Annotated in this window: 46 protein-coding genes (2 of these 46 only partly in view); 28 read left to right on the top strand and 18 right to left on the bottom strand. The window is 71.4% G+C overall.

The window, feature by feature from the left end; translation table 11 throughout:
• From ACR3IO_RS02605 to ACR3IO_RS02590, 4 genes are all read right to left on the bottom strand, one after another.
• A protein-coding gene (locus ACR3IO_RS02605; protein ID WP_434069597.1) for an epoxide hydrolase family protein crosses the window boundary here: on the bottom strand, positions 1 to 985 show its 5' portion. Its footprint begins 137 nt before the window's first position; the window shows 985 of its 1,122 coding nt (coding positions 1-985); its start codon is at positions 983 to 985; its stop codon lies off the left edge, out of view.
• A 517-nt stretch (positions 986 to 1,502) separates the two neighbouring features.
• Positions 1,503 to 2,000: a pyridoxamine 5'-phosphate oxidase family protein gene (locus tag ACR3IO_RS02600; RefSeq protein ID WP_434069596.1), complete on the bottom strand. Its 498-nt coding sequence runs from the start codon at positions 1,998 to 2,000 to the stop codon at positions 1,503 to 1,505.
• 347 nt (positions 2,001 to 2,347) lie between these two features.
• On the bottom strand, positions 2,348 to 4,531 hold the full coding sequence (locus ACR3IO_RS02595) for a glycosyl hydrolase 53 family protein (RefSeq protein ID WP_434069595.1): 2,184 nt from the start codon (positions 4,529 to 4,531) through the stop codon (positions 2,348 to 2,350).
• Positions 4,532 to 4,682: 151 nt separating this feature from the next.
• Positions 4,683 to 7,097: a beta-galactosidase gene (locus tag ACR3IO_RS02590; RefSeq protein WP_434069594.1), complete on the bottom strand. Its 2,415-nt coding sequence runs from the start codon at positions 7,095 to 7,097 to the stop codon at positions 4,683 to 4,685.
• Between the two features lie 194 nt (positions 7,098 to 7,291).
• Here ACR3IO_RS02590 and ACR3IO_RS02585 point away from each other — a divergent pair, with 194 nt between their 5' ends.
• From ACR3IO_RS02585 to ACR3IO_RS02565, 5 genes are all read left to right on the top strand, one after another.
• Positions 7,292 to 8,599, top strand: a complete 1,308-nt coding sequence (locus ACR3IO_RS02585) for an ABC transporter substrate-binding protein (protein ID WP_434069593.1) — start codon at positions 7,292 to 7,294, stop codon at positions 8,597 to 8,599.
• An 80-nt stretch (positions 8,600 to 8,679) separates the two neighbouring features.
• Positions 8,680 to 9,663: a carbohydrate ABC transporter permease gene (locus ACR3IO_RS02580; RefSeq protein WP_434069592.1), complete on the top strand. Its 984-nt coding sequence runs from the start codon at positions 8,680 to 8,682 to the stop codon at positions 9,661 to 9,663.
• 3 nt (positions 9,664 to 9,666) lie between these two features.
• Complete coding sequence (locus ACR3IO_RS02575; protein ID WP_434069591.1) at positions 9,667 to 10,587, top strand: carbohydrate ABC transporter permease; 921 nt, start codon at positions 9,667 to 9,669, stop codon at positions 10,585 to 10,587.
• An 89-nt stretch (positions 10,588 to 10,676) separates the two neighbouring features.
• On the top strand, positions 10,677 to 11,693 hold the full coding sequence (locus ACR3IO_RS02570; protein ID WP_434069590.1) for a LacI family DNA-binding transcriptional regulator: 1,017 nt from the start codon (positions 10,677 to 10,679) through the stop codon (positions 11,691 to 11,693).
• A gap of 155 nt (positions 11,694 to 11,848) precedes the next feature.
• Positions 11,849 to 13,981 carry a COG1470 family protein gene (locus ACR3IO_RS02565; RefSeq protein ID WP_434069589.1) on the top strand — a complete coding sequence of 711 codons (2,133 nt, stop codon included), beginning with the start codon at positions 11,849 to 11,851 and terminating at the stop codon, positions 13,979 to 13,981.
• 51 nt (positions 13,982 to 14,032) lie between these two features.
• On the opposite strand, the gene ACR3IO_RS02560 is transcribed toward ACR3IO_RS02565, so the two are convergent.
• On the bottom strand, positions 14,033 to 14,449 hold the full coding sequence (locus ACR3IO_RS02560) for a CBS domain-containing protein (protein WP_434069833.1): 417 nt from the start codon (positions 14,447 to 14,449) through the stop codon (positions 14,033 to 14,035).
• A 300-nt stretch (positions 14,450 to 14,749) separates the two neighbouring features.
• Here ACR3IO_RS02560 and ACR3IO_RS02555 point away from each other — a divergent pair, with 300 nt between their 5' ends.
• The 3 genes from ACR3IO_RS02555 (at position 14,750) to ACR3IO_RS02545 (ending at position 16,554) form a co-directional block, all read left to right on the top strand.
• Entirely contained in the window at positions 14,750 to 15,217 is a 468-nt protein-coding gene (locus ACR3IO_RS02555; protein ID WP_434069588.1) for a hypothetical protein, read from the top strand.
• 48 nt (positions 15,218 to 15,265) lie between these two features.
• Entirely contained in the window at positions 15,266 to 16,108 is an 843-nt protein-coding gene (locus ACR3IO_RS02550) for an SDR family NAD(P)-dependent oxidoreductase (protein ID WP_434069587.1), read from the top strand.
• A gap of 74 nt (positions 16,109 to 16,182) precedes the next feature.
• Positions 16,183 to 16,554: a hypothetical protein gene (locus ACR3IO_RS02545; RefSeq protein WP_434069586.1), complete on the top strand. Its 372-nt coding sequence runs from the start codon at positions 16,183 to 16,185 to the stop codon at positions 16,552 to 16,554.
• Between the two features lie 61 nt (positions 16,555 to 16,615).
• On the opposite strand, the gene ACR3IO_RS02540 is transcribed toward ACR3IO_RS02545, so the two are convergent.
• Positions 16,616 to 17,581 carry a helix-turn-helix domain-containing protein gene (locus tag ACR3IO_RS02540; protein WP_434069585.1) on the bottom strand — a complete coding sequence of 322 codons (966 nt, stop codon included), beginning with the start codon at positions 17,579 to 17,581 and terminating at the stop codon, positions 16,616 to 16,618.
• A 122-nt stretch (positions 17,582 to 17,703) separates the two neighbouring features.
• On the opposite strand from ACR3IO_RS02540, the gene ACR3IO_RS02535 reads away from it, so the two are divergent.
• Positions 17,704 to 21,621: a S8 family peptidase gene (locus ACR3IO_RS02535; RefSeq protein ID WP_434069584.1), complete on the top strand. Its 3,918-nt coding sequence runs from the start codon at positions 17,704 to 17,706 to the stop codon at positions 21,619 to 21,621.
• Positions 21,622 to 21,722: 101 nt separating this feature from the next.
• Here the strand turns inward: ACR3IO_RS02535 and ACR3IO_RS02530 are convergent, their stop codons facing one another.
• Positions 21,723 to 22,097, bottom strand: coding sequence for a DUF4406 domain-containing protein (locus ACR3IO_RS02530; protein ID WP_434069583.1), 375 nt, complete (start codon positions 22,095 to 22,097; stop codon positions 21,723 to 21,725).
• A 57-nt stretch (positions 22,098 to 22,154) separates the two neighbouring features.
• Between ACR3IO_RS02530 and ACR3IO_RS02525 the strand changes: the two genes are divergently transcribed.
• Both ACR3IO_RS02525 and ACR3IO_RS02520 read left to right on the top strand, forming a co-directional pair.
• Complete coding sequence (locus ACR3IO_RS02525; protein WP_434069582.1) at positions 22,155 to 22,922, top strand: DeoR/GlpR family DNA-binding transcription regulator; 768 nt, start codon at positions 22,155 to 22,157, stop codon at positions 22,920 to 22,922.
• A 55-nt stretch (positions 22,923 to 22,977) separates the two neighbouring features.
• On the top strand, positions 22,978 to 26,067 hold the full coding sequence (locus ACR3IO_RS02520; protein ID WP_434069581.1) for a DEAD/DEAH box helicase: 3,090 nt from the start codon (positions 22,978 to 22,980) through the stop codon (positions 26,065 to 26,067).
• A gap of 157 nt (positions 26,068 to 26,224) precedes the next feature.
• Here the strand turns inward: ACR3IO_RS02520 and ACR3IO_RS02515 are convergent, their stop codons facing one another.
• Positions 26,225 to 28,972 (bottom strand): cation-translocating P-type ATPase, encoded by a 2,748-nt coding sequence (locus tag ACR3IO_RS02515; RefSeq protein ID WP_434069580.1) that lies wholly within the window; start codon positions 28,970 to 28,972, stop codon positions 26,225 to 26,227.
• 165 nt (positions 28,973 to 29,137) lie between these two features.
• On the opposite strand from ACR3IO_RS02515, the gene ACR3IO_RS02510 reads away from it, so the two are divergent.
• Complete coding sequence (locus tag ACR3IO_RS02510; protein ID WP_434069579.1) at positions 29,138 to 29,683, top strand: MarR family winged helix-turn-helix transcriptional regulator; 546 nt, start codon at positions 29,138 to 29,140, stop codon at positions 29,681 to 29,683.
• Positions 29,680 to 30,537, top strand: a complete 858-nt coding sequence (locus ACR3IO_RS02505; protein WP_434069578.1) for a 3-hydroxyacyl-CoA dehydrogenase — start codon at positions 29,680 to 29,682, stop codon at positions 30,535 to 30,537. Before ACR3IO_RS02510 ends, ACR3IO_RS02505 begins: the two co-directional genes overlap by 4 nt.
• A gap of 87 nt (positions 30,538 to 30,624) precedes the next feature.
• Here the strand turns inward: ACR3IO_RS02505 and ACR3IO_RS02500 are convergent, their stop codons facing one another.
• A complete protein-coding gene (locus tag ACR3IO_RS02500; protein WP_434069577.1) occupies positions 30,625 to 31,641 on the bottom strand; it encodes a transcriptional regulator TrmB in 1,017 nt (338 codons plus the stop codon).
• A gap of 79 nt (positions 31,642 to 31,720) precedes the next feature.
• Between ACR3IO_RS02500 and ACR3IO_RS02495 the strand changes: the two genes are divergently transcribed.
• Positions 31,721 to 35,554 (top strand): S8 family peptidase, encoded by a 3,834-nt coding sequence (locus ACR3IO_RS02495; protein ID WP_434069576.1) that lies wholly within the window; start codon positions 31,721 to 31,723, stop codon positions 35,552 to 35,554.
• A 72-nt stretch (positions 35,555 to 35,626) separates the two neighbouring features.
• Here ACR3IO_RS02495 and ACR3IO_RS02490 read toward each other — a convergent pair whose 3' ends face one another.
• Positions 35,627 to 37,015, bottom strand: a complete 1,389-nt coding sequence (locus ACR3IO_RS02490) for an MFS transporter (RefSeq protein ID WP_434069832.1) — start codon at positions 37,013 to 37,015, stop codon at positions 35,627 to 35,629.
• A gap of 156 nt (positions 37,016 to 37,171) precedes the next feature.
• Here ACR3IO_RS02490 and ACR3IO_RS02485 point away from each other — a divergent pair, with 156 nt between their 5' ends.
• From ACR3IO_RS02485 to ACR3IO_RS02470, 4 genes are all read left to right on the top strand, one after another.
• The gene (locus tag ACR3IO_RS02485; RefSeq protein ID WP_434069575.1) at positions 37,172 to 37,930 is read left to right on the top strand and encodes an SDR family oxidoreductase; all 759 of its coding nucleotides are present in this window, start codon (positions 37,172 to 37,174) and stop codon (positions 37,928 to 37,930) included.
• A 98-nt stretch (positions 37,931 to 38,028) separates the two neighbouring features.
• Positions 38,029 to 38,628 (top strand): TetR/AcrR family transcriptional regulator, encoded by a 600-nt coding sequence (locus tag ACR3IO_RS02480; protein WP_434069574.1) that lies wholly within the window; start codon positions 38,029 to 38,031, stop codon positions 38,626 to 38,628.
• Complete coding sequence (locus tag ACR3IO_RS02475; protein ID WP_434069573.1) at positions 38,625 to 39,779, top strand: NADPH:quinone oxidoreductase family protein; 1,155 nt, start codon at positions 38,625 to 38,627, stop codon at positions 39,777 to 39,779. The genes ACR3IO_RS02480 and ACR3IO_RS02475 overlap by 4 nt, the downstream gene beginning before the upstream one ends.
• Positions 39,776 to 40,525, top strand: coding sequence for a glucose 1-dehydrogenase (locus ACR3IO_RS02470; protein ID WP_434069572.1), 750 nt, complete (start codon positions 39,776 to 39,778; stop codon positions 40,523 to 40,525). Before ACR3IO_RS02475 ends, ACR3IO_RS02470 begins: the two co-directional genes overlap by 4 nt.
• 195 nt (positions 40,526 to 40,720) lie before the next feature.
• Here ACR3IO_RS02470 and ACR3IO_RS02465 read toward each other — a convergent pair whose 3' ends face one another.
• Complete coding sequence (locus ACR3IO_RS02465; RefSeq protein ID WP_434069571.1) at positions 40,721 to 41,662, bottom strand: DUF1214 domain-containing protein; 942 nt, start codon at positions 41,660 to 41,662, stop codon at positions 40,721 to 40,723.
• Between the two features lie 140 nt (positions 41,663 to 41,802).
• Between ACR3IO_RS02465 and ACR3IO_RS02460 the strand changes: the two genes are divergently transcribed.
• The 5 genes from ACR3IO_RS02460 to ACR3IO_RS02440 are packed head-to-tail and all read left to right on the top strand — an operon-like array spanning position 41,803 to position 46,826.
• A complete protein-coding gene (locus tag ACR3IO_RS02460) occupies positions 41,803 to 42,609 on the top strand; it encodes an ABC transporter ATP-binding protein (protein ID WP_434069570.1) in 807 nt (268 codons plus the stop codon).
• A complete protein-coding gene (locus ACR3IO_RS02455; protein WP_434069569.1) occupies positions 42,606 to 43,394 on the top strand; it encodes an ABC transporter ATP-binding protein in 789 nt (262 codons plus the stop codon). The genes ACR3IO_RS02460 and ACR3IO_RS02455 overlap by 4 nt, the downstream gene beginning before the upstream one ends.
• Positions 43,394 to 44,272 (top strand): branched-chain amino acid ABC transporter permease, encoded by an 879-nt coding sequence (locus tag ACR3IO_RS02450; RefSeq protein WP_434069568.1) that lies wholly within the window; start codon positions 43,394 to 43,396, stop codon positions 44,270 to 44,272. The genes ACR3IO_RS02455 and ACR3IO_RS02450 overlap by 1 nt, the downstream gene beginning before the upstream one ends.
• A complete protein-coding gene (locus ACR3IO_RS02445) occupies positions 44,269 to 45,525 on the top strand; it encodes a branched-chain amino acid ABC transporter permease (RefSeq protein ID WP_434069567.1) in 1,257 nt (418 codons plus the stop codon). Before ACR3IO_RS02450 ends, ACR3IO_RS02445 begins: the two co-directional genes overlap by 4 nt.
• A 5-nt stretch (positions 45,526 to 45,530) precedes the next feature.
• Positions 45,531 to 46,826, top strand: a complete 1,296-nt coding sequence (locus ACR3IO_RS02440) for an ABC transporter substrate-binding protein (protein WP_434069566.1) — start codon at positions 45,531 to 45,533, stop codon at positions 46,824 to 46,826.
• 57 nt (positions 46,827 to 46,883) lie between these two features.
• Here ACR3IO_RS02440 and ACR3IO_RS02435 read toward each other — a convergent pair whose 3' ends face one another.
• Positions 46,884 to 47,333: a DUF1772 domain-containing protein gene (locus tag ACR3IO_RS02435; RefSeq protein WP_434069565.1), complete on the bottom strand. Its 450-nt coding sequence runs from the start codon at positions 47,331 to 47,333 to the stop codon at positions 46,884 to 46,886.
• A gap of 39 nt (positions 47,334 to 47,372) precedes the next feature.
• Positions 47,373 to 48,230 (bottom strand): NAD(P)H-binding protein, encoded by an 858-nt coding sequence (locus ACR3IO_RS02430; protein ID WP_434069564.1) that lies wholly within the window; start codon positions 48,228 to 48,230, stop codon positions 47,373 to 47,375.
• A gap of 142 nt (positions 48,231 to 48,372) precedes the next feature.
• On the opposite strand from ACR3IO_RS02430, the gene ACR3IO_RS02425 reads away from it, so the two are divergent.
• Positions 48,373 to 49,341, top strand: coding sequence for an AraC family transcriptional regulator (locus ACR3IO_RS02425; protein WP_434069563.1), 969 nt, complete (start codon positions 48,373 to 48,375; stop codon positions 49,339 to 49,341).
• A gap of 8 nt (positions 49,342 to 49,349) precedes the next feature.
• Here ACR3IO_RS02425 and ACR3IO_RS02420 read toward each other — a convergent pair whose 3' ends face one another.
• Positions 49,350 to 50,051 carry an alpha/beta hydrolase gene (locus ACR3IO_RS02420; RefSeq protein WP_434069562.1) on the bottom strand — a complete coding sequence of 234 codons (702 nt, stop codon included), beginning with the start codon at positions 50,049 to 50,051 and terminating at the stop codon, positions 49,350 to 49,352.
• Positions 50,052 to 50,102: 51 nt separating this feature from the next.
• Between ACR3IO_RS02420 and ACR3IO_RS02415 the strand changes: the two genes are divergently transcribed.
• Positions 50,103 to 50,555: an HTH domain-containing protein gene (locus ACR3IO_RS02415; protein ID WP_434069561.1), complete on the top strand. Its 453-nt coding sequence runs from the start codon at positions 50,103 to 50,105 to the stop codon at positions 50,553 to 50,555.
• On the opposite strand, the gene ACR3IO_RS02410 is transcribed toward ACR3IO_RS02415, so the two are convergent.
• Both ACR3IO_RS02410 and ACR3IO_RS02405 read right to left on the bottom strand, forming a co-directional pair.
• On the bottom strand, positions 50,552 to 51,784 hold the full coding sequence (locus ACR3IO_RS02410; protein ID WP_434069560.1) for a serine hydrolase domain-containing protein: 1,233 nt from the start codon (positions 51,782 to 51,784) through the stop codon (positions 50,552 to 50,554). The genes ACR3IO_RS02415 and ACR3IO_RS02410 overlap by 4 nt on opposite strands.
• Positions 51,781 to 53,217, bottom strand: a complete 1,437-nt coding sequence (locus tag ACR3IO_RS02405; protein ID WP_434069559.1) for a purine-cytosine permease family protein — start codon at positions 53,215 to 53,217, stop codon at positions 51,781 to 51,783. The genes ACR3IO_RS02410 and ACR3IO_RS02405 overlap by 4 nt, the downstream gene beginning before the upstream one ends.
• A 112-nt stretch (positions 53,218 to 53,329) precedes the next feature.
• Here ACR3IO_RS02405 and ACR3IO_RS02400 point away from each other — a divergent pair, with 112 nt between their 5' ends.
• The 3 genes from ACR3IO_RS02400 (at position 53,330) to ACR3IO_RS02390 (ending at position 55,720) form a co-directional block, all read left to right on the top strand.
• Entirely contained in the window at positions 53,330 to 53,968 is a 639-nt protein-coding gene (locus ACR3IO_RS02400) for a TetR/AcrR family transcriptional regulator (protein WP_434069558.1), read from the top strand.
• A 102-nt stretch (positions 53,969 to 54,070) separates the two neighbouring features.
• Positions 54,071 to 55,168 (top strand): DNA glycosylase AlkZ-like family protein, encoded by a 1,098-nt coding sequence (locus ACR3IO_RS02395; protein ID WP_434069557.1) that lies wholly within the window; start codon positions 54,071 to 54,073, stop codon positions 55,166 to 55,168.
• Positions 55,169 to 55,255: 87 nt separating this feature from the next.
• Positions 55,256 to 55,720 carry a YdeI/OmpD-associated family protein gene (locus tag ACR3IO_RS02390; protein WP_434069556.1) on the top strand — a complete coding sequence of 155 codons (465 nt, stop codon included), beginning with the start codon at positions 55,256 to 55,258 and terminating at the stop codon, positions 55,718 to 55,720.
• Between the two features lie 252 nt (positions 55,721 to 55,972).
• Here ACR3IO_RS02390 and ACR3IO_RS02385 read toward each other — a convergent pair whose 3' ends face one another.
• Both ACR3IO_RS02385 and ACR3IO_RS02380 read right to left on the bottom strand, forming a co-directional pair.
• Positions 55,973 to 56,953 (bottom strand): aldo/keto reductase, encoded by a 981-nt coding sequence (locus ACR3IO_RS02385; protein ID WP_434069555.1) that lies wholly within the window; start codon positions 56,951 to 56,953, stop codon positions 55,973 to 55,975.
• 28 nt (positions 56,954 to 56,981) lie between these two features.
• Positions 56,982 to 57,273, bottom strand: partial view of an SDR family NAD(P)-dependent oxidoreductase gene (locus tag ACR3IO_RS02380; RefSeq protein WP_434069554.1) — the 3' portion only. Its footprint extends 188 nt past the window's final position; only the last 292 of its 480 coding nucleotides appear in the window; the start codon falls outside the window, past its right edge; it ends in the stop codon at positions 56,982 to 56,984.

Raw genomic sequence — 57,273 nt, 5'->3', positions numbered from 1 at the left:
GCGATTCGGGATAGGTCGCCTCGTGCCGCTGGATGTGCACGACCGCGGGCACCGAGGTCGGCGGGATGGGATCGGGCTGGTCGGCGCCCTCGTGGTAGGGCCGGAAGGATGTGCCGATCGACTGCGTGACCCAGTAGATCATCGCCTCGGTGAGGATGCGCTCGCGCGCGATGCGTCGCTCGACGGCCTGCGGATGCCCCGTCGGGGTGTCGCTCCACTCGACGAGCTTCTCGGCGAGCCAGGCCAGCAGGCCCGCGGGGGAGTCGTTGAGCGCGACCGCGAGCGTGTCGGGCCGGGTCGACTGCACGTGGCCGTAGGCGCCGTTCGCCTCGTGGAACGCCGCGATGCCGGCGAAGAACGCGCGCTCGCCGGGATCGGTGAGGGCGGCGCGCTCGTCGCCGTTCGGGAAGTGCGCGTGCGTCGCCATGATGCCGACGACCTGCTCGGCATACGTGGCCGCGATGAGGTCGCTGACGTTCGCCGTGACGTCTTCGCCGTACGTGAAGTAGCGCTCGTATCCGAGCACCTCGGTCATGAGCGCGTGCATGGTCGCGGCGATGCGCGTCTCGCTCATCGGACCGTCGGCGTAGGGCGACGAGAACGCGAAGCCGGGCAGACTCGCGACCACGACGTGGAAGTCGGGCAGCCGGTCGGCGAAGTCGAGCTGCAGCGCGAACGTGTGCGGCCAGCCGTGCATGACGAGCAGCGCCGGGGCATCCGCTCGCTCCGACAGAAGGTGCGCGAAGTGCACCGAGGCATCGCCGACCTGCGCGACGAACTGCGGATGCCCGTTGAGCCACGCCTCGCGGGCCCGCCAGTCGAAGGTGATCCAGGACTCGACGAGCTCGCGCAGGTACCCGGTGTCGAGGCCCGAGGCCGGCTTGCGCGGGGAATCGCCGAGCAGGCGCGTGCGGGCGAGGCGATCGCGCAGGTCGGCGAGGACCTCGTCGGGAACGTGCAACTCGAACGGAAGCGGTTCGGTCATGCGCCGAATCTAGCCCCGGCCACCGACAGCGGAATGCACCCGTTCTGGGGGGATGAAACCGCATTCCACCGCGATCGCGACGCACTACGGTCGGATGCGTACCGACACTCGCTCGCGGCAATGGCGCCGCTCGCGAGGCCCGATGCCGGTATGAGACCCGGGATGCCCCGAGCTGCGATCCGTCGCGCCCGCTCGAGCCTCGACGGTGCTCGCCAAACCCCCGCGGAACCGCACCACCCATGCGGATGGCGAGAACCGGAATACCGACGCGCCCTGCGAAGGCAGGTCACGCGGCACAGAGCCTGACAATCCGAATCAGGCGGGCGGCGGCTGCCGATGGCGGCCGCCGCCTTGCGTCCGCCGGGCGCGGCGCACGGCGAGCGGCGCACGGCGAGTGGCGCACGGCGAGTGGCGGACGGCGTCGGCGCAGCGCGCGCCACACGAACCGCGCACGTCGCGCATCGCGAACGCCGCACGGCGCGCCCGAACCGGGACCCGCGGCATCCGCTCGCTCAGGTCACCAAGCGATGAGCTTCTCGGGGGTCACGCGGATGATGGTGCTGTACTTCGCCGCCATCGACTCGACCGTGAGCTTCAGCGGCGGCAGGTCGTGCTCGTACTTGGCCAGGTAGGCCTCGCCGATCGCGGGCAGCCATGAGGTCGCCGCGTCGGAGAGCACCTCGGCCGTGCCCTGCAGCACCGTGAGCTGCTCCTCGTCGTGCCCAGACTCGAGGTGCACGAGGACCCGCCCGTCGCGGGTCGCGTTGCGCACCTTGACCGCGCCCGGCTCGCTCAGGATGACGACGGCGCCCTCGTGCCAGAGGAACCACACCGGCACCGCGTGCGGGTGCCCGCTGCGGCTGATCGTGCCGAGCCAGGCGATGCGCTCGCTCGCGAGGCGGGACAGGGCACGGGCGTGCACCTCGTTGTCGGCGTCGAAGGCGAAGGGCTCGGCGGGCGTCGTGGACGCGGGCGCGGCGGTTGCGGTCGCGGCGGATGCTGCGGTGTCGGTCATCGGTGTCCTTCCGTCGATTCCGAGCCTACGTGCGGGGTCCGACACGCATGCAGGGTGCGACACGCGGGCGGCGTGCGTCGAGCGGTCACGTTTGGTCGGCTCGGCGGCGTGCGAAACCGCAGAACGTGACCGCTCGACAGGATGGGGTCGGCGTGGCGCGGCATCCGGCGATGTGACAGGCGGATGCCGCGCCGCAGGCGGATGCCGCGCCGCAGGAGCCCCCGTGGGTAGCGCGGACGCTTGTGGCGGCTTGGCGCACCTGCAGCCAGCCACAAGCGTCCGCGCAACCTCGCGAGGGGTCCGCGCAACCTCGCGAGGCGTCTCGCGAGCCCGCGCGGCGCCCGCTCCTACTTCACCCGCTTGAGCTGCGCCACCGCCTTCGCGACGAGCACGGTCGCCTGCTGCACGTCGCGCTGCGTCGCGCGCGACCCGGCGAGCACGACCTCGCCCACGGCGACCGCGTCGTCGAGCCTGGCGACGGATGCCGCGGTGAACCGGTCGCGATCGATGCGCGCCGCGCCGGCCAGGGCGACGTCGAGCACCTTCGTGCGCACGGTGCTCGCGGGCTCGACGGCCACGAGCCGCACGTCGTCGAGCACGCCCCACGCGCCGCCGCTCAGCGAGAACGCGGCGGAGACCGTGACGACCCCGTCGGCGCCGACGACGACCGACGGCACGGTCGCGGTGTGGAACTCGTTCCACGCGGTGAACTCCATCGGGGCGCTCCACGATCCGGCCGAGGTGGTCGCCGACAGCACGCGCGAGTCGGTGCCGGGGCTGTTCGTGCCCTGCGTGGTCGCCTGCAGCGAGTAGGTGCCGGCGGGCACGCCCGTGATCGTCTGCGTCGCCGAGGCCTGGAACGCGGATCCGTTCCAGAACGTCACGGCGGTGCCGCCGTCGGAGGCATCCGACGTGGGGTTGGGCCAGGCGTAGCCGGCGAACGCCCAGGCGCTGTGCGAGGCATCCTCGAAGCTGTGGTCGACGACGTGGTTCTTCGCGAGCACCGTGACCGTCGCCGTGACCGACAGGCCCGCCGCGGTCGTGCCCGGGATCGAGTACTCGCCGGGTCCGCGGATCCACGACACGGCGGTGCTCCAGGTGACGGCGGGGTGCTCGACGGTGCCGTCGTTGTACGAGACGTCGAGGGTCGACGGCAGCACGACGGGCGAGCCGTCGGTCACCGTGACCTCGACCGCGCCGACCTGCGTGATCACGCGCGGCGCGACGGCGCCGGTGCGGGCGTACTCGAACGTGCGCAGCGACTCGAGGGCGGCGCCGTCGAAGCCGAAGAGGCCCTGGTTGTCCCAGGCGGAGCCGCCGTAGAACTCGCCGACGTGCACGGGGTCGTACTCGGAGGCGGCCGAGGTCGCCCAGCCCGATCCGTACTGCTCCCACAGCGCGCGGTTCGCCTCGAGCGCCGAGGGGGGACCGACGGGCACCCACGCGGGCTCCCAGTAGAAGACGCCGATGCCCGCGGAGCCCACGGCCGAGACCGCCGCGATGACGTCGCGGAGCTCGGTCGCCTGGCCTTGCACGCTGGCCGGGTACTGGTCGGTGATGGTGCCCGAGCCGATGACGTTGGCGTACCCGTCGCCGTCGTCGAGGGTGTGCGCCCACGACGTCTCGGCGACCATGACCTGCTTGCCGTAGGTGTTCGCGACCTGCGTCAGGGCCGCGGTGAGGTTCGCGGTCGTGCCGTGCCAGTACGGGTAGTACGAGCTCGCGAACACGTCGTAGTCGACGCCGTACGTGTCGAGCCCGGCGGCGTAGGTCGCGTAGCGGTTCGGCGTCTCGGGGTTCGTGAAGTGCACGGCGACGAGCGCGTCGGGCAGCACCTCGCGCACGGCGCTGCTGCCGGCCTGGATGAGGTCGGCGAACGTCTCGTCGATCGCGGTTCCGGCCCGCGTGTAGCCCGCGATGGCGTTGTTCGTCTCGTTGCCGACCTGCACCATGGTCACGTCGACGCCCGCGTCCTCGAACGATTGCAGCGTCGCGGCGGTGTAGTCGTGCAGGGCCGTCTCGAGCGCTGGCGCATCGAGCCCCGCCCACGCCTTGGGCGCGAGCTGGCGGCCGGGGTCGGCCCAGAAGTCCGAGTAGTGGAAGTCGACGAGCACCCCGAGACCCGCGGATGTCGCGCGCTCGCCGATCTCGACGGCGCGCGCGGCGTCGACGTTGCCGCCGCCGTAGCCGCGGCCCGCGGCGTCGGACGGGTCGTTCCACACGCGGATGCGCACGGTGTTGACGCCGCTGTCGGCGAGCACGTCGAAGAGGTCGGCCGGCTGCCCCGCGGCATCCCGGAACACGACCCCGCTCTCCTCGAGCGAGAGCACCGACGACACGTCGACGCCGTTCACGAAGTCGGGCGAGAGCCCGTCGACCTTCTGCACGAAGATGCCGGCGTCGACCGGGCCGTCATCGGCCGCGGTGTCGGCGGCCCAGGCCGCGGGCGTCAGTGCCGCCCCGGTCAGGGCGAGGCTCAGCGCCGCGGTGGCCGCGACGCCTCCCGGTCCTCTCGTCGTTCGGTTCCACATGGTGCCACTCCTCTCGGACGGCGGCCCCGCGGGTCGGCCCGCCATCGAGGAGAGCGGATGCCGCGGCGCTGCGGTGTTCGTTCCGCCCGGGCGGGCGGAACGCGGTGGTGCTGGTGGTGCGGTGGTGCGTGGTGCCGGTGGTGCGGTCAGCTCATCGCTGCTCCGTCCACAGCGGGGCCTCGACGAGTCGTACGGCGTCGAGGGCGATGAGGGGGGTTTCGGATGCCACGTGCCCGGCCTCGGCCCGACGGGCGGCGGCCGCCTCGGGCAGGTGCACGGCCGCGTCGGGGTGCAGCGGCAGCACCCGCAGCGTCAGCTCCGCGGCATCCGCGAGGTCGAGCGCGTCGAGGCCGATGGTCCACGTCGTGCCGTCCCAGAAGCGGTCGGCGACGACGACGCCGTCGACCTCGAGCCGGGCGACGTCGCCGGCCCAGTCGACCTCGAGGTACCGTCGGGCGCCGCTGCCGGCGGGCAGCGTGAACGTCCAGGCGGTGGCGTGGCGGGCGACGTCCTCGCGCGACGGCGCCGAGGCGCGGCCGTGGCGCTCGCCGTAGCTCGGGCGCGGCGCCTCGCCGGGGGCGGGCTCGCCGACGGCGACGACCGCGGTGCCGCCGATCTCGCCGGGCGCCGGGGCGACGACGACGGCCGCGAATCTCCCCGTCGCGGCGGAGTACTCGTGCACGTCGGGGTCGGCGGCGGCGCGCACGGCCAGGCGCCCGTCGGCGTCCTCGAAGACGGCGTCGCCGCTCAGCACGAGGCGTCGGCGCCCGCTCTCGTCGAGCACCCAGACGCGATCGGCGGATGCCGCGGGCAGCACGAGCACGTGCAGCCGTCCGCCGTCGTGCTCGAGCGTCAGGCGGCGCGGCGCCGCGGCGTCGACGAGCACCACGCGCGGGGCGGGGAAGGTGAGCACCGCGGCGTCCGCGGGGGAGTCGGCGTCCTCGGCGAGCGTCACCGAGGCGGCGGTCGCGAGCTCGACCGGGATGCCGGGCTCGGCCACGAGCACGAGGGTCGGGGCGGCATCCGCGGCATCCGCGGCATCCGACCCGGGCAGCACCGTGAGCGGCGACGCGGTCGCCCAGTCGAGGCGCACACCACCGAGTTCGAGGCACAGCGGCCAGTGCGCGATCGTGCCGACGGGCACGTCGACGGGCGCATGCGGCACCACGAGCGGGCCGTCGTCGAGATTCACCTCGAACTGCACGCCGCGCACGGTGTCGAGGGGCACGTGCGGCTGCTGCCAGGTGATGAACAGCCAGCCGGATGCCCCGTCGCTGCGCAGCGCCCAGCGCAGCGTCTCGGTGTCGTCGACGTCCGTCGGATGCTGCGCCGGCAGCGTCGAGGGCATGGGCGCGAGCCGGTCGCCGAACGCCGCGAGGAACGCGTGCTGGCGGCGGAGCGGCGCGTGGCCGGATCCGAGCCGGCCGGCCGCGCCGATGGGGGCGTGGAAGTCGTAGTCGAACTCGGGCAGGTCGTTCGGGTAGTCGCTCGCGTGCGACTCCTGCAGTCCGGGGCGCGGGTTCGAGCCCCCCGCGTACATGTAGTAGCCCTGCCAGCCCGAGCCGTTGCCGACCTTGTTGTGCGCGACCGCGGCGACATCCGCCCCGCTCAGCAGTGGTCGCCGGTGGTAGGCGGTGGCCATGCCGCCGCCGAGCTCGCACGTCGCGGCCGGGAAGGATGCCGAGGGCAGGCGCGGCGTCTCGGGGCGGCGCCCGATGCCGGGGTGCGCGCGCAGGTCGGCGCCGATGCCAGGGTCGTCCCACGTGTGCGAGAAGAAGAAGTGCTCGCGGAACGTGGTGTCCCAGGCGTGGTCGGCGTCGACCCAGAAGCCGTCGCCGTAGCCGCCGTAGAGGGGGAGCACCTCGGCGTCGGGCAGCTCGGCGCCGCCCCACGCGGTGGCCGTGTAGATCGGCGCGACGAGTCCGTGCCCACGGGCGATGCGCTTCAGCGTGGCGAGGTGGCCGGGCTGGTCGTAGAGCTCGTTGTCGAGCTGGATCGCGATGACGTTGCTCGACGGCCCGCAGAGGTGGGCGAGCTGCGCGCCGAGCGCGGCGAACCACGCGTCGACGAGCTCGAGGTAGCCCGGATCGTCGGTGCGGTGCGCGACGGGAGCCAGCTGCACCCAGTCGGGGAATCCGCCGTTGCGCACCTCGCCGTGGATCCACGGGCCGATGCGCAGCACGACGTCGAGTCCGGCCTCGGCCGCGGTGCGCACGAAGGCGGCGACGTCGAGGTCGCCCTCGAAGCCCGGCCGCCCCTGTACTGGCTCGTGGTGGCTCCAGATGAGGTACGACGCGACGACGGTGACGCCGCCCGAGCGCATGAGGCGGAGGCGCTCGGCCCACTCGGCGCGGGGCACGCGGCTGTAGTGGAACTCGCCCGAGACCGGGATCACGGGGATGCCGCGCTGCTCGACGAACCGGTTCGTGAGGGAGATGCGCTCGTGCCGGTCGAGCTCGGTGCTCATCGCCGGGCGCGTGAGCGGCTCGGCCCACGGCTCGTGCGTCACCGTGGACGGCTTCACCGCGGGCGGCGTCACCGTGGACAGCGGATGCTGCGAAGGCATGGGCATTCTCCCTTGAATCTGTGTGCGCTCACAGTTCTAGCACAGCAATGCATCACTGCAACATCCGGATGTCCGGAGTTGACAGCGTTGCACGGGCTGTGTATTACTGGGATCGCTCACAGGCACAACGTCGTCCTTCTCGGTCGCGTGGAGCTCTGGGCACCTGCACTCACAGCTTTCGACAAGGAGGACGAATGCGTTCCACAATCCGTACGGGCGCGATCGCGGCGATGGCCGCCGCAGCGCTCATCATGACCGGGTGCTCGGCCGACAGCGGCTCGGAGGGCACCGCCGACGACCCCGTCGAGCTCACCTACTGGGCATGGGCCCCCAACCTCGACAAGGTGGTCGACATCTGGAACGAGGAGCACCCCGAGATCCAGGTCACCGTCAACAAGCAGGACGGCGGCGACCCCGCCATCACCAAGCTCCTCACGGCCATCAAGGCCGGCAGCGGAGCCCCCGACCTCATCCAGGCCGAGTACCAGAAGATCCCCACGCTCGTGGCATCCGACGCGCTCGCCGACATCGCCGACCAGGTGGGCGACGACGTCGCCGGCCAGTTCCCGGCCGGCGTCTGGGACTCCGTCACGCTCGGCGGCGACGCGGTCTACGCCGTGCCGCAGGACACCGGCCCCATGATGTTCTTCTACCGCGACGACATCTTCAGCGAACTCGGCCTCACCGTGCCCACCACGTGGGACGAGTACGCCGAGACCGCGAAGGCGCTGCACGCCGCCGACCCGACCAAGTACCTCGGCACCTTCTCGGCGAACGACGCCGGCTGGTTCGCGGGCCTCTCGCAGCAGGCGAAGGCCGAGTGGTGGTCGATCGACGGCGACAGCTGGGGCGTCGGCATCGACGAGGAGCCCACGCAGAAGGTCGCCGAGTACTGGGGCGGCCTCGTCGCCGACGGCAGCATCGACAACAAGCCGATGTACACGCCCGAGTGGAACGCCGGCCTGAACGACGGCACGCAGGTCGGATGGCTCGGCGCCGTCTGGGGCCCGGGCGTGCTCTCGGGCAACGCCCCCGACACCGCCGGCCTCTGGAAGGCCGCGCCGCTGCCCACCTGGGACGGCGACGTCTCCAACGGCAACTGGGGCGGTTCGTCCACGGCCGTCACCTCGCAGTCGAAGAACGCCGCGGCGGCGACCGAGTTCGCCACCTGGCTGAACACCGACCCCGAGGCCGTCGGCGCACTCGTCGAGCAGACCGGCATCTACCCCGCAGCGACGGATGCCGCGGCATCCATCCTCACCGAGGCGCCCGAGTTCTTCAGCAACCAGCCCGACTTCTACGACGTCGCCGCTGAAGCAGCTCAGGCCGTCGCCCCGTTCACCTACGGACCCAACGTCAACGTCGCGTTCAGCGCGTACAACGACGAGTTCGCCAAGGCGGCCGAGGTCAAGACGGTCGACGCGTTCCTCGCCGCGGTCGCCGCCATGCAGGCGATCACGATCGACGACCTGAAGTCGAGCGGCTTCTCGGTCTCCGAGTAGTCCGCCCCGGGAGGGGGCGCCCGAGCGGCGCCCCCTCCCGTCTTCACCCAGCACTCCGGCGTTCAGGAAGGACCCGAACCATGACCGCCACGGTCGACGCCCGCAGCGGCGGAACCCCGCCGGCACCGCCGGCATCGCGGCATCCGCGTGCCAGGCGAAGCCGCACCAAGGGAGCCCTCACCCCCTGGCTGATGCTCGCCCCGGGCATCGTGCTCTTCACGGTGTTCATGGCCGCGCCGATCCTCTACACGTTCGTGCTCTCCTTCCAGAAGGAGCAGGTCAAGGGCCTCGGCCTCGGCTCCGGCTCCCGCACGCGCGAGTTCGCCGGGCTCGAGAACTACGTCGCGACGCTCACCAGCCCCGAGTTCCTCGCGAGCGTCGGCCGCGTGCTCGTCTACGGGCTCATCCTCGTGCCGACGATGCTCGGCCTCGCCCTGCTCTTCGCCCTGCTGCTCGACGCCCGCCGCACCGGCGCGAAGAGCGTCAGCCGGGTCTCGATCTTCCTGCCCTACGCCGTGCCCGCGGTCATCTCGTCGCTGCTGTGGGGCTTCCTCTACCTGCCGGCCGTGAGCCCCTTCTACTGGATCTTCGAGCAGCTCGGCTGGGACGACGTGCCCTCGCTGCTCTCACCGGGGCTCGTGATCTTCGCCATCGCGAACATCGGCCTCTGGGGCGGTGTCGGCTTCAACATGATCGTCATGTACACCTCCCTCAAGGCGGTGCCGAGCGACATCTACGAGGCCGCGCGCATCGACGGGGCATCCGAGGTGCAGATCGCCTGGCGCATCAAGGTGCCGATCATCATGCCGGCGCTCATCATGACCGCCCTGTTCTCGATGATCGCGACCCTGCAGGTCTTCGCCGAGCCGACGACGCTGCGACCGCTCACGAACAGCCTCTCCACGAGCTGGTCGCCGCTGATGCTCGTCTACCGCGACGCGTTCACGCGCGACGACATCTACTCGGCGGCCGCGACCTCGATCGTCATCGCGATCGCCACGTTCGCCATCTCCTTCTTCTTCCTCCGCGTCGTGCAGCGACGCGCCTTCGGCCAGGAGGACTGAGCCATGACCATCACCGACCAGACCCGCGCCCTGGTGATGCCCGAGCTCACCGAGCGCTCCGGGCGTTCCGGGCGCCGCGCCCCGCGCGACCCGCGCGTGCCCGTGGCCGTCGCCCCGACCGCCGTGCTGCTCATCGGCGCGATCTACTGCCTGCTGCCGGTCGCCTGGGTGCTCATCGCGTCGACGAAGGACGCCTCCGAGCTGTTCTCGACGTTCACCTTCGCGCCCTCGACCCACCTGTGGGAGAACATCGTCGACCTCACGGCCTACCGTGACGGCCTCTACTGGCGGTGGATGCTGAACACCGCGCTCTACGCGGGCGTCGGCGCGATCATCTCGACCTACATCTCGGCGCTGTCGGGGTACGCGCTCGCGAAGTACGTGTTCCCGGGCAAGGGCACGGTGTTCCGGATCCTGCTCATGGGCGTGCTCGTGCCGGGCGTGATCCTCGCGATCCCGCAGTACCTGATGCTCGCGCAGGTCGGCCTCACGAACACGTACTGGTCGGTGCTGCTGCCGCAGCTCATCAGTCCGTACGGCATCTACCTCGCCCGCATCTACGCCGCGGCGGCCGTGCCGACCGAGATCGTCGAGTCGGCCCGCACCGAGGGCGCCGGCGAGCTGTTCATCTTCCACCGCATCGCGCTGCCCATGATGGGACCGGGCCTCGTGACGATCTTCCTCTTCCAGTTCGTCGCGGTCTGGAACAACTTCATGCTGCCGTACATCATGCTGGGCGACGACCGGCTCTTCCCGATCACCGTCGGGCTGTCGGGGCTGCTGAACCAGGGCGCGTCGCTGCCGTCGATGTACACGCTCGTCATCACGGGGGCGCTGCTCTCGATCGTGCCCCTCATCGCGCTCTTCCTCGTGCTGCAGCGGTACTGGCGGGTCGACCTCGCCGCCGGTGCGGTGAAGGCGTGACCCGAGCGGATGCCGCGGGGCCGCCGCCGGGCGATGCGCCGCGCCAGGGCGGCGGGCGTTCCGGGGTCGGCCGCACCTACACTGGCCACGTGAGCGACCAGACTCCGCGCAAGCGCCCCACCATCGAGGATGTCGCGCGCGTGTCGGGCGTCTCGCGCGGCACGGTCTCGCGCGTGCTGAACGGCGGTCACTGGGTCAGCCCGCCGGCGCGGGAAGCCGTCGAGGCCGCCATCAAGAAGACCGGCTACCGCATCAACCCGCACGCCCGCAATCTCGCGACCGCGCGCGCCAACTCCGTGGCGTTCCTGCTCACCGAGTCGCACGACCGCCTCTTCGAGGACCCGAACTTCTCCGTGCTCATGAGGTCGGCCGCCGATGCGCTCGCCGAGCGCGACCTGCCGCTCGTGCTGCTCATGGCCGGATCCGACGACGAGCAGCGCCGTGCCACCGACTTCATCATGGGCGGCCACGTCGACGGCGCCCTGCTCGTGTCCTCGCACCGCGGCCGCGAGGGGTTCCTCAAGCGCCTCGTCGAGGCCGAGGTGCCGCTCGTCTCGTGCGGCGTGCCGCTCGGCTACGAACGGCGCATCGGCTTCGTCTCGGCCGACGACCGCGAGGGCGCGCGTGACGCGGTCGCGTACCTGCGCGAACGCGGACGCGAGCGCATCGCGACCATCACCGGCCCGCAGGACACGTCGGGCGGCGTCGGCCGACTCGACGGCTACCGCGAGGAGCTCGGCGAAGGGTACGACGAACGCTACGTCGCCTACGGCGACTACTCGCGTGCGAGCGGTGTGCGCGCCATGGAACTCCTGCTCGAGCAGGCGCCCGACCTCGACGCGGTGTTCGCCGCGAACGACGTGATGGCCGCGGGGGCGCTCGACGTGCTCCGCGCGCGCGGTCGTCGCGTGCCCGATGACGTCGCGGTCGCCGGCTTCGACGACGCCCCCATCGCGACGCGCCTCGACCCGCAGCTGACCACCATGCGCCAGCCGTTCGACCGCATCGCGCACGAGATGGTGCGCATGCTCCTCGACGTGTTCGACGGGCGGCCCGCCGGGCGCATGACCCTGCCGACCGAGCTCGTGATCCGCGAGTCCGCGTAGCGGCATCCCCCGTTCCCGGGCCGGGCCCGGGCGTGTGCGGCGTGCGTCGGATGCGACGCGGAGGCCGCAGGGCAGACCTGCGTACCCGTTCGGGCAGGCCACTGGCCGCACGTGCGCGCTGGCGATACGTTCGGTCCGAGTGCGGGAGGACGTCGGTGGCGGAACGCGTATGCGAGGTGTGCGGCGAGGCGAACAAGGTCGGCGCGCGCTTCTGCCGCGCCTGCGACACGTACCTCGGATGGGACTCCGGCGGTGCGACGCTCGACGGGGAACCGCTCACGGGCCTCGTGCCGACCATCGTCGATCCGGTGGATCCGGTCGATCCTGTTGATCCTGTTGATCCTGTTGATCCTGTTGATCCTGTTGATCCTGTTGATCCTGTCGATCCCGTGGAGACGCAGCCGTCGGCCGGGGCCCAGCCCGCGGCATCCGCCCAGCCCGCGGCATCCGCTCAGCCGGACGCGACGGCGCCCCTGGTGACCGGCCCCGGCTCGACGTCGCCGTCGGCGGCCTCGGCGACGCCGTCGCACCTCACGTCCGCCGCGCGCGTCGAGGCGCCCGAGGCCGTGCTCGAGCCGGGTGAGGCCACGGTCGCACCGGGCACGCCGGCGACGGTCGTGCTCCGGCTCACGAACCCGTCGTCGATCGTCGACGGGTACGAGATCGCACCGGTCATCGCACCCCAGTGGCTCGTGTTCTCGCACGGCGACGCGCACCTCATGCCGGGGCAGGAGCTCGCGGTTCCCCTCACCCTCGGCGTTCGCGACGACGAACTCGTGTTCGCCCAGCGCGTGGCGCTCACGATCCGGGTCTCCTCGCGTGCCGATCCCGCCAGGAGCGCCGAGCTGGCGTTGCAGCTGACGGTCCCGCCGCTCGGCCCGAGCGCGACGCTCGAGGTGCGTCCGAGCCTCATCCGGCTCGAAGACCTGGCCGCGGGCGAGTTCACGGTGCGCCTCGACAATCGCGCGGCGAACTTCCCGCAGACGATGCGGCTCACCGCGAGCGATGCCGAGGGGGTCGTGCGCTTCGCATTCGCGCCCGAGGTGGTCGCCGTTCCCGCGGGCCAGGTCGTCGAACTGCCGGTCTCGTTCAGCGCACCCGAACCGGAGCCCGGCCGTGAATTCAGCCGGCAGGTCACCGTCGAGGCCGGCAACGACGCCGGACGCGCCGCGGTGCCGCTGACCCTCGTGCAGCGGACCACGGCGGAGCCCGTCGACCAGCCGGTGCGCGTGCGCGTCGAGCCGAGTTCGCTGCGCGTCGAGCGAGGCAACCTGGCCGAATTCGATGTGTTTCTCGACCACCGAGGCGGGCAGCGCGAGACGACGGTCGCGCTCACGGCCCGCGACCCGGCCCGCGCCATGGGCTTCGCGTTCAGCTCGGAGCAGGTCGTGCTCGCTCCGGGAACCGTCTCCCGCGTGCGGGGTCGGCTCTCGGCGCCGCTGCCGCAGCGCGGTGAGACCGTGCAGTACGCGTTCTCGGTCGTCGCCTCCGATGGTGTGCAGGACGTCGAGGCGGCCGGCATGGTCGAGCTCTCGTCGCCGCCTGAGCCGATCCTCACGGCGACGCTTCGCGTCGACCCGCCGTCGCAACTCGTCGTGAACGAGCGGCGGGCCTCGTTCGACGTCACGGTCGACAACCGTCGCGGCGTGGAGGCGCTCGGCGTGCGCCTCTCGGGCTCGTCCGAGGACGGCACCGCCCGGCTCGAGTTCACGCCCGCCGAGCTCGTCGTGCCGCCAGGCGAGGTGATCGGGACGCGGCTCGTCGTGGACGCGCCGCGGCCGGAGCCCTCGGAGTCGGCCACCCGGCGATTGCGACTCCTCGCGACCGACGGCGTGCGTTCGATCGAGGCGCAGGCCGTGTTCACCCAGGCCACGGCGGATCGCCGTCCGATCGTGAGTCGCGTGCTCGTCATCATCGGGGGCCTCCTCGTCATCTTCGGCGCGCTGGCGGAGTGGTTCGCCGGATTCCCGCCGTTCCTGCCCTCGATCGAGCTGATCGCCGCCCTCGCGCGGTCGCAGGTCGACCTGAGCGACCTCTCGCTGACCGAGCCAGCCGTCCGCACCCTGGTGCTGCTCTTCGCCGCCCTCATGCTCCTCGGCCTGATCGGCTCGAAGGGCCGCCTCACGAGGGTGAGCGCGGTGCTCGTCGTGCTGATCACCGTGGCGTGGCTGATCTTCCTCGCGGTCGTCGCCGCGGTGCCGGGACTGGGCATCGGCCTGCCGCTCGTCTGGATCGGCGCCGTGCTCGGGTTCATCGGCGGAGTGCTCGCCCGTCCACGGCCGGAGTGAGGCCGCCGCGCCGATCCGCACCCGTGCGTGCGGCGCCGTGTCGTGCGCCGGTCAGTCCTCCGAGATCTCCGCCACGGTCTCCGCGGTCTCGGTCGCCGAGAGCGAGAGGGCGATGTCGGCCTGGCTGATGATGCCGACGAGGTCGTGCCCGTCGATCACGGGCAGGCGGCGCACCTGGTGGTGCTGCATCGTCTCGAGGGCCTCGCGGATGTCGTCGTCGACGCCGATCGTGACGGGCTTGCCCTCGGCGAGGGCGCCGGCCGTGACGTTGGACGGATCGCCGCCGTCGGCGATGCACTTCACCACGATGTCGCGGTCGGTGAGCATGCCCTTCAACCGGTCGTCGTTGCCGCAGATGGGCAGGGCGCCGACGTCGAGCTCGCGCAGCAGTCGCGCGGCCTCGACGAGGGTCTGGTCCTCCTTCACGCAGGTGACGTCGGGGGTCATGAGGTCGCGTGCCACGGTCATCGGGTGCTCCAATCGTGTGCGGCCGGTCTCGTCGTGCGGTCCGGCCATGCGGGCATCGTAGGCACGGTCGCGACCCGGCCGCCCGGGGGTTGACGCGGAGGGTGCGGGTGCGCATCGGCGAGCCCTGCGCGTCATCGGCGGCCGAGCGGATGCCTCGGGTCGGCCGCGGACGCAGGCGGACGGTCGCAGCTCAGGACGTCCTCGCCGAGTTCGGCCTGACGCGGCGCCCATCGCCTGAATCGGAGAGGGCGGATGTCACGAGATCGGTCGATCCGGGAGGGGTGCGTTCGTCGAGAGGGTATGACGACGAAACGCACGCATCGACGACCGGGCTCGCCGTACGAGCCGCCCCTCGACCTCGCGCACGACCTCCATGACGCCCGCATCGCGGAGGCCGAGATCGCGTGGATCGTGTCCAAGCGCGGTGCCGCCATGCGGAGCCGCGACGCCGACTGGCTCGCCGCCCGCTACCTCCCGGGCGCGCCGGTGGTCGGCCCGACCCCGCCGGTCACCCGGATCGCCGACCCGCGGCTCGACGCCGTGCGAATCGGGGAGTGGTTCGACCTGCTGCAGGGCCGCATCCGGTGGTCCGTGCGCATCGAGGGCCTCGACCTCGCGGGCGACGCCGCGGTCTGCCGCACGACGGAGCGGGTGTCGTACCGCGCCCTCTGCCTGGACCGGGTGCGGGCGACCCTCGAGACCACCATCGGGCTGCGGCGACTCGGCGATCGATGGCTGATCGACTGGGAGCAGGCCGTCGACGCTTGAGCGCGGGCGCGCACCTAGGCTGGTGATCCTCACCCCCCAGGAGGCACCGTGGCGCAGAAGGTCATCGTCATCACCGGCGCGAGCGACGGCATCGGTCGGGCGGCGGCCCGCAAGCTCGCCGCCGACGGGCATCGCGTCGTCATCGTCGGACGTTCCCCGCAGAAGACGCAGGCGCTCGCCGATGAGCTCGGCGTCGAGCACCACCTCGTCGACTTCGCCGACTTCGGCTCCGTGCGCGCGCTCGCCGCAGAGCTCGCGGCGCGGCATCCGCGGATCGACGTGCTCGCCAACAACGCCGGCGGCGTGTTCGGCAAGGAGCGCGAGCTCACGCGCGACGGACACGAGATGACCTTCCAGGTGAACTACCTCGCGCCGTTCCTGCTGACGCAGCTGCTCATGCCGACGCTCATCGACTCGCGGGCGACGGTGATCAACACCTCGAGCCTCGCCAATCGGCTGTTCGCCAGGTTCGACCTCGACGACCTCGAGTCCGAGTACGGGTACCGTCCGGTGCGGGCGTACGGCAACGCGAAGCTCGCGCAGATCCTCTTCACGAAGGAGCTCGAGCGGCGCCACGGCGACGACGGCGTGACCTCGACCGCGTTCCACCCCGGCGCGATCGCGACGAACTTCTCCGCCGACAGCGGGTCGGGCATGGCCGGGCTGTACCGCTGGCGCCTGCGCGACCTCGTGCTCGCGTCGCCCGAGAAGGGTGCCCGGTCGCTGGTCTTCCTCGCCGAGGGCACGCCCGGCCGGGACTACCCCACCGGGCGGTACTACACGAACTCCAAGCCCGCACGCGCGAGCCGGCGCGCCGACGACGTCGAGCTCGCACGGGCGCTCTGGGATCGCTCCGTCGCCATGCTCGAGGTCGCACCGTCCGGTCGCTGAGCAGGTGAATGTCGGAGGTCCTCCCTAGCGTTGGGATCTTCGGTTCGCACCGGAGTCCCCCGCAGGAGACGACCATGGGGTTCGACTCGCTCAGTTCCATCCAGCTCGGCAGCGCCTCCGGTGCGCTGTCCGGCGCCGACCGCGTGCGGTTCGCCGACGACGTCAATCAGCTCGAGCTGCGGCTCGCGATCATCGACGATCGCTTCGAACGGCTCGCCTCGAGGCCGGATGACGCGTACCGGGCGTTCCGGCGCGACACCCTCGCGCGGCTGCGCGACCTCGCCGCCCGGGCCCACCTGCTCGAGACCGAACGGAAGATCGGGCCGGGCGAGCGCCGCAGGGTCGCCGCGCTGCTCGTGGCGCTGCGCGCCCGGGTCGTCGCGCTCGACGCCCGTCACGACGAGCTCGGCGATCGTCGTCGACTCCACGGCGGCGGCGCGGCCTGATCACCGCGCGGTAGCGGGGCGGGGCAGCAGCGCGCTGCAGGTGCGCGCGCGGGCGGGCGGGTCAGATCCAGTCGCGGCGCACGGCCTCCGCGCCGAGCTGGATGCGCGTGGACACGCCCGCCCGATCCATGAGCTCGGCGACGCGCCGCTGCACGGTGCGCACCGAGATGCCGAGCTGTGCGCCGGCCGCGGCATCCGTCAGGCCCAGGAGCAGGAGCCGCAGCAGGTCGCGATCGATCGACTCGTCGACCTCCGATTCGAGCGCGCCGTCCTCGACGAGGCGGGTCGCGGCGCGCCACGCCTCCTCGAACATCGCGTTCACGAGATCGAGCAGGCCGCTCGGATGCACCAGCAGCGCGCCCGACACCTTGCGATCGCCGTGAGAGTACATCGGCAGCAGCGCGAGCGACCCGTCGGCGACGAACAAGCGGGTCGGCAGGGTCGGCAGCACCCGGATCTCCTCGCCGAGCGGCATGACCTCCCGCGCCTGGTCGAGGAATCGCGGGCGCTCGAGCACGGATGCCTCGACCACGACGCGGTACCGGACGCCTCGTTCGAGGGCGCGGTCCTCCTCGGTGTTCTCGCTCCCGTCGAGCAGGGCCACCTCGTGGAGCACGAACGCGTCGACGCGCTCCTCCGCCGCGGCCTGCAGCTGCCCGAGCCGCTGCCGCACCGCCTCGGGGCCGAGCACCACGTCGACCACGTCGGGCACCTCGCGCTGCACCGCGCCCTGCCGGTAGAGCTCGCTGAGCTGCACGAGCGTCTCATGGGCCTCGGTCAGTCGGCGTTCGCGCTCGAGCAGCATGGGCCGCAGTGCGAGCGCGGGCGGTGAGGCGACCACCCGGTCGGGCGCGAACGCCTGCCTGGCGAGCAGCCCGATGCGTTCGAGTTCGTCGACCACGGCCTGCACGCGTGCCACCGGCAGGGCGGCCGACCGGGCGATCTCGCCGACGTCGGCGGAGGGCGTCGAGAGCAGCAGCCGGTAGACGGCCGTGTGCTCGTCGTCGAGTCCGATCGCGTCGAGCATGCGCGCCGTTCCCTTCGCCGAGGCCGTGGCGAATCGCGGCCATGGCACTTCTCCGCCACCACCCTAGCCCGGCCGCTGTGACAGCGTGCTTGCAAGCCAGCACACATGCGAGAGGGTTCCCTATGCCACGAAGCAGCCGAACATCCGCGCAGCGACACCGTCGTTCGATCGCAGCCGCCATCAGCGGCCTCGCGATCGGCATCGCCGGCGTCGGCGCAGCCACGCTCCCCGCGATCGCCGAACCGATCGACGGGGGAGGTGCCCCGCCCGCGGCATCCGGCGCGTCCCCCGCCGCATCCGCGGGCGGCACGCATCTCGTGACCCTCATCACGGGCGACCGCGTGCGGGTCACGGACCTTCCCGACGGCGCGCACACCGTCGACGTCGAGACGGCCGTGCCCGGCGCCGCCGTGCAGACCCTCGAGATCGACGGCGACCTGCACGTGCTGCCGCAGGCGGCGCTGCCCTACCTCGCCGCCGGCGTGGTCGATCGCGACCTCTTCAACGTGACGCAGCTCATCGAGTACGGCTACGACGACGCGTCGGTCAGTGCGACGCCCGTCATCCTCGAGTTCGCCGACGGCCCGGCCGCCTACGGCGCACCGCTCCCCGGCGTCGAGATCGGCGCGTCGCTCGAGAGCGTCGGCGGTGCGGCGGCGACCGCCGACCACGCGACCGCGGCCTCGACGTGGAACGCCCTCACCGCGGCATCCGGCGCCTCGACCTTCAGCACGGAGGTCGAGCTCGGCGGCGGCATCGAGGCGATCCACCTCGATGGCAAGGTGCAGGCGACGCTCGACTCGAGCGTGCCGTGGATCGGTGCTCCCGCCGCCTGGGAGGCCGGCTTCACCGGCACGGGCGTCACGGTCGCCGTGCTCGACACCGGCTACGACGACACCCACCCCGACCTCGCGGGCCGCGTGCTCGCCGAGGAGTCGCGGAGCTTCGTGCCGGGCGAGGCGGATGTCGCATCCGACCTCCACGGGCACGGAACGCACGTCGCCTCGACGATCGCCGGCACCGGCGCCGCGAGCGGCGGTGCCAACCGCGGCGTCGCCGACGGCGCGGACCTGCTCGTGGGCAAGGTGCTCGGCGCCGACGGCTCGGGCCAGGACTCGTGGATCATCGAGGCCATGCAGTGGGCCGGCGAGCACGCCGACATCGTGTCGATGAGCCTCGGGTCCTCCGAGCCGTCCGATGGCACCGACGTCATGTCGGAGGCGCTCGACACGATCTCCGAGCAGACTGGCGCGCTCTTCGTCGTGGCTGCGGGCAACAACGGCGCACCCGAGGCGATCGGCGCTCCGGGCGCTGCGGCGAAGGCGCTCACCGTCGGTTCGGTCGCCGACCCGACCGGCGCGCTCTCGTACTTCTCGAACCAGGGCCCGCTCGCGTTCTCGGGAGCCCTGAAGCCCGAACTCGTCGGCCCCGGCGAGGACGTCACGGCCGCCCGCTCGGCCGACAGCCCCGGCGAGGGCTCGTACGTCGGGATGAGCGGCACCTCGATGGCGACGCCGCACGTCGCCGGCGCCGCGGCGCTCCTGAAGCAGCAGCACCCCGAGTACACCGCCGACCAGCTGCGCGCCGCGCTCATCAGCACGGCGAAGGACGTGGGCCTCACCTCGTACGAGGGCGGTTCGGGCGTCGTCGACCTCGAGACCGCGATCGATGCTCCCGTCATCGCGTCGGGCTCCGGCGACTTCGGCATGCTGTCCTGGGGCGAGGAGCCCGAGCCGGTCGTGCGCACGATCGACTACGCGAACCGCAGCGCCGACGAGGTCGTCGTCGACCTGGCGGCGTCGTTCACCGGCGCGCCCGACGGCGTGCTCGCCCTGGGTGCCGAGCAGCTCACGATCCCGGCCGGCGAGTCGCGGTCCGTCGACCTGAGCGTCGACCCGTCGAAGGTCGAGACCGGCAGCCAACTGTCGGGCGCGCTCACCGCGAGCATCGACGGCATCGAGGTCGCACGCACCGCGCTCGGCACGATCGCCGAGCAGGAGCGCTACGACCTCACGGTCACCGCGACCGGCTTCGACGGCGAGCCGGTCGAGACGTACGCCGTGCTCTACGACGTCGCGAACGACTACTACGTGCCGATCATCGTGAGCGGCGAGACCACCATGCGCCTGCCCGACGGCGAGTACGCCGTCATCGCGTACATGACGGTCGACCACGCCGTCGACGAGTCGGTGACGGTGCTGGTCGGCGACCCCGACCTCGTGCTCGATGCCGATGCCGAGGTCGCCCTCGACGCTCGGGCCGCGAAGCCCGTCACGGTCGACGTGGGCCAGGACGGCCTCGAGCCGTGGTTCAGCCGACTCGACCTGCGTGCCGACGCCTTCACGTCCAGCTACATCGACGCCGTGACGAGCGACGGGTTCTACGCCCAGCCGATGACCGCGCCGAACGCCGACTCGTTCACCTTCACGAGCCGGTGGCGGCTGCAGCAGCCGATGCTGGGCCTGAAGGCCGGCAAGGAGCGGCTCGACCTCATCGTGCAGCCGGGTTCGACGCTGCACGACGCCACGTTCAAGTCGGGAGCGGTCGATGCGGGCAACGGCAGCGCCGAGGCGTTCGCCTCGGTGAAGGCGGCCGGCAAGGTCGCCGTCGTGACGCGCTCGGCCGAGGTGTCGGCGTCGCAGCGCGCGGCGAACGCGCTCGCGGCCGGGGCGGTGGCCCTCCTCGTCGTGAACGACGCCGACGGCGAGTTCAACGAGTGGGTGGGCAGTGAGGACTACACGTCCTCCGTCGACCTTCCGGTCGCCGGCGTCAGCGGCGTCCAGGGCCGTCGCCTCCTCGAGTCGATCGCGGCGAAGAAGGTCACGATCACCGGCGCGAGCGAGCCGGCGCCCGACGAGGCGTTCGACATCCTGCGATTCAGCGACGGCTCGGTGCCCGAGGACCTCGACTACCACCCGAAGGACCTCGCGCGCATCGACACGACCTTCCACGGACAGACGGGCGCGCTCGTCGGCGAGTTCCGCTGGGACTTCGATCCCGTGACGCAGTACTCGGTCGGCCAGATGCTCCGCACCGAGCGAGGCCTCACCCGCACCGACTGGGTGAACACCGACCAGGTCGAGTGGAACGAGGGCGCGATGCTGATCGACGCCGCCTGGGAGGTGCGCGACCTGAAGCGCCGCTACGAGCCCGGCGCGGTCGCGGAGGCCACGTTCTTCGGGCCGATCGTGCGACCGTTCGTGGGTCCCGGCTACTGGGCGCCCATGCGCGAGGGCGATTACGCGCAGGTCAACGTCCCGTCGTGGGCCGACGGCGGCAGCCCGGAGCACACCGGTGCGTTCGACGTGTTCGCGCCGATGGACGACCGCTCGCAGCTCACCGAGGTCTGGGTCGACGGCGAGCTCCGCGCCTCGGTGCCGTGGCAGTCGGCGACGGTGTTCGACCTCCCCGAGGGCGAGAGCGAGTTCCGCGTCCTGAACACGGCGGTGCACGACGGCACCTACATCCCGTCGTCGACGAAGACGCTCACCGAGTGGACCTTCCGCTCGACCGGAACCGTCGCCGACTACACCGCGCAGACACTGCCCATGATGCAGGCCTACTACGACGTCGAAGCGGATGCCGAGGGTCGGGTCGGCTCCGGACGCAAGGCCGGCAAGCCGGTCGAGCTCGGCCTCGAACTCAGCCACATCGAGGACGCGATCGGCATGGCCCAGCTCACCGGCGCGACCCTCGAGATGCGGGTGGTCGGCGGAGACTGGAAGCCGGTCGCACTGGCGGATGTCGCGGCCGACGAGGCCTCGGCCACGCCGATGCTCAACTACCCGGTCGAGCGGCCGTTCCTCGAGACCTACACCGCGAAGCTCCCGGTGCCCGACGCGGGCGCCTGGATCGACCTCCGCGTCACGGCGGCGGATGCCGCGGGCAACACGTTCTCGCAGGAGATCGAGCGCGCGTTCGAGGCGGCTCCGGCGAAGGGCGGGCACGGCAGCGGCCATGGCGGCGGGCAGCCCGGGTGGCCGCACGGCGGTCACCCCGGCGGCGGTCACCCCGGCTGGTGGCACGGCGGTCACGCGTGACGTGAGGTCCTGAACCCCACAGCGCGCCGCGGCGTCGACCGATCTCCGGATCGGACGGCGCCGCGTCGTCGTGCCCGTCGTGCCCGTCGTGCCCGTCGTGCTCAGTCGAGCACGACGCCAGGTACCTCGGACAGGTCGAAGTACACGGGGAGGTCGCGCGAACGTGCGATCGCGACATCCTGGTCGGCGCCGCGCGACTCGCCCGGCAGCCTGAGCACGGCATCGCAGCGCTGGAGCAGGCGTTCGGCGGTCGGGTACATCACCTGCCCGGCGAGCTCGTCGTCGGGTCCGCTCGCGCCGGCGCTCCGCAGCACCGGCAGGGCGACCCACTCGCCGATCATGGGCACGTGGCCCGCTCGGAAGAGCGGCCAGGCCGCCGTCTCGAGTCGTGCGAGGTTCTGCTGCATGAGGGCGGGGTCGCCGTTCGTGCCCGAGGCGTACGGGCCGGCGATCAGGATCATCATCGAGGTGGTCATGATGCCGAGAATAGGACATAATCGTGAAAGAACGTGAAATAACCTGAAGGAGTGCGAATGCTGGCTGCGGTGCGACGAGACCTCCTCCTCGAGCGGCTCCAGCGCGACGGGCGCATCGTCGCCAAGGAGATCGCCGTCGAGCTCGACCTGTCCGAAGACAGCATCCGGCGCGACCTCCGCGAACTCGCGACCGAGGGCCTGCTCACGCGCGTCTACGGCGGCGCGATCCCGGCCTCCCCGGCAGTCGCCGACTACGGCGCGCGCACGGAGATCGCCTCCGAGAGCAAGGACCGGGTGGCGGCCGCGGCCGCCGAGCTGGTGCTGCCCGGGTCGACCGTGATCCTCGACGGCGGCACGACCACCCTCTCGGTCGTGCGGCACCTGCCGCGCGGCCTGGACTGCACGATCGTCACGCACAGCCCCACGATCGCCGTCGCCCTGCTCGAGCACGCCGCCGAGGTCATCCTGCTGGGCGGGCGTCTCTTCAAGCACTCCGCCGTCGCCTCGGGCTCGGCGGCCGTCGAGGCGGCGGGCCGCATCAACGCCGACCTCTTCCTGCTGGGCGTCACCGGCATCCACCCGACGACCGGGCTCACCACGGGCGATTCGGATGAGGCCGCCATGAAGCGCGTGCTCGCGTCCCGGGCGGCCGAGACCTACGCGCTCGGCAGCGTCGAGAAGGTCGGGACGGCGTCGGCGCACCAGGTGCTGCCGCTCGACCAGGTCGCGGGCCTCGTGCTCGACGCCGAGGCCGACGCCGCCGCGCTCGGCCAACTGCGCGACACCGGCGTCCGCATCATCGAGGCGGCGCACCGCTCGCACTGATGCGCGACCGCTCGCGAGCGGCGAGTCCGTCGCCGGTCCGTGCGAGCATGAGGGGATGACCGCCGAACCCCCGCCCGCGTCCCGAGCGGATGCCGCGGACTGGCGGTCGGCGCTCGCGCCGCTCTCGGCTCGCCCCGGCCCCGGCGCCGGCGTCCGCGGCGACGTGGGCAGGGGCTCGGCTCCTGAGGCCGCCGGCCGGCCCGCACCGTCGAAGCGCCTCGGCCTGCAGTTCGAGCTGCGCCGCAAGGTCACGAGGCGCAGCGGCCAGTGGCAGGGGCCACGCGACGAACCGGCCCGGCGCGCGGCATCCGTCGACCGTCTCGCGGTGCGGCCCGTCACGCAGGGCGCGCGCGGCGCGTGGATCAAGTCGGGCCTCACGTGGCAGAACATCGCCTACCAGGGCGAGGCCGGCGGGTTCGATCCCGCCCAGGCGCGGTGGTTCGCCCAGTTCGCGCTGCTGAAGGGCAGCTCGCCGAGCGTCTACACGACCTACGGATCCGAGTGGGTCACGCTCGACGAATTCGAGAGCCCGCTGCTCTGGGCGCTGTTCGCCGAGGCCGGCCGCCTGGGCGTCGCCCTGGTCGGGTCGGATGTCACGCCCGACGTCGTCGTGCACGGCTCGGCCTCGATCGCGCTCGACGCGCACGAGGGCGGCGGCGCGCTGACGCTCACGCCCGAGCTCGCGTTCGACGACGCGGCCGGCTCGCTCGCGGACGCCCGCGCCATCGGCACGCACGGCGTCTACCGCTACGACTTCGACGACGGACGCATCGAGCTCGCGGGCTTCGCCGAGCCGATCACCGAGTCCGCCGGGGCGCTCCTCGCGAACCCGGCCGCCGCATCCGTGCGGGTGCCTGCCGCCGACCTGCCCGAGTTCCTGCGCCGCCACCTGCCGGCGCTCGCCCGGTCGATCCCGGTCGTGAGCCGCGACGGGTCGTTCACGCCGCCGCCGCCCGTGCCGGCCGAGCTGGTGCTCGACCTGCGATTCGAGCCGCACGACGTGCTGCGCCTCGCCTGGCACTGGCAGCACGCCGACGGGCGCGTGACGCCGGTCGGGGCATCCGACGGGGTCGACAGCAGCGCCGCCGTCGCGGCCTCCATCGCCGAGGCGGCCGACGACCCCGACCTCGACGACGACCTGCTCGCCCGCGTCGCCGACGTGCTCGGCTGGGTGCCGCTCGACACCGTGCTCCTGCGCGGGGTCGACGCGGCCGAGTTCTGCGCCGAACGCCTCCCGGGGCTCGAACGGCTCGCCGAGCGGCATCCGCTGCGCATCGAGGTCGAGGGCGACCGCCCCGACTACCGGCTTCTCACCGAGCAGCCGAAGGTGCGCGTGACCACGGTCGAGTCCCGCAAGACCGACTGGTTCGACCTCGGCGTGATCATCACGATCGACGGCAGGTCGGTGCCGTTCATGCCGCTCTTCCGGGCGCTCGCGAAGGGGCAGCGCCGGCTGCTGCTCGTCGACAAGACCTACCTGATGCTGAACCAGTCGGTGTTCGACCCCCTGCGCGACCTCATCGAGGAGGCCGGCACGCTCGCCGAGTGGGAGACCGGGGTGCGCATCCACGCGAGTCGCACGAGCCTGTGGGCCGACTTCGAGGACCTGGCGGATGTCGCGGAGCCGGCGGTCTCGTGGCGCCGCACCGTCGAGGCGCTCGAGCACGGGCGGGTCGAGGAGCTGGCCCAGCCCGACGGCGTCGTGCTGCCGCTCAGGCCCTACCAGCTCGCCGGGTTCCGCTGGCTCGCCTACCTCTGGCGGGCCCGGCTCGGCGGCATCCTCGCCGACGACATGGGACTCGGCAAGACGGCGCAGACGCTCGCGCTCATCGAGCATGCGCGCGCTTCGGGCGGCGACGGGCCCTTCCTCGTGGTCGCACCCACGTCGGTCGCCTCGAACTGGGTGCGCGAGGCGGCGCGGTTCACACCCGGCCTGCGCGTGGCATCCGTCACCGCGACCGAGGCCAAGCGCAAGGGCACCATCGCGGATGCCGCGGCCGGCGCCGACCTCGTCGTCACCACGTACGCGGTGCTGCGCCTCGAGGCCGAGGCGTTCGGCGCGCTCGAGTGGGGCGGACTCGTGCTCGACGAGGCCCAGTTCGTCAAGAACGCGGCGACCAAGGTGCACGCGGCGGCCCGCGGCATCCGTGCGCCGTTCCGGTTGGCGGTGACCGGCACGCCCATCGAGAACGACCTCGGCGAGCTGTGGGCGATCCTGCAGCTCGTGGCGCCCGGGCTGTTCCCCTCGCGGCGGGCGTTCGACGAGCAGTACCGACGCCCCATCGAGCAGGACGCCAACGCCGGCCGGCGCGAGCGCCTGCGGCGGCGCATCCGCCCGCTGCTGCTTCGGCGCACGAAGGACGTCGTGGCGCCCGAGCTGCCGCCCAAGCAGGAGCAGGTGCTCGAGGTCGCGCTCGCGCCCACCCACCGGCGCCTCTACGACGCGGTGCTGCAGCGCGAACGGCAGAAGCTCCTCGGCCTCATCGACGACCTCGACCGCAACCGGTTCATCGTCTACCGCTCGCTGACGCTGCTGCGCATGCTCGCGCTCGATGCGACGCTCATCGACGACGAGCGCTACGCGGGCGTGCCGTCGGCCAAGCTCGACGCCCTGTTCGAGCAGCTCGACGACGTGCTCGCCGAGGGGCACAAGGCCCTCGTGTTCAGCCAGTTCACGTCGTTCCTCGGGCGGGCCAGGTCGCGCCTCGACGCGGCGGGCGTCCCGTACGCCTACCTCGACGGGTCGACCCCGGTGCGCCGCCGCGACTCCGAGATCGCGCGGTTCCGCGACGGCGAGGCATCCGTCTTCCTCATCAGCCTGAAGGCGGGCGGATTCGGCCTGAACCTCACCGAGGCCGACTACGTGTTCCTGCTCGACCCGTGGTGGAACCCCGCGAGCGAGGCGCAGGCCATCGACCGCACGCACCGCATCGGCCAAGACAAGCAGGTCATGGTCTACCGGCTCGTCGCCTCCGACACCATCGAAGACAAGGTCATGGCGCTCAAGGCCCGCAAGGGCGCGCTCGTCGCGTCGATCCTCGACGCCGGAGTCGACGGACCCGAGGGACCCGACGCGGATGCCGCGGGTGCGCGAGCCGCGGAGGCGCTCACGGCCGACGACCTGCGCTCGCTGCTCGAGGGCTGACTGCGGCCCGAGCGGCGTGGCGGCCGAGCGGCCGGCGACCGAGCGCCGACGCATGGGCGGCTGAACGTCCGGGTGTCCGAACAGTCGAGCGCCGAACAGCCGAGCGGCCCGACTCGCGTCGGGCCGCTCGGCTCGGTTCAGTTCGGTCGGGTGTCGCTCAGCGGGTGAGCACCGGTGCCGCGACGCCCTGGGTGCGCGCGCGGCTCGCCACGCGGCGACGGCGGAAGAACTTGTCGCCCTCGACGACCACGAGCAGCACCAACGTCAGCCCGATGCATCCGAGCCACTGCCAGCCCGTGAGCGAGACGGTGCCGAGCGCGCGCTGCAGGAAGGGGATCTCGGTCGACGCGACGATGAGCAGGACCGGCCAGACCAGGATCTTCGCCACGGCCGCGATGGGCGCCAGCAGGCCCGACTCGGGGGTGCGACGCATGAGCAGCGCGCTCAGCACGGTGGCCAGGCCGAGCACGACGTAGGCCATCGTCATCGACGCGGTCGGCTCGGTCGGGCTCGGGGCGTCGGGCCCCCAGAGCAGCGGCACGAGCGCGATGAGGAAGATGACGGCGCCGTAGACGAGCCATTCGACGAGCGACACCCGATTGACGACGCCGATCCTCGGATCGCGCGGCGGGTGGTTCATGATGCCCGGCGGGTTCGCGTCGGCGGCGATCGCGAACACCGCGAACAGCGCCACGAAGAAGTTGATGAACAGCACCTGGGCCGGGAAGAGCGCGACGCCCTCGGCGATCGAGAACGCGCTCGCGGCGAGGAACAGCATGATGAGGCTGAGGAGCTGCGTCATCTGGAAGCGCAGGTACGCGGTGATCTTCGAGTAGACGATGCGGCCGATCTCGACGGCGTGCACCAGGGTCGCGAAGTTGTCGTCGGTGAGCACGAGCTTCGCGGCCTGCTTCGTCACCTCGGATCCGGAACCCATCGCGACGCCGATGTTGGCCTGCTTGATGGCCGCCGCGTCGTTCACGGCGTCGCCGGTCATCGCGACGATGGCGCCGTCGGCCTGCAGGAGGCGGACCAGCCGCAGCTTGTCGTCGGGCGTGACCCGGCCGAACACGTGCAGGTCGGGCAGGCGGCCCGCGAGCTCGACGTCGTCCATCTGCTTGAGGTCGGCGCCGCTCACGGCCCCGGTGCCGAGCCCGAGCTCCGCGCCGATCGCCCCGGCGGTCACGGCGTGGTCGCCGGTGATCATGCGCACGTCGATGCCGGCGTTGTGCGCGATGGCGACGGCGTCCTTCGCCTCGGTGCGCAGCGGGTCGACGATGCCGACGATGCCGACGAGCGTCAGTTGCTCGACCGACGACATCGGGTCGGCCGCGATGCGGCCCTCGTCGCCGTCGTCGAGGAACCGGACGGCGATGGCGAGGGTGCGGAGGCCGGTGGCCGACATGCGCTCGAGCTCCGTGGTGGCCGAGGCGGATGCCACGGGCACGACCTCGCGCTTCTCGTCGAGCATCGTCGTGCAGCGGCCGAGCACCACGTCAGGGGCGCCCTTGACGATGAGCACGAGCCGCTGCTCGCCGCGGAAGGGGATGCGCTGCAGGGTGGCCATGAACTTGTAGTCGGAGTCGAACGGCACCTCGGCGAGGCGCGGGTAGTCCTTGCGAGCCTGGTCGGCGTCGATGCCGAGCCGCGCGGCGAGCACCACGAGCGCGGCCTCGGTGGGGTCGCCCACCACGTCGCCGTCGGATGACACCGTCGCATCGTTCGGCAGCCCGATCGCGAGTCCGAGCGTCGGGGCGTCGAGCGGTTCGTCGGAGGTGCCGAGCACCTGGCCCTCGAACGAGTAGCCCTCGCCCGTGACGCGGTAGGTGTTGCTGCCGAACCAGGCCGTGCGCACCGTCATCATGTTGAGCGTCAGCGTGCCGGTCTTGTCGGAGCAGATCGCGCTCGTCGCGCCGAGCGTCTCGACGTCGTTCAGCGACGTGACGATCGCGCGTTCCTTCGCGAGCTTGGAGGCGCCCCAGGCGAGCAGGCTCTGCACGAAGACCGGCAGGCCGGTCGGGATCGCGGAGATCGCGACGGCCGTGGCGAGGAAGAGCAGCTCGTCGAGGCTCTGCCCGCGGGCGAAGCCGATCAGCACGATGACGAGCACGGCGCTCCAGGCGATGATGCCGAGCACCTTCGTGAGCCCGTCGAGCTCGAGCTGGAGGGGCGACTTCTTGTCGCCGACCTGGGTGAGCAGCGAGGCGATGCGGCCCATCTGCGTGCGCATGCCGGTCTCGACGACGACGATGCGCGCCGTGCCGCGCGTGACCGAGGTGTTCTGGAACACCATCGACGTGCGGTCGGCGAGCGCGGTGCCGGCGGAGTTCTCGGCGGGGCCCTTCGGGATGGGCAGCGACTCGCCGGTGAGCGAGGACTCCTGCGTCTCGAGGTTCGCGGACCGGAGGATGCGGCCGTCGGCCGGGACGAGGTCGCCGGACTCGAGTTCGACGATGTCGCCCGGAACCAGCCCGGTCGCGTCGATCTGGAGCAGGACGCCGTCGCGGATGACCCGCGCCTTCGGCGTCTGCAGCTTCGCGAGCGCGTCGACGCTCCGGCGGGCTTTCACCTCCTGCTGGGTGCCGGTGATGACGTTGAAGAGCACGAGCACGGCCACGATGATCGCCGTCGTGACCTGCCCGATGACGAGGGAGATGATCGTCACCGCGATGAGCATCAGCGTCATGAGCTCGAGCACCTGGCTGAGCGCGATGCGCCACACGCTCGGCGGCGGCGCGCTCTGCAGGGCGTTGGGCCCGGCATCGGCGAGGCGCTTCTCGGCCTCGGCCGCGGAGAGCCCGTGCGCGCCCTCGCTCTTCGCCTGCGCGATGACGTCGTCGGGGGCGAGTGCCCACCATTCGACGCCGTGCTCCTCGGCCGTGCTGTTCGGTGCTTCGATGGTCACGCAAACCCCCAGAGGTCGTGCGACACGAGCCCCCGGATGCCGTGCCGACACTGCACACACTAGTGCGAAGGCCGGTGCATGCGGGAGAGACTTCGGCACGGATCTCTTGTTGCGGAATGCAACGCACGAGCGTAGCGTTGCAATAAGCAACAGGAGGGCGAGACCATGGATGCCGAAGACCACTCGCGCGACGCCGACACCGCCGCGATCCTCCGCGACCTCATCGTCATCAGCCGCCGAGGCGTCGCCGACGCCCGGGTCGCCGACCTGAGCCTCAGCATGACCGACCAGTCGATCCTCGGGTACATCGTCGACAACCCCGGCTGCCGCTCGGTCGACATCGCGCAGGAGTACCGCCTCAACCGCTCCACGGTCTCGCGCCAGCTCGCCGGCCTCACGGCGCTCGGCGTCGTGCGCGAGGTCCCGGATGCCGCGGGCCGCGGCCGCCCGCTCGAACTCACCGAGGCGGGGTGGGCCCTCTACGACGAGGCCATCGACGTCCTCCAGGGCGTCGTGAGCCGCCAGCTCGACGGCTGGACCGATGCCCAGATCTCACGCTTCGCTCGCGACCTGCAGCGATTCAACGTCGGACGCACGGACGAGACCCGCCCGCGGCATCCGCTCGAGGCCCCCGACGGGCCTCACGACGGCGCCGCACCCGGCGCAGACAACGCCCCACGAGGGACGAAACGAAAGAAGGAACAGCAATGACCATCGCGAACGTGACCGTGCTCGGCACCGGAGTGCTCGGCTCGCAGATCGCCTACCAGACCGCGTTCAGCGGCTTCGACGTCGTCGCCTACGACATCAGCGACGACGCGCTCGAGGCCGCGAGGCAGCGCTTCGCCGGACTCGCCGACACCTACGTGAAGGAGGGCGTCGCGGGTGCAGCCGATGGCGCACAGGCCGCGCTCGGCCGCGTCACGTTCTCGGCCGACCTCGCCGCGGCCGTCGCGAACGCCGACCTCGTCATCGAGGCGATCCCCGAGCAGCTCGCGCTGAAGCAGTCGACCTACGAGAAGCTTGCCGCCCTCGCGCCCGAGCGCACGATCTTCGCCACGAACTCCTCGACCCTGCTGCCGAGCGACCTCGCGCCGTTCACCGGCCGCGCCGACCGCTTCCTCGCCCTGCACTTCGCCAACCGCGTGTGGGCGCACAACACGGCCGAGGTCATGGGCACGGATGCCACGAGCCCCGACGTCTACGCGACCGTCGTCGACTTCGCGAGCTCGATCGGCATGGTCCCGATCGCGATCAAGAAGGAGAAGGCCGGCTACCTGCTGAACTCGCTGCTCGTGCCGTTCCTCTCCGCCGCGGGCGAGCTGCTCGTCGACGGCATCGCCGAGCCCGACGCCATCGACAAGACCTGGCGCATCGGCACCGGCGCGCCCATGGGCCCGTTCCAGATCTACGACATCGTGGGCCTCACGACGGCGTACAACATCTCCAAGGCCGGCGGCCCGAAGCAGCAGGCCTTCGCCGACCTCATCAAGGAGCGCTACATCGACCAGGGCAAGCTCGGCGTCGCCACCGGCGAGGGCTTCTACACCTACCCGAAGGCCTGATCCGCGCGACGGGCCGTGCGCCCGCTGGAGCAGACGACGGATGCCGCGACGAGACGCCTCGCCGCGGCATCCGCCGTTTTGGGGGAGCTACACCCAGCCGCGCCGCACCGCCTCCGCGCCCAGCTGGATGCGCGTCGCGACATCCGCCGTCTCCATCAACTCGGCGACCCGGCGCTGCACGGTGCGCACCGAGATGCCGAGCTGCGCCCCTGCGGCGCCGTCGGTGAGGCCGAGCAGGAGGAGCTTCAGCAGGTCGCCGTCGATGGCGTCGTGGCCGGCCGGGAGGTCGTCCGTCGAGAGGAAGTCCGTCGCGACTGCCCACGATTCCTCGAACGCGGCGATGGCGAGATCGAGCAGCCCGCTCGGATGCACCAGCAGCGCTCCGCTCGCCCGCCCGTCTCCGCGCGAATGCATGGGGAGCAGCGCCATCTGATCGTCCGCGATGATCATGCGGGTGGGCAACCTCGGGAGCACGCGAACCTGTTCGCCCCGCTCGGCGACCGCCCGCGCCTCGGCGATGAATCCCGATCGCTCGAGCGCGCCGTTCTCGGCCACGATCCGATACCGGACTCCGCGGGCGAGAGCGCGATCCTCCTCCTCGTTCTCGGTGAAGTCGGTGAAGGCGACATCACTGAGGACGAACCCGCGCACCTGCTCGGTCGCGGCGGCCTGCAACTGCCCGAAGCGCTGCCGTACCGCGTCGGCGCCGATCACGACATCGACGACATCGGGAGCCTCACGACGGCCGGCGCCCTCGCGGTAGAGCTCGCTCAGCTCGAGGAGCGCCTCGTGCGCGGCCGTCAACCGACGCTCGCGTTCGAGCAGCTTCGGACGCAGGGCGAGCGCGGGCGGCGAGGCGACGACGCGCTCGTGAGCCGAAGCCTGTCGCGCGAGCAGGCCCAACCCCTCGAGCTCGTCGATGATGCGACGCGCATTGGCGGGCGTGCACCCGACTGAACGGGCGACCTCGTCGACGCTCGCGGAGGGGACGCCGAGGATCGATCGATAGACGGCGGCGTGTTCGCCGGCGAGGCCCACCGCGTCGAGCACGTGGGCCATGCTGCTCTGCTCTGCTCGAGCGTCGTCGTGGCGGATCACGGACATGGCATCTCTCCGCCATCACTCTAGCGATCGCGATGTGCGAGCGTGCAAGCACCCCGTTTCCATCCGCGAGAGGTCATCCATGCCATCAAGCATCAATCCGTCCGCCTGGAGCCGGCACCGGCTTCGAGTGGCGGCCGCAGTCGGCGGTGTCGCGATCGGCGTCGCCGGCATCGGCGTCGCACTGCCCGCATCCGCCGAGCCCGACGCAGCCGACGGGACGCAGGTCTCGACTTCCGTCGACGGGGTGCACACGGTCACCCTGATCACGGGGGATCGCGTGGAGGTCACCGAGTACGCCGACGGTTCGCGGACCGTCGACGTCGAGCCCGCCGACCAGGATGCACCGGTCCAGACGGTCGAGGCGGATGGCGACCTGTACGTGCTCTCTGCGGCGGTTGCGCCGTACCTTGCGGCCGGCAGCCTCGACCTCGACCTCTTCAACGTCACCAAGCTCATCGAGTACGGCTACGACGACGCATCGGTCGACGCGACCCCGCTCATCGTGCAGGCCGACGGGCGCGTTGCCACGCGACGATCCGAGCCGGTGCCGGGTCTCGAGCTCGGCACGCCGCTCGAAAGCATCGGCGGTGCTGCGGCAGGCGCCGCCCACGCCGATGCGGCAGACACGTGGGCCGCATTGACCGCGACCTCCGCGACAGCCCGATCCGGTGCGGGCGGCGCTTTCCGCGGCGGCATCACCGCGATCCACCTCGACGGCAAGGTGGAGGCAAGCCTCGACTCGAGCGTTCCCTACATCGGGGCGCCCGAAGCGTGGGCCGAGGGGTATACGGGCGACGGGGTGACCGTCGCGGTCCTCGACACCGGGTACGACGACACCCACCCCGACCTCGCGGGCGCCGTACTGCCCGAGTCGACGAGCTTCGTGCCGGGCGAAGAGGTCGCCGCCGACCCGAACGGCCACGGCACCCATGTGGCCTCCACGATCGCCGGAACCGGCGCGGCCAGCGGGGGCAAGAACCGGGGCGTGGCCGACGGCGCAGACCTGCTCATCGGCAAGGTGCTCGCCGCGAACGGCTACGGCCAGGACTCGTGGATCATCGACGCGATGGAGTGGGCGGCGCCCCGCGCCGACATCGTCTCGATGAGTCTCGGCACCGACGTGCCTGACGACGGCACGGATCCGATGGCGCTCGCACTGGACGAGCTCGCCGCCGAAACCGGCACGCTGTTCGTCGTGGCCGCGGGCAACGCCTACGACCCCGAGACGATCGGTGCCCCCGCGTCGGCCGCGCGGGCGCTCACGGTGGGCTCGGTGATCGACCCGACCGGCGAGATCTCGCCGTTCTCGAGTGAGGGCCCGCTGGCGGGCTCGGGCGCGCTGAAGCCCGAGATCGCCGGTCCCGGCTCGAACATCACGGCCGCGAAGTCGGCCGACCGTGCGGGCACCGGCCCGTACCTGACGATGAGCGGCACGTCCATGGCGACGCCGCACGTCGCCGGTGCCGCCGCCGTGCTGAAACAGCGGCATCCCGAGTACACCGGCGACCAACTGCGCGCCGCGCTCATGAGCACCGCGAACGATGTGGGGCTCAGCTCGTACTCGGTCGGTTCGGGCACCGTCGACGTCGGTGCTGCGATCGACTCGACCGTCGTGGCATCCGGTTCAGGCGACTTCGGCATGCTGTCGTGGGGTGAGGACCCCGAGCCGGTCTCGCGCACCATCGACTACACCAACCGGAGCGGCAGCGAGGTCGTGCTCGACCTGGCGGCCACGCTGCGCGACACGACCCCGGGCGGCGCTGGAGGCGACGCCGCCGACGCCGTGCTCAGCGCCGATACGACGCAGCTGACCGTGCCGGCCGGCGAGCAGCGGTCGGTGACCCTGACCGTCGACCCGGTGCTCGTGCCGACGGGTGCCCAACTGTCGGGGGCGCTCGTCGCGTCCATCGCCGGGCAGCCCGTCGCCCGCACCGCACTCGGCGTCATCGCCGAGTCGGAGCGCTACGACCTCACCGTCACGGCGACCGACTTCGAAGGTGCACCGCTCGATACCCCGGCTTGGCTGTGGGATGTCGCGAACCGCGGCTTCACCGTCCTGGCCGTCGGCGGCGAGACGACGGTGAGACTGCCCGCGGGCGACTACGCGGTCATGTCGTTCATGCAGATCGACCGCGAGGCGGACGCTCGGGCGATCGTGCTCGCCGGCGACCCCGACATCGAGCTCGACAGCGACCAGACCGTCGCGCTCGATGCCCGTGCGGCCGAGCCGGTCGCCGTCGACGTGGGTGAGGACGGGCTTGCACCCGCGCTCCGACGAATGGACTTCGCCCTCGACGGCTGGCGCGGCACCTCGCTCACCCCGGCCGCAGTCGACGACATCTACGCGCAGCCGATGGATGCCCCGGGGCTCGATCTGTTCGAATTCACGACGCGTTGGCGACTCATACACGATCCGCTCAGCCTCACGGTCGGCAGGCAGTCGCTCGATCCGATCATCGAGAATGGCTCGGCCCGCCTCGACGGTCGTCTGAAGGCCGATCTCGTCGACGCGGGCACCGGCACGGTCGACGAGTTCGCGGAGCTCGAGGTGGAGGGCAAGGTCGCGGTGGTGACGCGGTCGTCGTCGGTGAGCGCGGTCGAACGGGCGAGGAATGCGCTCGCCGCCGGCGCCGCGATGCTCCTGGTCGTGAACGACGCAGACGGGGAGTTTCCCGAAGGCCTCGGCAGCGTGACCGAACCGGTCGTCGGTCTGGCGGTCGCGAACCTCAGCGGCGTCGAAGGGCGCGCCCTGCTCGAGACCATCGCCTCAGATCGGACGAAAATCGTCGCCAGTGGGGTCGCCGATTCGCCCGAGATCTGGGACGTCGTGCGGTTCAGCGACGGCTCCGTGCCGAGCGATCTCACCTACCGTCCGCGCGGCCTCGCGAAGATCGAGACGACATACCACGGCGATCGGAGCTCGATCAGCGAGTTCCGGTACGACTTCCTCTCCAGTGCCACGAGCGTGAGCGCATTCGCACTCGCGTCGCACCGCGGTCTGGAGCGCACCGAGTGGGTGAGCACGGAGGACGTGCGGTGGTTGCAGGACGTCACCGAGACGAAGTCCGGTTGGAACATCCGCGACGTGGTCCGTACGTTCGAGCCGGACGAGGACGCCGAGACCGGGTACTTCGGCCCGATCGTTCGGCCCTACGTCGGCCAGGGGTACTCCGGTCCCGTCCGGCAGCGCAGCGTGTTGCAGATCAATCTGCCGGCCTGGGCGGACAGCGGCAGCCCCGAGCACACCGGCGGCGGTCTCAGCACCGCGACCGGCTCGGGCCGCACCCAGCACACCGACGTCTACGTCGGCGAGCTGCTCGCTGCCTCCACGAATGGCCAGAGCGCCAGGGTGAGCGGCCTGCCCGAGGCGGAGGCCCGACTGCGCGTGGTCAACACCACGACGAGCGACGGCGCGCTCTTCCCCTGGACGAGCTCGACCCGCACCGAGTGGGGCTTCCCGACCAGTGGCGCCGCCACGGATGCATCCGTCAGGTTCGTGCCGATGCTGCAGGCGACGTATGACGTCGATGTCGATGTGGCCGGACTCGTCGGCGTGGGGCGCACGAAGGGGAAGGAGGTGCCGTTCCGGTTCGAGGTGGGGCATCTCGCGGGCGCATCGAACAGCGCGCCTGTCGAAACCGCCTCACTCGAGATGCGCCTGGCTGGGGGCGAGTGGGCGCCGGTCGCCGTGAAGGCCGGAACGGCCGACACCTCCGGCCCGGGTGCCGCGCCGTCGAGCACGTTCGCCACCGGGCGCGCCTATGTCGCCGGGTACTCGGCACGACTGACCGTGCCCGACGCGGGCGCCTGGGTCGATCTGCGCGTGACCGCCGCGGACGCCGCGGGCAACACGTACAGCCAGGAGATCACGAAGGCGTTCGAGGTCGCGCCGGCGCGAGGCGCGAAGCACTGATTCACCTGCGATGAACGGGGGCTCGGCGCGGATGCGACGGGTCCCCGTCCTCGGTCCCGGATGCCGCGGCGCTCAGTCGAGCGGCAGCTCGTCGCCGGGCGAGTCGCCCGCCGCGGCGATGCCGCGACGGCGGCGCCTCGCCCGCGGCTCCTCGAGGCCGATGTGCACGCGCGTGCGCCGGCGCTCGACGACGATGAACGTCGCGCCGAGCACCCAGAGCGGCACCTGCGTGAGGAACGCGATGCGGAACGCCTCGAGCGTGTACGTGTCGGGCGTGCCGGCGCCCTGGGCGTCCATCGCGAGGCCGATGAAGAGGATGGCGAGGAGCGCCGCGAGGAACCCGCCGACGTTCACGATGCCGGTCGCCGTGCTGAGCCGGTGCGCGGGGTTGAAGGTGCGTGCGTGGTCGAAGCCGATCATCGAGGCGGGGCCGCCCGTGCTCATCGCGAATACGAGCACGAACAGCAGCCAGAGCGGCGCCGGGCCGGGCCAGGCGATGACGATCAGCCAGACGAGGGCCTGCAGGCCGATGATCGGCAGCACGAGCATGCGCGAGCGGCGCTGCGGGTGCCGGCTCGAGAGCGCGCCGATCACGGGCCCCGAGAGGATGCCGAACACGACGTAGACGCTGAACACCAGCGAGGCGACGGGCGGGGTGAGTCCCTCGCCGACGGTGAGGAACGGGAAGCCCCAGAGCAGCATGAACGCCGTGCCCGAGAACGGCGTCGTGAAGTGCGACCAGAACGCGAGCCGGGTCGCAGGGTGCGCCCACGACTGCCGGAAGCCCTCGCGGAAGTCGATCGAGGAGCGCACCACCTGGATCGCGCCCGTCTCGGTGTCGACCGAGACGTCCTCCGCCCGGTCGGGCGGGCGGTTGCGGATCACCGCGAACGTCAGGATCGTGAAGAGCACGCCGAGGCCGGCGAGGCTGCCGAACGCGATCGTCCAGGACGTCGCGTGCAGCAGCGCCGCGAGCGGGAAGATCGCGGCGAGCTGCCCGACCTGCCCGAGGATGCCGGTCATCTGCACGAGGAAGGGCGCCTGCCTGGCCGGGAACCACACCGCGACCACGCGCAGCACGCTCGGGAAGACGGCCGCGTCGCCCGCGCCGAGCAGCATGCGCGCGACGATCGCCCAGCCGACGTCGGGGGCGAACGCGAGCACCGCCTGCCCGATCGCCATGAGCGCCATGCCCGCGGTGATGACCGGTCGCGCGCCGAACCGGTCGAGCAGCACGCCGACCGGGATCTGCATGCCGCCGTACACGGCGAGCTGGATCACGGCGAACATCGACAGCGTCGAGGCATCCGCGTCGAATCGCACGGCCGCATCGACGCCGACGGCCGAGAGCGAGGTGCGGTTCGTGATCGAGAGCACGTAGGCGGCGACGCCGACACCCCAGATGAGCCAGAGGCGCCACGGCGGAACCGAGGGGTTCGCGGATGCCGCGGGCGTGGGAATGCTCACCACTCCATCTTCACCCCTCGGGAAGACGTGCGAGTGCGCGGTGGCTGCGAGGTATGCGCGGAATGGGCTACGCTGGGGGCATACCGTCCAGTCGGTATGCCACGGGCTCCCCGCGGCATCCGCACGACCGCGAACTCGAGGGAGAGACGCGTGCAGAGGTTCGATTCGAGCGTAGCGCTCATCACCGGCGGCAGCAGGGGCATCGGCCTCGCGATCGCGAAGCGCCTGGTCGACGAGGGCGCCCATGTCGTGATCACCGGCCGCTCGCAGGAGTCGCTCGACGCCGCCGTCGCCGAGCTCGGCCTCGACGCTGCGACCGGCCGGCCCCGCGCCACCGGCATCGCCGGCAAGGCCGATGACCCCGAGCACCGCGCCGCCGTCTTCGCGCACATCGCCGCGCATCACGGCCGACTCGACCACCTCGTGAACAACGCCGGCATCAACCCCGCGTACGGGCCCGCGCTCGAGATCGAGGCATCCGCGATCCGCAAGATCCTCGAGGTCAACGTCGTCGCCGCACTCGAGTGGACCCGCGACGCCGTCGCCGCCGGACTCAGCCGGTCGATCGTGAACCTCTCCTCGATCTCCGGTGTCTCCGCGGCGCCGGGCATCGCGTTCTACGGCGTCTCCAAGGCCGCGCTCATCAACCTCACGATCCAGCTCGCGCACGAGCTCGCGCCCGGCATCCGCGTGAACGCCGTGGCCCCGGCCGTCGTGAAGACCGCGTTCGCCCGGGCGCTCTACGAGGGCCGCGAGGCCGAGGTGGCTGCCGAGTACCCGCTGCAGCGACTCGGCGTGCCCGACGACGTGGCCGGCCCGGTCGCGTTCCTGCTCTCCGAGGACGCCGCGTGGATCACGGGGCAGACGATCCTCATCGACGGCGGCGCGAGCCTGCGGCCGAATGGCTGAGGCCGACTCGACGACGCCCGCGCCGCGACATCCGCCACCGACATCCGCCACACCGACATCCGCCGACTTCCCGAACCCGACACAGAGACGAGAACCACATGAAGGAGACCAGCGTCGCCGACGACGTGATGCGAGCGGCCGTCGAGCTGTTCGCCGCGAACGGGTACGCGAACACGAGCGTGCAGCAGGTCGTGGAGGCGGCCGGCGTCACCAAGGGCGCGATGTACCACTACTTCCAGTCGAAGGACGACCTGCTCTTCGGCATCTACGACCGCATGCTCTCGCTGCAGAAGGAGCACCTCGATGCGATCATCGAGCGCGGCGGCGCGGTCTCCAAGGTGCTGCGCGCGGTCTGCGTCGACGTGATCGAGACGTCGATCGACTTCCTGCCCGAGGGCACCGTGTTCTTCCGCAGCATGCACATGCTGACGGCGCCGAGGCAGTCCGAGGTCACGAGGCGTCGCCGCGAGTACCACGACGAGTTCGCGGCGCTCATCGAGCAGGGCCAGAACGAGGGGCTCTACCGCAGCGACATCCCGCGCCCCGTGCTCATCGCCAACTTCTTCGCCGACGTGCACTACCTCTCGCACTGGTATTCGCCCGAGGGCCCCGAGGGCAAGACGCTGCTCGCCGAGCAGCTGACCGACCTGTTCCTCACGGGCATCGACGCGCGCGCCGCGAAGGGCGACGGGCGATGACCGAGCGGATGCCGCAGCCGGACGCCGAAGCGACCGCCGCGCCGCTCGGCTCCCTGCCCGAGACCATGCGCGCGTGGCGCGTCGTGCGCCACGGCGAGCCCGCCGAGGTGCTCGAACTGCACGACGTTCCGGTGCCGCAGCCCGGCACGGGCGAGCTGCTGCTGCGCACCGGCGCGGTCGCCGTGAACTTCCCCGACGTGCTGCTCTGCCGCGGCGAGTACCAGGTGCGCCCTGAGCTGCCGTTCGTGCCGGGCATCGAGCTCGTGGGCGAGGTCGTGGCCGTCGGCGACGGGGTCGCGTCGTCGGCCGAGGTCGCCGGGGTGCGACCGTTCGAGCCCGGCGATCGGGTCGTCGCGTCGCACATCGGCGTGCTGTCCGAGTACGCGATCGTCAAGGCGGATGCCGCGCACCTCGCGCCCGCCTCGCTCGACGACGTGCAGGCGGCCGGCCTCGTCATCGCGTACCAGACGGCGTGGTTCGGCCTGCATCGGCGGGCCGCGCTGCAGCCCGGCGAGACGCTGCTCGTGCACGCCGCCGCAGGGGGCGTCGGCACCGCGGCCGTGCAGCTCGGCGTCGCGGCCGGTGCCCGCGTGATCGCGGTCGTCGGATCCGCTGCGAAGGCCGAGACCGCCCGCGCCGCCGGCGCCGAGACGGTCATCGTCCGCGCCGAGACCGAGGACTTCGCGTCCGTGGTCAACGAGCTCACGAACGGGCGCGGCGCCGACGTGGTGTTCGATCCGGTCGGCGGCGACGCGTTCACGCGCACGACGAAGTGCATCGCGTTCGAGGGCCGCATCGTCGTGGTCGGCTTCGCGAGCGGCGAGATCCCGCCCGTGCGCGCGAACCACGCGCTCGTGAAGAACTACTCGGTGCTCGGCCTGCACTGGGCGCTCTACCAGCAGATCCGTCCCGAGCTCGTGCGCGAGGCGCATGACGAGCTCGTGCGTCTCGCGGATGCCGGGGCGATCTCGCCGGTCGCGGGCGGCGTCGTGGAGTTCTCCGATGCGCCCTCGGCGATCCAGGAGCTCGCCGGCGGGCAGACGGTCGGGAGGCTCGTCGTGCGGGTCGCAGGGTCCGCGGATGCCGCGGCGCGCGCGAGTGCGGGCGCCGAATCCTCGGCGACGGCGACGGCGACAGCGGGCGCGGCATGAGCGGGGTGCCGGGCGCCGACCTCGGCGGGCGGGTCGCGCTCGTCACGGGCGGTGCGCGCGGACTCGGCGCGGCCTACGTGCGCGCCCTGCACGCGGCAGGCGCCAGGGTGGTCGCCGCCGACCTGCTCGACGACGAGGGGCAGGCGCTCGCCGCGGAGCTCGGCGAGCGGGCGAGGTTCGTGCACCTGGACGTGACCGACGAGGCGTCGTGGGCGGCCGCCGTCGAGGCGACGCTCGACGCGTTCGGCACCGTCGACGTGCTCGTGAACAACGCCGGCATCGCGAACGCCGCGCCCATCGAGCACCTCACGCTCGCGAAGTGGGACGCCGTCATCGCGGTGAATCTCACGGGCGTGTTCCTCGGATGCCGCGCGGTCGTGCCCGCGATGAAGGCGCAGGGTTCGGGGTCGATCATCAACATCTCGTCAGTGGAGGGCATGCGCGGCTCGCCCGGACTGCACGGCTACACGGCGTCGAAGTTCGGCGTGCGCGGACTCAGCCAGTCGCTCGCGGTCGAGCTCGGGGCGTTCGGCATCCGCGTCAACTCGGTGCATCCGGGGCTCATCCTCACCGACATGACGACGCGCATCGATCCGTCGAAGCTCGACATCCCGCTCGGCAGGCCGGCCGTGCCCGACGAGGTCGCCGGCACGATCGTGTTCCTCGCGAGCGACGCGTCGTCGTTCACGAGCGGCGCGGAGTTCGTCGTCGACGGCGGCATGATCGCGGGCATCCCGCACCACTGAGCGCGTGCACACGTCAGGACTCCGCGCCACGTTGCGCCGCGCTGCCGCGCCTCCAGTCCTGGTCGCGCGGACGCAAATGGTCGCCCTCGACCACTGATGGCGACCATTCGCGTCCGCGCTGGGTTGAGTACTGGGCGTGGGTAAAGGTCGGGCGTTCGCGAGGCGTCGACTCGCGCCATCCGGATGCAGCGCGGGCTACGCGCTCAGCGTCGGGAAGGTCCAGCTGCCGTCGGCGATCTCGGCGCGCGGGCGGTAGAGCCGCACGAGGTAGTTCCAACCCTCGGTGATCGGGATCGCGTTCGGCACGTCGGCCGGGTAGTCGCCGAAGCGCACGGTCGTGGAGCCGTCGGCATTGCGCACGCCGGTGATGTTGTTCACCGTGTAGGCGCCGCGCGCGTTGGGCTCGAAGAAGCCCTTCGCGTTGTACACCGAGATCGACCAGAAGCCGTCGACCGGAACGTCCGCGACGGTGAGTTCGTAGGTGCCGACCGGCAGCCTCGGATCGACGCCGAGGTACGCGGCCTCGTTGCTCGGGAGACCGCCCCAGCCCGCGGCGGTGCCGATGAGGTGGCGCACCGGGTCGACCTCGTCCTTCGAACCGAAGGTGCGGTCGAAGCCCGTGAGGTTGCGAGCGAGGGCGAGCAGCGCGTCGCGGGTCTCGTCGAGTGACGCGGTGTCGTAGTCGGGGGACTCGAACGGGGTCGCGTCGGCGCCGGTGACGAGCGAGATGCCGTCCTGGATGGCGGCGACGGCGGCGATGTCGGCCGGGTCCGCGGGGTCGACGAGCGTGCGCACGGCGACCGCGACGTACGGCGTGCCGAAGCGCTCGGCGGTGATCTCGTACTCGCCCGGGTCATGGAAGACGGCGTCGATGTAGTGGTCCTCGTTCACGACCATCGCCGAGAGGTAGCGATCGCCGGCATCGGGGAGGGTCAGGGTCGCACCCGCCGTGGCGTCGATCACCGCGAAGCTGTAGAGCGTGTCGCGGTTCATGCGGATCACGGCCTGCTCCTCGACCGATGCCGGCTCGCGGTTGTGCAGGAACCGACCGACGCCGCCGGCATTGTGCTGCAGGTCGTGGAACATGCGGTCGGTCTCGGCGCGGGCGAAGTTGTCGACGTTCACGTGGATGCTCACCTGCCGATCGTCGCACGCGACCTCGCGGGCGAGGCCGAGGCGGCGGTCCCGGCGCGTCGAGTCCGGGTGCGCAAATCGGGCATACCGTCTGGTCGGTATCTGTTGTACAGTGACCTTGCAACCGACACGAAGAGGTGCCGATGAACCACACGCCCGGCGGCGTGGAGCAGGCCTCCACCGCCGCATCCGATGCACCATCCGTTCCCGAACCGCGACTGCGGGTCGACCAGCTGACCGTGCGATTCGGCGGCCTCACCGCGCTCGATGCCGTCTCGTTCGAGGTCGGCCCCGGCGAGGTCGTCGCGCTCATCGGCCCCAACGGCGCCGGCAAGACGACGGTGTTCAATGCCGTGTGCGGGCTCGTGCGGCGCGCCGCCGGCGACATCCGCATCGATGACGCACCGGCGCCGACCCGGTCGACCGAACTGGTCGGTCGCGGCGTTGCTCGCACGCTGCAGGGCCTCGGCCTCTTCGACTCGATGACCGCGCTCGAGAACGTGCTCGTGCCGCTCGAGGCGCGATCCGGCGCAGGCGCACGCGCGGGCGGCCGTGGCGACGACGCCGAGGAGCGGGCGAGCGGATGCCTCGAGCAGCTCGGCATCGCCCACCTGGCCTCCGTGCCGGTGGCCGCCCTGCCCTACCCCGAACGCAAGCGCGTCGCGCTCGCGCGGGCCCTCGTCACCGATCCCGACCTGCTGCTCCTCGACGAGCCGGCCGGCGGACTCGGCGAGGAGGACATCGACGCGCTCGCCGACGTCGTGCGCGAGGTCGCGGCATCCGGGTGCTCGGTGCTCCTCGTCGAGCACCACGTCGACTTCGTCATGGGCGTCGCCGACCGCATCGTCGTGCTCGACTTCGGCCGCGTCATCGCCTGCGGCACCCCCGACGAGGTGCGTGCCGACCCCCGCGTCGAAGAGGCGTACCTCGGGATCGAGCCCGCCGCATGAGCGCGCAACCGCAGACATCCGGCCGCACGACCCGTGACGCCCGCAGCGCCCTCCGCGCGGCGGAGCGCACCGGCGCCGAGCTGCACCTCGACGGCCTGACCGCCGGCTACGGCGGCGCCCCCGTGCTGCGCGGGGTCGACGTGCGGGTGCCGGCCGGCACCATCGTCGCCCTGCTGGGCGCGAACGGGGCGGGCAAGACCACGCTGCTGCGCACAGTGTCGGGGCTCATGCCCGCGGCATCCGGTCGGATCGTGTTCGACGGCGTCGACCTCGCGGATGTCTCGGTCGAGGACCGCGCACGTGCCGGGCTCGCGCAGGTGCCCGAGGGGCGCAGCGTCGTCGCCGAGCTCACGGTCGACGAGAACCTGCGACTCGGCGGGCTGCAGCGCTTCCGCGGGCGACGGCTCACGGCGGCGGTCGACGGCATCTACGAGATGTTCGAGCCGCTCGCACGCCGTCGTCGGGCCGCCGGGCACCAGCTCTCGGGCGGCGAGCGGCAGATGCTCGCGCTCGGGCGCGCCATCATCGCCGAGCCGCGCGTGCTGCTGCTCGACGAGCCGTCGCTCGGGCTCGCGCCCCGAGTGGTCGCCCAGATCATGGCCGTGCTGCGCACGCTCCGCGACGAACGCGGCCTCACCGTGCTGCTCGCCGAGCAGAACGTGACGAGCGCGCTCGCCGTCGCCGACCACGGGGTCGTGCTGAACCTCGGCGAGGTCGTCGCCGATCGGCCGGCCGTAGACCTCCGCACCGACTCCGCCCTCCGCCACGCCTACCTGGGATTCTGATGGACCGCCTCCTCTTCCTCCTCGCCACCGGCCTCGCGCGCGGCGCGATCTTCGCCCTGTTCGCCCTCGCCCTCGTGCTCATCTGGCGTGCGGCCAGGGTCGTGAACTTCGCCCAGGGCGCGATGGCCGTGGTCGCCACCTACGTCGCCTTCGCCGTGACCGGCCTCACGGGCTCGTACTGGATCGGCCTCGCGAGCGCGCTCGTCGCGGGCGGGCTCATGGGCCTCGTCGTCGAGCGCGGGGTCATGCGCTTCGCCACGCACGCGTCGCCGCTCTCGGGCGTCATCATCGCGATCGGCGTGGTCATGGTGCTGCAGTCGGCGCTCGGCATCGCGTTCGGCCCGAACTCGCGCCCGATGGAGGCGCCGTTCCCCGAGACGCCCATCGTGATCGGCGGCGTGCCCGTGCTCTCGCCGTACGACCTGTTCGTGCTGATCGTCGCGATCGGACTCATGGGCGTGCTCGCGCTGCTCTTCACCCGCACGTCGCTCGGCCTGCAGTTGCGCGCCTCGGCGTTCGCCCCCGAGGTGTCGCGCCTGCTCGGCGTGCGCGTGGCGCGCATGGTCACGGCCGGCTGGGTGCTCGCGTCGGCCGTCGGCGCGCTCGCGGCGCTGCTGCTCGTGCCCACCGAACTCGGCCTCAGCCCGCACTCGGCCGACATGCTCTTCGTCTCGGCGTTCACGGTCGCCGTGGTCGGCGGGCTCGACTCGCCGCCCGGCGCCCTCGTCGGCGGGCTCGCCGTCGGCGTGCTCATCAGCCTGGTGACCGGCTACCTGGGCGCGACCGTGGCGCCGATCGCGGTGCTGGTGCTGCTCGTCGCCGTGCTGCTCGTGCGGCCAGGCGGGCTCTTCGCGGCGACCGAGGCGAGGACCGCATGAGCGCCGGCACGCAGACGCCCCGAACCGTCGGGCCGCTGACCGCGAGCATCCGCGCGAGCGGGAGCGCGGGTGCGCACGACCGACGCCCGACCGCCCGCCTGCTCGTCACCGCCCTCGCGCTCACGGTCGTCGCGATCGGCGCCACGTTCCTCCTCGACCCCTACCGCAACTACCAGTTCGCGCTCATCGCGGCGACGTTCTGCGCGACCGCCGGGCTGACGCTGCTCATCGGCCTCACGGGGCAGCTCTCACTCGGGCACGCTGCGCTCATGGCCGCCGGCGGGTACGGCTATGCGTTGACGGCGAACGCCCTGACCGAGGCGGGCGTCGACGGCCTGCCGCGCTTCGTGCTCGCGCTCGCCGGCGCGGTCGCGGCATCCGCCCTGCTCGGGTTGCTCCTCGGCCTCGCCGCCGCGCGGCTGAAGGGCCCGTACCTCTCGGGCGTGACGCTCGTGCTCGTCATCGCGCTGCCGGCGTTCACCGCCGTGTTCTCTGGCGTGTTCCGCGGCGACCAGGGCGTGCAGATCGCCTACGACGGCGTGCCCGAGCTGCTGCGCACGATCATCGCGGTCGAGCAGTGGCAGGCGTGGGTGGCGATCCTCGTGGCGGCCGTGTTCGTCACCTGGCTCGCGGCGCTCCGCAACGGCAGCGCCGGCCTCCGCATGCGCGCCGTGCGCGACGACGAGACCGCCGCCCGGCTCCAGGGCGTGCGCGCCGGCCGCGTGAAGGTGCTCGCCTTCACCGCGAGCTCGATCACCGCGGGCGCGGGCGGAGCCGTGCTCTGCTTCGTCACCCAATCGGTCAGCCCCGGTGCATACACGCTCGCGTTCTCGCTGCTGCTCGTCGTCGCCGTCGTGATCGGCGGTCTCGGAAGCCTGCTCGGCGCATTCCTCGGCTCGATCGTGATCGTGCTGCTGCCCTGGCTCATCCAGACCGCGACCGGCGCCCTCGACCTCTCGGCGGATGCCGCGCAGCGCCTCACGGGCAACCTGCCCGTGCTCGTGTTCGGCGTGCTGCTCATCGTCGTGACGGCGGCGTGGCCCGGCGGCATCCGCGGGGCGCTGCCGAAGCGGCTGTGGCCGAGGCGGATGCCGCGGCGCAGCGCGTCGGGCTCGCGGTCCTCCTCCCCGGCCGAGCCCGCGCCCGAGCCCGCGACTGCGGCAGCCGCCCCGCAACCCGCGCCCGCGGCATCCGCCCCCGAACCTCGCACCAGCTCCGCAGCAGCACCCATCCCCACCACAACAGAGAGGTGACCACCATGTCCCATGCACGGCCCCGATCCGCACCACGCCGCACCGTCGCGGCGGTGGCCGCGGCATCCGCCCTGCTCGTCGCGATGAGCGCGTGCAGCACCCCGAGCGCCGGGAGCGACCCGGCCGAAGCCGCGCCCGGCGTCACCGACGACACCGTGACGATCGGCACCCACCAGCCGCTCACCGGCCCGGCCGCGGCCGGGTACTCGTCGATCTCCGCCGCCACGACGGCGTACTTCGCGTACCTCAACGAGAACGGCGGCGTGAACGGCCGCGAGATCGAGTACCTCGTGAAGGACGACGGCTACAACCCCGCGAACACGCAGACCGTCGTGCGCGAGCTCGTGCAGGACGACGAGGTCTTCGCGATCCTGAACGGCCTCGGCACGCCGACGCACACGTCGGTGCTCGACTACCTCAACCAGAACGAGGTGCCCGACCTGTTCGTGGCCTCGGGCTCGACCAGCTGGAACCAGCCCGAGGAGTACCCGTGGACCTTCGGGTTCAACGCCGACTACGTCACCGAGGCCGAGGCGCTCGCGCAGTACGCCGACGACGAGTTCGCGGGCAAGTCCGTTTGCGTGCTCGGGCAGGACGACGACTTCGGCGACGAGTTCATCGAGGGCCTCGAGAACGTGCTCGGCGAGGGGTCGCTCGCGAGCGTGCAGCGTTACTCGGTTTCGAACCAGGACGTCGTCGCGCAGATCGGCGCCATGCAGGCCGCCGGCTGCGAGGTGAACATGCTCGCCACGGTCAACGGCTTCACGGCGCTCGCCATCGGCACGGCCGCGAAGCTCGGGTACCAGGCGCAGTGGATGTCGTCGTCGTCGGGCGGCGACTACGTGACGCTCGCCGGCTTCCTCGGTGACGCGGCGACGCTGCTCCTCGAGGGCTTCGTCACCACGAACTACCTGCCCTACGCGCCCGGCAACGAGTGGGACGACCTGTTCCGCCAGATCAACGACGAGTACAACGACGGCGCCCCGTTCGACGGCAACACCGTGTTCGGGATGTCGGTCGGCTACCTCTTCGCCGAGGCCCTCGCCAAGGCGGGCGACGAGCCGACCCGGCAGGGCATCGTCGACGCGATCCAGTCGGGCGACCTCGTCGGCAACGGCCTCGTGCCGCTCTCGTTCGGCGCCGACAGCCACGCCGCCTACAAGGGCGTCTCGATCACCACGGTGGCCGACGGCGTGCAGGACTTCATCGGCGTGACCTACGTCAGCGACGGATCCGGCGGCGTCGAGCCCTATGACGGCGACGCGGTGCCGCTCGAGAACGACGGCGTCCCCACGTCGTAATCGAGCGCACACGGCGGATGCCCCGGACCCACGAGGTCCGGGGCATCCGTCGTTCCGTCAGGCGATGGCGAGAAGGAGCAGCGCGGCGGTGCTGGCGGCGGTTCGCACATGGTTCCACCTGTTCCATCGCCGCTCGAAGCGGTCGCGTGCCTCCTTCCGCTGTTGCGCGTCGCCGATCGGCGCAGCGTCGAGCTGGTTGTTCAGCGGCACGTTGACGAACGCCGTCACCGCGAAGGAGAACAGGCCGAGCACGAGACCCGCCACGAGGCATGCCAGCGTGCCCTGACGTGCAGCGCCGAGATGCAACGCCGTGGCTGCACCGGTCGCAATGGGAGCCCCCAGGAACACGAGGAGGAACAGGCGGTTGACGATGCTCCCGTTGATGGCGCGGAACACCGTCACGTACGAAAGGTCGTCGACGCGGCGCAGGCCCGGCACGACCCCGCAGCTGAAGGCGAAGAACACCCCCGCGAGGAGCCCGTTGCCGACGGTCGCGGCGACGAGCACCGCTTCCGGAATCCCATTCATGGTGCGCTCCCTCGTCGATCAGGCGGCGGTGAGGCCGGCGATCGTGACCTCGATGGGTGTGCCGACACGTGCGACGCGATCCCCGCGGGGCGCCAGCAGTCCCTCCTCGTCGGCGCGGTAGAGCTCGGCGAGGCTCTCAGCCACGTGAGGACGGAAGCCGGCCTCGATCAGCGCGGGTACCCATGCGTCTTCGGGCAGCACGACGACCTCGAGCTCGCGGCCCAGTGCCGCTCCGAGGACCCCGGCGACCTCTCGTTCGGAATACGCGGGCCCGCTCACGTCGATCGAGGTGCTCGCGGCATCCGGTGACAACAGCGCTCGCGCGGCCGTCGCACCGAGATCGCTCGTCGCGATCATCGGAAGCGGGATGTCGGCCGACGCGGCGAAGACTGGATAGACCCCGGCCCGCGCGGCCTCGATGAGGTCGCCGACCTTCTCCTGGAAGTGCCCCGACCGGAGCGCGGTCAGCACGGTGCCCGTTGCCTGCAGCGCCTGTTCCATTCGGTGCATGCCCGCGATGGGACCGGTGCCGTCGGGAAGGTCGGCCCCGCCGGCGGAGAGCATGACGACGTGCGGGATTCCGCTGTCGGCGACCGCGCCGGCGACCGAGGTCGTGACCGCGTCCGCGTAGGCGTCGAGGTCGTCGACCGTGAGATCGAACGGCAGGAGGACGAAGAGGCCGTCGCACCCGGTGATCGCGTCGCGCAGGCCCGCCCGATCACCGAGATCGACGACACGGGCCTCCGCGCCCTGCCGGGTCCATTCCTCGACGCGGTCACGGTCTCGAACGAGAACCCGCACGTCCGCTCCCTCCGCAAGCAGGTGACGTGCCGTTGCCGATCCCACCCGTCCTGTCGCTCCAGCCACTGCATACATGTCTCGCTCCTTTGTTGGTGTTGTCTCCTGATCCGACGCTATGCAGGCCCGGCCGGCGGAACAATGCTGGTCTGTCCGCATTTCTTGTCCATTCGTCCAATCAGACAAGACGCTCGAGCATCATCTGCGGCACGATGGAGCCATGGATGCAACACCATGGGACGGCCGAGACCGCGTGGCCAGGGTTCTGCAGACGCTGCGCATGCGCGGGGTCTTCTACTGCCGGTCCGAGCTCACCGAGCCGTGGGGGCTGGAGATGCCGGCGATCGCCGGCTCGGTGAGCTTCCACGTGCCGACGGTCGGATCGTGCTGGCTCCGCGTCGACGGACGCGAACCCGTCGAGCTGCGTGCCGGCGATCTCGCACTCGTGCCGCACGGCCTCGGGCACGAGATCATGAGCTCCCCGGAGATCCGGTCGTCAGCGAGGGTCGACCTGCTCCCGCAGCACTTCGTGGGGCCGCACTACTCGATCCTCCAGCACGGCGGCGGCGGGAGGGCGACGCAGCTGATCTGCGGGGTCGTCGCCTTCGACGACCTCGCCGCCCAAGAGCTCGTGCGTGGCCTGCCGAGCGTGCTGACCGTGCGCGGCGATGAGACCGTGATGGCGGCGTCGGTTCGGGACACGCTTCGCCTGATGGCTGACGAGCTGACCCGCGCGCAGCCCGGCGCGGAGGCCGTCGCCACGCGGCTCTCCGACATCCTCGTCGTGCAGGCCATCCGCGCCTGGCTCGCGCACGACCCGTCCGCGCGCGACGGCTGGCTGCTGGCCTTGCAGGACGATCGGATCGGCAGCGCCCTCGAGGCGATCCACGCGAACCCCGGCGGCGACTGGAACCTCGAGCAGCTCGCCCGCACCGCCACGATGTCGAGGTCGGCGTTCAGCGCACGCTTCACCGGCATCGTGGGCGAGGCGCCCATGGCCTACGTCACACGCTGGCGCATGAACCTCGCGGCAGGCCGTCTGCGCGATGACCGCGCCACCGTCGCACAGGTCGCCGCCGAGGTCGGCTACCAGTCCGAGGCCAGCTTCACCCGCGCGTTCGCCCGCACCATCGGAACGACGCCGGGCGCGGCGCGCCGTCAGGCGCTGTCGGTGCCGGACGGCGGCTGAGGCCCGGATCACCCAGCGGGCTCGGTGTCAGTGACGGCGAGTGCATTGGCGACCGCTGCAGCGACTGCCTCCGGATCGGTGAGCATGGGCAGGTGTCCGTCGTCGAGTCGGATGGTCTGGTGGGGGTCGAGCCTGGCGGCGAAGCGGTCCTGCAGCGCGAGCGGGAGCTCCGCGTCGCCGGCGGTCAAGACGTAGGTCCTCACGGGCGCCGCACGGAGTGCCGCGTTGGAGCCGACGCGCGACGTGAAGTAGGTTCGCGGCTCCGGGACGAGATCTTCGACGAGTCGCCGCGTGAGCCCCTCGTCGACACCCGTCGCCAGGCCCTTCCGGATCGCGGCTTCGGGCGGGCGGGTGCCGGCCACTCGCATCACGGCGGGCAGGATCAGCTTCTGCGGGAACGGCAGCGAGGACACGAACGATCCGCCGGACTCCGGGATCACCGCGGCGACGGCGACGACGCCGACCATCCGGTTCGGTGGCGCGAGGCGCGCGAGTTCCGATGCGACGACGCCGCCGGCCGAATGCGCGACGACGAGGAACGGCCCGTCCGGCAGCGAGTCCAACGCGGCCTGCGCGTACTCGGACACGGTCGCGCTGCCCCCGGCCGGTCGGGGAGCGATGAACGACGGGGCGTTCAGACGGGCTCGGACGTCGTCCCACAGCCAATCCGGAAGTCCGGCGCCGGGCAGAATCAGTACGGATGCGGTCATAGGAGAAATGCTAGAAAGAGAAGCCGACTAGCAGAGGACGGGGATTCGGAGATGGCGTTCTCGAAATCGACGGACCCGCACCTCACGTTGCGGCGCATCGAACGCCAGCACGCGTTGATCGAGGAACTTCGCCGCCGTCGTGGCGCTCCGCGATCCGCCCGGGCACTCGCCGCCGCGCTGGGCGTGACGGCCCGCACGGTGGAACGGGATGTCGCGCGGATGCGTGAAAGCGGCATCCCCATCCGCGTCCGGCGTGGTCCGGGCGGCGGGTACCTCTTCGATGTCCGATCGAATCTCGACCCGATCGCGCTCGAGCCCGACGAAGTCGCGGCGCTGCTCGTCGCGCTCGTCGCGCTCGGACCCACCGCGACCGAGTCGGCACGCTCGAGCATGCACAAGCTCACGACCGCACTCGTCGACCCGACGCACCCGCTGCCCGGCGACGACCGGCTTCCGAGCCCACCGCCGCTGGGTGAGGCACGGTCGGCGGGGTCGAGATCCTAGGAGACGGCGTCCAGCGCCCGGCACACGTCGAGCAGCAACTCGCTCTGCACCCCGTGCCAGAACGCCGAATCGGGCTCCGGCCAGGTCGAGAGCTTCACGATGACCGAATCCGTCCGCGGATCGAGCCACAGGTTCTGGCCGTGGATGCCGATCGCGCTCACGTTCCCGCGTTCGTTGCCTGTGCACCACCACTGGCTCGTGTACGAACCGTCGGGGAAGGCCGTGGTGAAGCCCTCGTACGTCATCGCCTCGCGGTCGCCGCCGTCGAGGACCGCGCTCACCCACTCCTCCGACACGACCCGGCCGCGTGGGGCGACCCCGCCGTCGAGCAGGAGCCGCCCGACTCGTGCCAGGTCGCGCGCCGTGCACGAGACCCCGCCGTTCGCGAAGCCGAAGCCCGCGGCGTCCACGGTGATGGTCGCGTCGTGATCCGCGTCGAGCTTCGACCAGAGGTGCACCGACAGTGCGTCGCTGTAGCGCAGGCCCGTGACCCGCTCGACGACCCAGGCGAGCACATCGGTGTTCGCCGAGCAGTACTGGAACTCCCCGAGCGAACCGTTGCCGCGGAGCGTCGTGAGGAACGCGTACGTGTCGGCGCCATCACCGGTGCGTCGGTCGCGCCAGCCCGCCGCGCGGTCGTGCGCCTGCACCTCGGCGGCCGGGTTCGTGTAGTCCTCGTCGTAGTCGATGGCGATCTGCATGTCGAGCACGTGCCGGACGCTCGGCCCGTCGTAGACCGAGCCGGCGAGCTCGGGCACGTAGTCGGTCACCGGCCGCTCGGGGTCGATGCGGCCCGCGCCGATGAGCGCGCCGACGACGAGTCCGCAGAGCGACTTCGAGACGCTCATCACCAGGTGGAGGCTGTCGGGAGCGAAGCCCGGCCGGTAGTACTCCGCGAGCACCTCTGCGCCGCGCAGCACGAGGAACGCATCGGTGAAACTCCGCTCGAGTCGCGCCTCCAGTTCGGGCATCGAGTGCGTCAGCGCGTCGAGCCGAACCGTGGCCTCGGCCGGCACGGCGCGCAGGCTGCGGGCGACCGTCGCGGTCGGCACCAGCTCACCGAGGTGCGCGAATGCCCAGCGATTGTCCGGGGCATCCTGCCAGGTGGCCAGACGCGGCCGACCGGCCGCCGCGCCGGGGTATCGGCCGGGGTGGGGGCCGGTCGCGGCATCCGCCTGGATCGAGCCGCCCGCGGCATCACGGCGGCGTGCGGCATCCGCGGCACTCATCGGAGCGTGCTTCGCCCGAGCGAGGTCTTCGAGAGACCGAGGTAGACGCCCGCGGCCACGATCATGCCCGCCGGCACCGAGAGGTCGACGTATCCCATCGCCTCGGAGATCGGACCCGACCAGATGTCGGTCGACAGGCAGAGCGCGGTGGTGAGCCCGCCGATGACGACCGCGCCGATGCCGGGGATGCTCCAGCCGCCCGTGTACCAGAACGGCCCGCCGCGATCCTCGTCGAAGAGCGCGACGCCGTCGTAGCGGTTGCGGCGCACGATGATGTCGGTCGTGAAGATCGCCATCGCAGGGGCCGAGACGATCACGAGGAACTGCAGCATGAGGTTCACCGCGTCGAGCAGGTTCGTCGACATCACCAGGTAGAGGGTGAGGGCCGTGCCGATGAGGCCGACGACGATGGCCGAGGGGATGCGGCGGATCGGCACGCCGACCGCCTGGAGCGCCATGCTGGACGTGTAGGTGGTCATGCCGTTCAGGGCGACGGTGTTCACGATGACCGCGAGGACGAAGATCGGACCGAGCCAGGCGGGCAGCAGGTCGAACAGGGCCGTCTCGACGCCGGCGGCCATCGCTGTCTCGCTGACGGCGGTGGCCAGCAGGGCGCCGACGATCGTGAAGAAGATGCAGGGCAGGGCGCCGCCGAGGGCGGTCGCGGCGATGATGTGCGAGGGCCTCGTCGAGCGCGGCAGGTAGCGCGCGATGTCGGGGCTGTTGGCGTAGGAGAGCGGCGTCGAGGCGAGGATCGTGAAGCCGATCGTCATCGCCGACCAGAGCGCGACGCCGTCGAGCGGTTCGGCCGCGCGGTAGCTCCAGTCGACGTGGGGCAGGATGAACGCGGTCACGGCCAAGAAGACCACGAGCAGCACGATGGTGATCACCGAGTAGCTCCTGATGATGAGCGCATGCCCGTAGACCGCGACGAGCACCGTGATCGCCGAGACGACGACCGTGACGAGCACGGGCCCCAGCACCGGGTCGGTGAGCCCCGACTGGGCGAGCAGGTCGGCCCCCATGAACGAGGAGGCCAGCCAGTTGAGGGCGAGGAAGACCGCCGAGATGAGCCAGCCCGTGAACGTGACCACGAGCTTGTTGCCGATCACGCCGTACAGCGCGCGCGTGATCACCGAGCCGGAGGTTCCGGCGGCGGGACCGGCGATCGCGAGGATGCCCGGGAACACCCACGGCAGCGAGCCGGCGACGATGACGAGGATCGCCTGCCAGAGCTCGAGGCCGAGCAGGATCATCGTCGCGCCGATGGTGAAGTTCAGCACGCTGACGTTGGGTGCGGCCCACACCCAGAACAGGTCGCGGGCCCGGCCGTGCCGGTCGGACGGACTCACCAGCTCGATGCCCCGCGTCTCGGGGCGGCTCGCGGTGTCGACGAAGGCCGGCGACGTTGCCGGGTCGATGCTGGTTGGCACGAGGATCCTCTCGGAGTTCGGGAGCCGGGTGCCGTCGATTCCTCCGAGGCGGCACTTTTATTGGTCGGGCGACCAATTGGCTATTGGTCGCCCATCCAATAACATGAATCGCATGGTGTCAAGTGCTCCGGTCGTGCGCTCGCGAAAGCGACCCAGCGAGCGCCGGGCCGAGATCGTGCGCGAAGCCGCAAGTGTGGCGCTCGCCGATGGGCTCGAGCGCATCACGCTTCGCGCCGTCGCCGAACGACTCGGCGTTCGGCCGGGCCTGATCACCCACTACTTCCCCGCGGCCGAAGACCTCGTCATCGCCGCGTTCGTGCAGGCGGTCGCCGACGAGCGTGACGCGATGGTGCCCGAGCAGGGCGAGCCGCTCGAACGCCTCGCGCGGATGGTGGAGCGCGTGGAGAGCGTCGAGGGTCGCGACATCGCCCGGCTCTGGCTCAATGCGCGTCACCTCTGCCGGTTCACGCCCGCGCTCGCCTCCGCGCTCGTCGAACAGGAGGCGCTCGACCGCGCGCGACTGCTCGAACTCATCGAGGTCGGCGTCGCGACGGGCGAGTTCACCGCAGAACCGTTCGACGCGTGCATCCGGATCTTCATCGCCGTCGACGGCTACGGAGCGTACGTGAACGACGTCGGCGCCTTCGAGCACGACGCCTACACCCGCTTCGTCACCGACGCCGCCGAATGGGCGCTCGGCCTCGATCCCGGGCGGCTCAGGGCCGCCATCGCCGAACTGCACCCGAGCTGACGCGCGGCGCGGGCACGTGCGAGGGCGAACATGCGGCCACTCGCCTTCGCCGACTGATCGTGCATGTCGCGCGCACTCGTCGGCGATCGCTAGCATGCCGTCATGCTTGCGGCGATCGGATGGCATGGGATCCTCGCGTGGCGGATGCGGCGTCAGTTTCTCGTCAATGCGGATGCCTCCTCTGTCGAGGAGGCAGTGCACCGGCTGGTCGCGGTTCCGTCGTGGTCGGGTGACGCCGAGCTCGCGATCGGGACGCGCATGAGACATCCGCGGCTGGGAGCGGTGGCGGCCGCGTTCGAACAGGGGCGGCTCGTCAAGACCTTCGCGTTCCGCGGTTCGATGAACTACTTCGTACCCGAGGACGTTGGAACGTACCTCGCAATCCGGGCGGTCGGGCGCCAGTGGGAGCTGAAGAGCTGGCGCCAGTTCTACAGCCTCGAACCCGAGGACTGGCCGTTGCTCCGAGCGGTCGTGCGTGACGCGCTCTCATCCGGCCCTCTCAGCCAGCGTGAATTGGCCACCGTGGTCGTTCGCGACGCTCGGTTCTCGCATCTCGCTGCGGCGTTCACCGACAGGTCGTGCACCTTTCTCAAGCCGTTCGCGTGGCAAGGCGACCTCTGCCTCGGCCCTGCACGCGACGGAGTGCTCATGCTGCAATCGCCGCTGGTCGCGTCCGGCTGGTCGGGCATTCCGGATGTCGAAGATGCCGGGCCGCGGGCCGTGCGCGCGTACCTGTCCTCCTACGGGCCTGCGTCTGCCGATCACCTCCAGTACTGGCTCGGCGAGGGCCTCAGCGCCGGCCGGAAGCGCATCGCCGGCTGGATCGAGCGAATGCTGGAGAACGAGATCGTGACGCTCGATGTCGACGGAGATGAACTGCTCTGTCACGCCGGTGATGTCGATGAGTTGGCATCGGAGCCGGAACCGGGCGCCATGCATCTGCTGCCAGGACTTGATCCTTGGGTCCTTGGCGCGGGCACAGCCGACACGCACATCGTCCCGCCCGACCGGCGTGGAGAGATCTCCCGCGGCGCGAATCCGGTGACGCTCGACGGCCGCGTCGTCGGCACATGGAAGATCGCCGATGATCTGCTCACCGTGGCGACATTCGGCGGGGCACTCCCGCGCGACCTGCTCGAGGCCGCACGCGGCAGACTCTCCGAGGTACTCGGTCGCAACATCGACGTCGATGACCGGTGACGTCATTCACCCACCGACGCCCGCAGGCGGATCGGCTGAAGGGCCTTGCCAGCGTGGCGCCGCGTGGGTAGTGGCAGGCTGATACCCGTGAGTGAGCAGCTGAAGTTCCGCACCACAGTTGTCGTGGATCGGGAGGGTCGAACGCGAGTTCCGATTCCGTTCGACCCCGATGAGGCCTGGGGCGCCAAGCCTCGCCATCCAGTGTCGGGTTCGGTCGCGGGCCGTCCCATGCGCGGCATCATCGAGAAGCGGGTGGACGGGCCGGTGATCGCGCTCGGCCCAGCCTGGTGCCGAGTCGCATTGCGTGACGGTGCTGAGGTGCACGTGGTGCTCGAGCCAGAGGGACCGCAGCGCGCCGATCTCGCCCCGGACGTCGCTACCGCGCTCGACGCTGCTCCGGAAGCGGCCGCGTTCTTCGACTCGCTCGCGCAGTTCTACCGCACAGCATGGCTACGGTGGATCGACTCGACGAAACGCCGACCGGATCAACGGCCGATCCGGATCGCCGAAATGGTGTCCCTGCTGCAGCAAGGACACAAGGAACGTCCCTGACGGAGCACCGGAAGTTCGCAATCGTTGCGAGATCTGTGTTCCAACCAGCTACGCCCGGAACCGCGCAGGTCTCGACACCGACATTTCGCCGGACGACGATCCCTCAGCGGATGTCTGTAGTGGTGTCGGTTGGCTTGTTCCAGGTGAGGGCGTAGCGCCACAAGGGGAACTGCTGCCAGCGGGCGCCTGGGAGAATACGCGCTGCCGTCTCGTGCACCTCGGTGTACGTGTGTGGCGGTGGGTCTGCGGCGGTTAGCGGTCGATCGAGGCCATGTTCGCTTCGTCGTGCCGTTCGCCGGCTGCGGTCTCGAGGGCGCTGAGGCGGTCGATCTGCGTGGGGTTCAGCTGCACGGCGTCGGCCGCGGTGTTCTCCTCCACTCGGGAGACCCGTCGGGTACCGGGGATGGGGGCGATGTCGTCGCCGCGGGTGAGGATCCAGGCGAGCGCGGTCTGCGCCGGGGTGGCACCGATCTCGGCGCCGATGGCTCGAACCTCGTCCACGATCGCGAGGTTGCGGTCGAAGTTCTCGGCGATGAACCGCGGGTTGGTCTTCCGCCAGTCTCCCTCGGGGATGTCGGCCGCCGAACGCAGTTGCCCGGTGAGCAGCCCATGGCCGAGCGGGGAATATGGGACGAACCCGATCCCGAGCTCGCGGAGCAGCGGCAGGATCTCGGCCTCGACATCTCTCGTCCACAGCGAGTACTCGGTCTGCAGTGCCGAGACCGGTTGCACGGCGTGAGCGCGGCGGATGGTCTCGGGCGATGCCTCGGAGAGACCGAAGTGCAGCACCTTCCCCTCGGCGATCAGCTCGGCCACGGCGCCTGCCGTCTCCTCGATGGGCGTGCCCTGATCGACCCGGTGCTGGTAGTAGAGGTCGATGTGGTCAGTGCCGAGTCTCCGCAGCGACCCCTCGACAGCCGCCTTCACGTTCGTGGCGGAGCTGTCGATGACCCGTCCTTCCGCCCCCGAATGCGAGACGAGCCCGAACTTCGTGGCTACCTTCACCTGGTCGCGGCGGCCCTTGATGGCTCGGCCGACGACCTCTTCGCTGTGGAAGGGGCCGTAGACCTCGGCGGTGTCGAGGTGGGTCACGCCGAGATCCAGGGCGCGGTGGATGGTGCGGATTGACTCGTCGTCGTCGAGGCCGCCGCCGGTCGTGTACGTGCCGGCCATGGTCATGGCACCGAGCCCGATGCGGGAGACCTCGAGGCTTCCGAGACGCGCGTTCTTCATGTTGGTCCTTCTTCTCGGGTGTGGGCGCTCAGGCGTCGAAGCTGAGCGATGCGGACAGCTCGCGGTGGGCGTCGATCTGGCCTTGGATGGTGGCGAGGTTCTCCTCTTCGCCGGCCATCACGTCGGCGCCAGCCAGGAACCGCAGCGGCAGACCACCGGAGTCGGAGAGGCTGACGAGCGCGCGGCCGAGCTTCTTCGGGTCGCCGCCTTGACGGCCGTTCATGCCTTTCCACGCCTCGATCGGCTGTGCGGTCAGTTCGGCGTAGTCTTCGACGTCCAGCTCGGGCCAGATGGTCTCTACGGCGGCCTCAGCTGCAGCG

Origin of the sequence: Agromyces sp. Marseille-Q5079 (genome assembly GCF_051016555.1) — a bacterium.
Lineage (GTDB): Bacteria > Actinomycetota > Actinomycetes > Actinomycetales > Microbacteriaceae > Agromyces.
This window is presented reverse-complemented; position numbering and strand designations above follow the sequence as displayed.

What these genes read in the sequence shown, in the direction of transcription:
- ACR3IO_RS02600 (WP_434069596.1), bottom strand. Translation starts at nt 2,000, where the DNA reads ATGACCGACACCGCAGCATCCGCCGCGACCGCAACCGCCGCGCCCGCG.
- ACR3IO_RS02595 (WP_434069595.1), bottom strand. Translation starts at nt 4,531, where the DNA reads ATGTGGAACCGAACGACGAGAGGACCGGGAGGCGTCGCGGCCACCGCG.
- ACR3IO_RS02590 (WP_434069594.1), bottom strand. Translation starts at nt 7,097, where the DNA reads ATGCCTTCGCAGCATCCGCTGTCCACGGTGACGCCGCCCGCGGTGAAG.
- ACR3IO_RS02585 (WP_434069593.1), top strand. Translation starts at nt 7,292, where the DNA reads ATGCGTTCCACAATCCGTACGGGCGCGATCGCGGCGATGGCCGCCGCA.
- ACR3IO_RS02580 (WP_434069592.1), top strand. Translation starts at nt 8,680, where the DNA reads ATGACCGCCACGGTCGACGCCCGCAGCGGCGGAACCCCGCCGGCACCG.
- ACR3IO_RS02575 (WP_434069591.1), top strand. Translation starts at nt 9,667, where the DNA reads ATGACCATCACCGACCAGACCCGCGCCCTGGTGATGCCCGAGCTCACC.
- ACR3IO_RS02560 (WP_434069833.1), bottom strand. Translation starts at nt 14,449, where the DNA reads ATGACCGTGGCACGCGACCTCATGACCCCCGACGTCACCTGCGTGAAG.
- ACR3IO_RS02555 (WP_434069588.1), top strand. Translation starts at nt 14,750, where the DNA reads ATGACGACGAAACGCACGCATCGACGACCGGGCTCGCCGTACGAGCCG.
- ACR3IO_RS02545 (WP_434069586.1), top strand. Translation starts at nt 16,183, where the DNA reads ATGGGGTTCGACTCGCTCAGTTCCATCCAGCTCGGCAGCGCCTCCGGT.
- ACR3IO_RS02540 (WP_434069585.1), bottom strand. Translation starts at nt 17,581, where the DNA reads ATGCTCGACGCGATCGGACTCGACGACGAGCACACGGCCGTCTACCGG.
- ACR3IO_RS02535 (WP_434069584.1), top strand. Translation starts at nt 17,704, where the DNA reads ATGCCACGAAGCAGCCGAACATCCGCGCAGCGACACCGTCGTTCGATC.
- ACR3IO_RS02530 (WP_434069583.1), bottom strand. Translation starts at nt 22,097, where the DNA reads ATGACCACCTCGATGATGATCCTGATCGCCGGCCCGTACGCCTCGGGC.
- ACR3IO_RS02525 (WP_434069582.1), top strand. Translation starts at nt 22,155, where the DNA reads ATGCTGGCTGCGGTGCGACGAGACCTCCTCCTCGAGCGGCTCCAGCGC.
- ACR3IO_RS02520 (WP_434069581.1), top strand. Translation starts at nt 22,978, where the DNA reads ATGACCGCCGAACCCCCGCCCGCGTCCCGAGCGGATGCCGCGGACTGG.
- ACR3IO_RS02510 (WP_434069579.1), top strand. Translation starts at nt 29,138, where the DNA reads ATGGATGCCGAAGACCACTCGCGCGACGCCGACACCGCCGCGATCCTC.
- ACR3IO_RS02505 (WP_434069578.1), top strand. Translation starts at nt 29,680, where the DNA reads ATGACCATCGCGAACGTGACCGTGCTCGGCACCGGAGTGCTCGGCTCG.
- ACR3IO_RS02500 (WP_434069577.1), bottom strand. Translation starts at nt 31,641, where the DNA reads ATGTCCGTGATCCGCCACGACGACGCTCGAGCAGAGCAGAGCAGCATG.
- ACR3IO_RS02495 (WP_434069576.1), top strand. Translation starts at nt 31,721, where the DNA reads ATGCCATCAAGCATCAATCCGTCCGCCTGGAGCCGGCACCGGCTTCGA.
- ACR3IO_RS02480 (WP_434069574.1), top strand. Translation starts at nt 38,029, where the DNA reads ATGAAGGAGACCAGCGTCGCCGACGACGTGATGCGAGCGGCCGTCGAG.
- ACR3IO_RS02475 (WP_434069573.1), top strand. Translation starts at nt 38,625, where the DNA reads ATGACCGAGCGGATGCCGCAGCCGGACGCCGAAGCGACCGCCGCGCCG.
- ACR3IO_RS02470 (WP_434069572.1), top strand. Translation starts at nt 39,776, where the DNA reads ATGAGCGGGGTGCCGGGCGCCGACCTCGGCGGGCGGGTCGCGCTCGTC.
- ACR3IO_RS02460 (WP_434069570.1), top strand. Translation starts at nt 41,803, where the DNA reads ATGAACCACACGCCCGGCGGCGTGGAGCAGGCCTCCACCGCCGCATCC.
- ACR3IO_RS02455 (WP_434069569.1), top strand. Translation starts at nt 42,606, where the DNA reads ATGAGCGCGCAACCGCAGACATCCGGCCGCACGACCCGTGACGCCCGC.
- ACR3IO_RS02450 (WP_434069568.1), top strand. Translation starts at nt 43,394, where the DNA reads ATGGACCGCCTCCTCTTCCTCCTCGCCACCGGCCTCGCGCGCGGCGCG.
- ACR3IO_RS02445 (WP_434069567.1), top strand. Translation starts at nt 44,269, where the DNA reads ATGAGCGCCGGCACGCAGACGCCCCGAACCGTCGGGCCGCTGACCGCG.
- ACR3IO_RS02440 (WP_434069566.1), top strand. Translation starts at nt 45,531, where the DNA reads ATGTCCCATGCACGGCCCCGATCCGCACCACGCCGCACCGTCGCGGCG.
- ACR3IO_RS02430 (WP_434069564.1), bottom strand. Translation starts at nt 48,230, where the DNA reads ATGTATGCAGTGGCTGGAGCGACAGGACGGGTGGGATCGGCAACGGCA.
- ACR3IO_RS02425 (WP_434069563.1), top strand. Translation starts at nt 48,373, where the DNA reads ATGGATGCAACACCATGGGACGGCCGAGACCGCGTGGCCAGGGTTCTG.
- ACR3IO_RS02420 (WP_434069562.1), bottom strand. Translation starts at nt 50,051, where the DNA reads ATGACCGCATCCGTACTGATTCTGCCCGGCGCCGGACTTCCGGATTGG.
- ACR3IO_RS02415 (WP_434069561.1), top strand. Translation starts at nt 50,103, where the DNA reads ATGGCGTTCTCGAAATCGACGGACCCGCACCTCACGTTGCGGCGCATC.
- ACR3IO_RS02410 (WP_434069560.1), bottom strand. Translation starts at nt 51,784, where the DNA reads ATGAGTGCCGCGGATGCCGCACGCCGCCGTGATGCCGCGGGCGGCTCG.
- ACR3IO_RS02400 (WP_434069558.1), top strand. Translation starts at nt 53,330, where the DNA reads ATGGTGTCAAGTGCTCCGGTCGTGCGCTCGCGAAAGCGACCCAGCGAG.
- ACR3IO_RS02395 (WP_434069557.1), top strand. Translation starts at nt 54,071, where the DNA reads ATGCTTGCGGCGATCGGATGGCATGGGATCCTCGCGTGGCGGATGCGG.
- ACR3IO_RS02385 (WP_434069555.1), bottom strand. Translation starts at nt 56,953, where the DNA reads ATGAAGAACGCGCGTCTCGGAAGCCTCGAGGTCTCCCGCATCGGGCTC.